This is a genomic window from Parabacteroides sp. AF17-3, assembly GCF_003635445.1.
Lineage (GTDB): Bacteria > Bacteroidota > Bacteroidia > Bacteroidales > Tannerellaceae > Parabacteroides > Parabacteroides goldsteinii.
This window is the reverse complement of record NZ_QTMM01000001.1, coordinates 639,230-682,992: the sequence shown is the minus strand read 5'-3', so window position 1 is coordinate 682,992 and position 43,763 is coordinate 639,230. Positions and strand designations below refer to the sequence as shown.

At 43.9% G+C, this 43,763-nt stretch carries 24 protein-coding genes (1 of these 24 cut by a window edge); 14 read left to right on the top strand and 10 right to left on the bottom strand.

Translation table 11 applies throughout. From position 1 onward, the window contains the following. Window positions 1-398: 398 nt before the first annotated feature. Window positions 399-1,766 (bottom strand): Gfo/Idh/MocA family protein, encoded by a 1,368-nt coding sequence (locus tag DWW91_RS02300; protein ID WP_233584385.1) that lies wholly within the window; start codon window positions 1,764-1,766, stop codon window positions 399-401. Window positions 1,767-2,053: 287 nt separating this feature from the next. Between DWW91_RS02300 and DWW91_RS02295 the strand changes: the two genes are divergently transcribed. The 5 genes from DWW91_RS02295 (at window position 2,054) to DWW91_RS02275 (ending at window position 10,855) form a co-directional block, all read left to right on the top strand. After that, the gene (locus tag DWW91_RS02295) at window positions 2,054-4,108 is read left to right on the top strand and encodes an alpha-L-fucosidase (RefSeq protein ID WP_122326815.1); all 2,055 of its coding nucleotides are present in this window, start codon (window positions 2,054-2,056) and stop codon (window positions 4,106-4,108) included. A 763-nt stretch (window positions 4,109-4,871) separates the two neighbouring features. Continuing rightward, window positions 4,872-8,084 carry a SusC/RagA family TonB-linked outer membrane protein gene (locus DWW91_RS02290; protein WP_009860788.1) on the top strand — a complete coding sequence of 1,071 codons (3,213 nt, stop codon included), beginning with the start codon at window positions 4,872-4,874 and terminating at the stop codon, window positions 8,082-8,084. Window positions 8,085-8,103: 19 nt separating this feature from the next. Continuing rightward, entirely contained in the window at window positions 8,104-9,615 is a 1,512-nt protein-coding gene (locus DWW91_RS02285) for a SusD/RagB family nutrient-binding outer membrane lipoprotein (RefSeq protein WP_010801402.1), read from the top strand. A gap of 21 nt (window positions 9,616-9,636) precedes the next feature. Further along, window positions 9,637-10,341, top strand: a complete 705-nt coding sequence (locus tag DWW91_RS02280) for a BT_2262 family domain-containing protein (RefSeq protein ID WP_009860786.1) — start codon at window positions 9,637-9,639, stop codon at window positions 10,339-10,341. Window positions 10,342-10,354: 13 nt separating this feature from the next. Beyond that, window positions 10,355-10,855, top strand: a complete 501-nt coding sequence (locus DWW91_RS02275) for a lipid-binding protein (RefSeq protein ID WP_009860785.1) — start codon at window positions 10,355-10,357, stop codon at window positions 10,853-10,855. A gap of 320 nt (window positions 10,856-11,175) precedes the next feature. Here DWW91_RS02275 and DWW91_RS02270 read toward each other — a convergent pair whose 3' ends face one another. From DWW91_RS02270 to DWW91_RS02240, 7 genes are all read right to left on the bottom strand, one after another. After that, complete coding sequence (locus DWW91_RS02270; protein WP_122326814.1) at window positions 11,176-12,387, bottom strand: glycoside hydrolase family 88 protein; 1,212 nt, start codon at window positions 12,385-12,387, stop codon at window positions 11,176-11,178. Window positions 12,388-12,419: 32 nt separating this feature from the next. Further along, window positions 12,420-14,240, bottom strand: coding sequence for a heparinase II/III family protein (locus tag DWW91_RS02265; RefSeq protein WP_229060933.1), 1,821 nt, complete (start codon window positions 14,238-14,240; stop codon window positions 12,420-12,422). Window positions 14,241-14,274: 34 nt separating this feature from the next. After that, a complete protein-coding gene (locus DWW91_RS02260) occupies window positions 14,275-16,008 on the bottom strand; it encodes a RagB/SusD family nutrient uptake outer membrane protein (protein WP_010801398.1) in 1,734 nt (577 codons plus the stop codon). Between the two features lie 12 nt (window positions 16,009-16,020). Next, on the bottom strand, window positions 16,021-19,164 hold the full coding sequence (locus tag DWW91_RS02255; protein WP_122326812.1) for a TonB-dependent receptor: 3,144 nt from the start codon (window positions 19,162-19,164) through the stop codon (window positions 16,021-16,023). Between the two features lie 151 nt (window positions 19,165-19,315). Next, a complete protein-coding gene (locus DWW91_RS02250; protein ID WP_229060934.1) occupies window positions 19,316-23,239 on the bottom strand; it encodes a hybrid sensor histidine kinase/response regulator transcription factor in 3,924 nt (1,307 codons plus the stop codon). Window positions 23,240-23,508: 269 nt separating this feature from the next. Then, entirely contained in the window at window positions 23,509-25,866 is a 2,358-nt protein-coding gene (locus tag DWW91_RS02245) for an ABC transporter permease (protein ID WP_122326810.1), read from the bottom strand. Window positions 25,867-26,043: 177 nt separating this feature from the next. Further along, window positions 26,044-26,886: a LytTR family DNA-binding domain-containing protein gene (locus DWW91_RS02240; RefSeq protein WP_010801394.1), complete on the bottom strand. Its 843-nt coding sequence runs from the start codon at window positions 26,884-26,886 to the stop codon at window positions 26,044-26,046. Between the two features lie 180 nt (window positions 26,887-27,066). Here DWW91_RS02240 and DWW91_RS02235 point away from each other — a divergent pair, with 180 nt between their 5' ends. Continuing rightward, the gene (locus DWW91_RS02235; protein WP_009860777.1) at window positions 27,067-28,212 is read left to right on the top strand and encodes a DUF6051 family protein; all 1,146 of its coding nucleotides are present in this window, start codon (window positions 27,067-27,069) and stop codon (window positions 28,210-28,212) included. Window positions 28,213-28,221: 9 nt separating this feature from the next. On the opposite strand, the gene DWW91_RS02230 is transcribed toward DWW91_RS02235, so the two are convergent. After that, complete coding sequence (locus tag DWW91_RS02230) at window positions 28,222-29,661, bottom strand: MFS transporter (RefSeq protein ID WP_122326809.1); 1,440 nt, start codon at window positions 29,659-29,661, stop codon at window positions 28,222-28,224. A 216-nt stretch (window positions 29,662-29,877) separates the two neighbouring features. Between DWW91_RS02230 and DWW91_RS02225 the strand changes: the two genes are divergently transcribed. Continuing rightward, entirely contained in the window at window positions 29,878-33,870 is a 3,993-nt protein-coding gene (locus tag DWW91_RS02225) for a hybrid sensor histidine kinase/response regulator transcription factor (RefSeq protein WP_199722536.1), read from the top strand. On the opposite strand, the gene DWW91_RS02220 is transcribed toward DWW91_RS02225, so the two are convergent. After that, window positions 33,836-34,900: a LacI family DNA-binding transcriptional regulator gene (locus DWW91_RS02220; protein WP_262886336.1), complete on the bottom strand. Its 1,065-nt coding sequence runs from the start codon at window positions 34,898-34,900 to the stop codon at window positions 33,836-33,838. The two genes, DWW91_RS02225 and DWW91_RS02220, sit on opposite strands and share 35 nt — an antisense overlap. A gap of 190 nt (window positions 34,901-35,090) precedes the next feature. Here DWW91_RS02220 and DWW91_RS02215 point away from each other — a divergent pair, with 190 nt between their 5' ends. From DWW91_RS02215 to DWW91_RS02185, 7 genes are all read left to right on the top strand, one after another. Next, a complete protein-coding gene (locus DWW91_RS02215; RefSeq protein ID WP_122326807.1) occupies window positions 35,091-36,023 on the top strand; it encodes an aldo/keto reductase in 933 nt (310 codons plus the stop codon). Window positions 36,024-36,056: 33 nt separating this feature from the next. Continuing rightward, window positions 36,057-36,980, top strand: a complete 924-nt coding sequence (locus DWW91_RS02210; protein ID WP_122326806.1) for an amidohydrolase — start codon at window positions 36,057-36,059, stop codon at window positions 36,978-36,980. A gap of 22 nt (window positions 36,981-37,002) precedes the next feature. Then, entirely contained in the window at window positions 37,003-38,256 is a 1,254-nt protein-coding gene (fucP, locus tag DWW91_RS02205; RefSeq protein ID WP_122326805.1) for an L-fucose:H+ symporter permease, read from the top strand. 21 nt (window positions 38,257-38,277) lie between these two features. Continuing rightward, window positions 38,278-39,294 (top strand): zinc-binding alcohol dehydrogenase family protein, encoded by a 1,017-nt coding sequence (locus DWW91_RS02200; protein WP_122326852.1) that lies wholly within the window; start codon window positions 38,278-38,280, stop codon window positions 39,292-39,294. Window positions 39,295-39,361: 67 nt separating this feature from the next. Next, complete coding sequence (locus DWW91_RS02195) at window positions 39,362-41,881, top strand: GDSL-type esterase/lipase family protein (protein WP_122326804.1); 2,520 nt, start codon at window positions 39,362-39,364, stop codon at window positions 41,879-41,881. Window positions 41,882-41,888: 7 nt separating this feature from the next. After that, window positions 41,889-43,328 (top strand): tagaturonate reductase, encoded by a 1,440-nt coding sequence (locus DWW91_RS02190; RefSeq protein WP_122326803.1) that lies wholly within the window; start codon window positions 41,889-41,891, stop codon window positions 43,326-43,328. Further along, window positions 43,328-43,763: the 5' end (the start) of a UxaA family hydrolase gene (locus tag DWW91_RS02185; protein WP_122326802.1), read on the top strand. Its footprint extends 1,052 nt past the window's final position; the window shows 436 of its 1,488 coding nt (coding positions 1-436); it begins with the start codon at window positions 43,328-43,330; the stop codon falls past the right edge of the window. The genes DWW91_RS02190 and DWW91_RS02185 overlap by 1 nt, the downstream gene beginning before the upstream one ends.

Below are 43,763 nucleotides of genomic sequence, written 5' to 3'. Positions count from 1 at the left end.
CTCGAATGCGGGTGCAAAAGTAGTAGATTACTACATACGATCCAAACTTTTTACCGATTATTTTTCATTTATTTTTTAACCGGAGACAATGTTATATAATGTACGCACAAAGAAGACTGAAAAAATACAGGGAGGCTCCCAGGGCTTTCTCAGATAAAAAACTTTCTTCCTCAAGACAATTAAATTTCCGATTCAAAGAATTATTCGTTCGATATATGTTTTCTATTCGTTCGACAACTGTCGAATGATTATTCGATAATTGTTGAATGAATAAAGAACAGCTGTCGAACGATTTTTTTTGTATAGACGAAAAATTAGTGCCCCATATTATAAAAAGACAAAGGCTCTAAATACCATCTAAAATATTCAGAGCCTTTAATACTAATATAAACACGAAATTACATCACTGGTGCATCCGGAGCTTTACCCGGTTTCGGCGCTTCTCCTTCTTTATAGTCAGGTAATGCTCCCATTTCATATTTCTCCGGACCATAGCGAAGAGTAGATGCCATGATCTCATCCCAGGAAATAGGCTTTCCGGTGTAAGCTGCCTCACGTCCCAGAATAGCAACCTGAGTAGAATAGGCCAACGCTTCTGCCTGATTTATTTTCTTATCCAAACGGATTGATTCAACAAAATGCACATGTTCCTGATCATATGGATTCTTTACAGGTTTATTCTGATAATCATATTCCCAAAGAGTATTTCCATTATAATCCACAATTTTAATTTCACCCCGGTCATTCAGAGAGGCCATCCCCTTGGTTCCATATACCTGCTCGGAAACATTTCCGTCACAACCGTCGATCTGACGAGCAGTCGCCAACATGCGTTTGTTATTGTTATAATAATAATCTACACTGAAAAAGTCATAGATATCACCGGTCAGGCGCTGCGCACGACCACCGAAACCAACAGCACGGATAGGACGGTCTTCCATAAACCAGGTTACCACATCAATATTATGAATAGCCTGATCCAACAGGTGATCCCCACTTAACCATTTAATGTTAAACCAGTTACGAATACAGTATTCCATATCGCTCCATTCCGGACGTTTGCGCTTATTCCACCATGCCCCCTGGTCCCAATGAGCGGAAGAAGATACGACATCACCAATCAATCCGTTTTTTACCTGCACATAAGCCTCCCAATAATCTCTGCGATGACGGCGTTGATTACCTGTTACAACCGTCAACCCCTTAGATGTTGCAACTTTGGCTGCAGCAATCACTGTACGGATTCCGGTCGGATCGACAGCACAAGGCTTTTCCATAAAAATATGTTTACCAGCCTCAACCGCCGCCTTGAATTGCTCCGGTCGGAAATGTGTAGGAGTACATAACAGGACTACATCGATATCATTCATTGCCAACACCTTCTGATAAGCATCGAAGCCTAAGAAACAATTGGCATCAGGAACTTCATTTTTAAATTGTTCAGACAATACTTTCCGGCAGGTCGCCATTCTATCCGGGAACAAATCAGCCAAAGCAATAATAGACACATTCGGTCCTGATTTGAGGAATTGTGTAGCCGCCCCGGTTCCACGATCGCCGCAACCCACCAAAGCTGCTTTTAAGGGTTTCCCATCAGGTGCCACCTCTACGAAAGAGAACATTCCCAATTCTTCCGGAGAATAACTCTTCGCAGCCGTTCCTGCACTTTGTTGTTGTGTACATGAAGTCATTACAGCCGACGACATACCCAGTGGTATTCCGGCACCCAGCAATGCTGTGTTTGTTAAGAAATCTCTTCTTTTCATGGTATTAATAATAAAAATATAGTTATTAGACGCCCAAATATATAAATTCACCTGGAATAAAACAAGCATAAAAGATTTTTTATAGACCACATTATTAGAGACATAGATGAATTTTAGATGTATTTTAGACAATAAGTAAAATAATATTGTATAAAATACGGCAAGTATCCTATAAAACCAGCACGGCTCTGTAATACAATAACTAAAAATAGCAAAACAGATAGAATATCCTTATATAAATTATATTTTTTGTACCTTTGAAGCATCAACAATAACATAATCAAACGATGAAAAGCGCAAATTATCTTTTCCTCCTCGGATTAGGACTTACTACTTTAATTTCCTGTAAAGAAGTAAACGCCCCTGATCCTGTTTATCCTGTTCCAACGCCTGAACAGGTGGAATGGCACAAAATGGAGACATATGCCTTCGTTCATTTCGGTTTAAACACATTCAATGATCTGGAATGGGGATACGGGAACACGCCTGCTTCCACTTTCAATCCTACAGATTTAGATTGCGAACAATGGGTTCGTACGATCCAGGCTGCCGGATTAAAAGGAGTGATTCTCACCGCCAAACATCATGACGGTTTTTGCCTGTGGCAAACGGCAACCACAGAATACAGCGTTAAAAATTCTCCCTGGGAAGACGGAAAAGGTGATATGGTAAAAGAGCTTTCCGACGCCTGCCACAAGCATGGATTGAAATTCGGTATTTATCTCTCCCCCTGGGACCGTAACAGTGAGAATTACGGACAACCGGGATATGTAGAAAAGTTCCATGCCCAATTACATGAATTAGTCTGCAATTACGGTCCGTTGTTCGAATACTGGTTTGACGGAGCTAACGGCGGCAACGGCTGGTACGGCGGCGCAAATGAAACGCGTTCTATCGACCCGAATACCTATTATAAATATGAACAGGCTGTCGACACGATTAAAAAGTATAATCCTTCCGTCATGATTTTTGGAGGAACCGAACCGACCATCCGCTGGATCGGCAACGAAGAAGGCTGGGCGGGCGATACTCAATGGAGTATGTTCACTAAAAAAGACGGCATACATTATCGTCAGAGCCAGTGGGGACTGGAAGACGGTGAAGAATGGCTGGGTGGCGAATGTGACGTTTCCATTCGTCCGGGTTGGTTCTATCACGCACGTGAAGACCATCAGGTAAAATCATTATCACATTTAGTCGATCTGTATTACCGCAGTGTCGGACATAATGCAAACTTCCTGCTAAACTTCCCGGTTGCATTAAACGGAAAGATCAGTCCGACGGATTCTATCCGTGCAGTCGAATGGTATCAAACCATACAGAACGATTTAAAAACCAACTTATTAAAGGGTGCATCCGTAAAAGCCAGCAATTCCCGCGGCGGCCAGTTTAAGGCTGACAAAACGAATGACGGCAATTGGGATTCTTACTGGGCTACGGAAGACGGAGTTACAAACGCTACGCTTACCTTCACCTTCAGCAAACCGACGGATGTAAACCGCCTGATGATACAGGAATATATCCCATTGGGACAGCGTGTCAAAGCATTCACCATCGAAACAGAAAAAGACGGGCAATGGACACCGGTTGAAGCAGCCGATTCCACGACGACTGTCGGCTACAAACGTATCGTCCGTTTCCAGACTGTCAATGCAGACAAGATACGCATCAACTTCCTGGATGCACGCGGCCCGCTATGTATCAATAATGTAGAGGCTTTCCTGGCACCGGCCTTATTAACCGAACCGGAAATCAGACGTGACCGCAAAGATGTTGTTTCTATCCGGGTAGAAGATAAAAACTCGGAACTCCATTATACGACTGACGGCTCGGTACCGACAAAAGATTCCCCCCGTTATACCGAACCTTTTGTTTTTGCTCAAAAAGGAACAATCAAGGCTATCTCGTACGACCGTACTTTCGACAAGAGCAGTCCGGTTTCCGTAAAAGAGCTGGATATTCCGGCATCCAACTACTCTGTCATTTATCCAAAAGACGAAAAAACAATAGCGATGTTCGACGGCAACGGATATACGACATTCTATTTACCGAAAGGGAAACAGGAAATCGAAATACAGTTAGCAAATGATATGCCGATTGCCGGCTTCCGCTATGTACCCAACCAGGGACGTGATGCCGGAGGACATATTTCAAATTACCAGTTGTTTGTCAATAACAAGAAAGTTGCAGAAGGCGAATTCTCGAATATTAAACATAATCCGATAGAACAGGAAATCCGTTTCCCGGCTATAAAAGGAAACAAGATACGGTTTGTTGCAACCCGCATCGTCGATAATCAGCCCCAGGCAGGGATCGGTGAGTTTTCGGTAATTACAGAATAAAACCGGTATTACAAAATCAATACGATTCAAATAAAAAGGAGTGTTGGACATATACGTTTCGACACTCTTTTCTTATATACACCACAATGACATTTTATTCAGATTTGATCTTCCCCGACGGTTCAACCGGGAAGAATCATCAAAGTTTCATTTTAATGCCCTGTATGCGTTTTCTATATCAAAAAGAAACCTCGCTAATGCTTTTCTATGTTTCGTTGTTCAGAGTTTCCGCTGATAGCTTTTCTTTGACAAATACAATCTTATTTACTTAGTTCTAGGGGAACTCTGTCCATTTGGACTATCTTTATAATTATAACAGAAACTGTTTTATAAAAATATTTTAGACTCAGGACGATAAACTTATTGGTGCTTGCTGTCGTTTTTTTTAGTTATTGAAAAAAACGTTGGCAAGTTATACAAAAATATTACAACTGCAACTTTTTTTATCATAAAAAATCCAGCTCAATTAAACATTCAGCAGCAAGAACCACCGAAATCAAACTAATGGAAGCTATTTTTCACGCCTTTTAAACGACAATTAACATCAAATCCTCATGTTATAGCAAATTTCACTTTTCCCTGCCCACAAAGCAACTGATTCTCAACAGGGTAAAATTCAATAAAAGAACATAATGCCGAGATTCAAAACAAGCTCATTAACCCCTCCTTATGACTAATGGACAGAGTTCCCCTAGGACTCAGATATAGCTTATTTAACCTTTGTGAAAATTGTAGTTATATTATATAATTTAATGTGTGTGAAATGAAAAAGTTAACTTTTACTTTACTGTGCCTTGTGATCTGCATGTGTACAGTAGTGGCTCAAAATGTGAAGGTGACAGGTACTGTTACCGCCGCAGATGACGGTCTACCGATTATTGGAGCATCAGTTCTTGTTAAAGGGACAACGATTGGTACAGTAACGGATATCGAAGGTCGTTTCTCTTTGGATGTACCACCCGAGGGCAAAATTTTGCAAATCTCGTATGTCGGCATGAACATGCAGGAAGTAGCTGTAAAGCCTGTTATTAAAGTACTCCTGCAATCAGACACCCAGAATTTGGATGAAGTTGTCGTTACGGCAATGGGTATTACCCGCTCTGAAAAAACCCTGGGGTATTCAGCAACGACCGTTAAGGCCGATGAAATTATCAGCTCACGTACGACCAATGTTGCCGATGCTCTCTCCGGTAAGGTTGCCGGATTATCGGTTAGTTCCACCTCTTCTGACCCGGGTTCGGTTAGTAACATTGTAATCCGCGGTTTCAGTTCTATCAACGGAAGTAATCAACCACTGTATGTAGTTGACGGTGTACCTTTACAGAATAATATGGTTTCCGGTGATGGCAAAAACGTATCAACCGGAGGTATTTCAAGTGTGGCTTCTGAAGATATCGCTTCGATGACTGTATTAAAAGGAGCAGCCGCAACCGCCCTTTATGGTAGCCGTGCCGCTAACGGTGTGATCGTGATTACCACGAAATCAGGAAAGAAAGGCGACGGACGGAATTTCTCAATCAGCTACAGCGGTAATGTACAGGCTCGTATGGTCTCTTTTCTGCCGGAAATGCAGAACTCGTTCGGACAGGGATGGAACGGTGCACAGACATATATCGAGAATGGCTCCTGGGGCCCTCGCCTGGATGGATCAATGCAGGTGTATGGCCCGATCTGGAATAATCAGCAATTGATTCATGAATACAGTGCAAAAAAAGATAATGTAAAGGATTTCTTTGATCCGGGTTGGTCGCAGAACCATACAGTTTCCTTGAGCGGTGTTTCTGCCGACACCAAGATGGATTATTATCTGTCTTATTCTTTTACGAAAGATGACGGTATCATGCCGAAGGATTATGATACGTACGAACGTAATACGGTAGCTTTCCGTGGCGGCTATGAGGCGACAAACTGGTTGAAAGTGTCTTCTTCCCTTAATTTTGCACGCAGCCAGACAGATGCAGTCGGCAGTTTCCAAGGTACATCCGTGATCGACGGCGTGTTTGAGTTACCTCGCGACATCTCTATCGTAGACATGAAAGATACCAGTTCACCGTTCAATACACCGGAGGCGTACTTTACTCCTTACGGTATCACAAACCCCTACTGGGCGTTGGAAAACAATTACAACCATACGGCTTCGAAGCAGATTTACGGTAAAGTACAGGTAGATGTCACCCCGATTAAAGAGTTGAAACTTTCCTATCGTATGGGCTTCGACTATACGGACTATGACCGTAAGGTAGGTACTCCACAAATTAACCTGGACGACGCGCTGATTGACGAAGACTATGGATATGCTCCTTCCAACATGAACCAAAGCGGACATGTATATACCCGATATGGCCGTCATTACGAATTGAATCACGATTTCCTGGCTAATTATTCTAAACGTTTCCTGGATAACAAGCTGGATGTGAACGTAAATGCCGGTGTAAACATGAACGAACGCGGATATACGCGCATGACCGGTCAAACCGACGACTTGTCTTTCTATTCCGGATTCTGGGATCTGAGCAACGGTTCTACAAAAACAACATTGTCGGAAAGTCAGAATAAACGCCGTTTGGTAGGTCTCTTCGGAGATGTAACCATTGGTTGGGACGATATGATTTATCTGAACTTAACCGCTCGTAACGACTGGTCGTCTACATTGCCTATCGACAACAACAGTTTCTTCTATCCGGGTGCCACATTGAGTTGGATCTTTACCCGTCTAATCCCGGAAAATGAAGTTCTTACTTTCGGAAAGGCTCGTTTAGCATATGGTAAGACCGGTAACGATGCGGATCCTTATCAGACAGGTCTGACTTATATACAAGGTACGGCAAATGGCTATTATGGCAGCGACATATCCAAGTTCCCGATGAACGGAGTGAATGCCTTTATAGCTTCCAATACAAAAGGCAGCAACACATTGCGTCCGGAAATGACATCAGAATTTGAAGTCGGCATGAACTTACAATTCTTCAACGGACGTTTCGGGATCGATGCAGCCTATTACAACCGTAAAACGAAAGACCAGATCTTTACTCTTCCGACCGATCCGTCAACAGGTTTCAGCTATATGGTAACCAACTTCGGTGAAGTCAGCAACAAAGGTATCGAATTAGTTATCAATACCACTCCGGTACAGATTAAAGATTTTCGTTGGGATTTGAGTTTCAACTTCTCAAAAAACAACAACAAGGTACTTTCATTACCTGAAAGCCTGGAAGGCGGAAAAGTTTCCATCTATAACTTCTCTGCCGGTAACGATGCGATTTATATGTATGCCGAAGAAGGTAAGCCGATGGGGCAGTTCTATACTTACTTACCGAAGAAAACGGCAGATGGAAAGCCGATCGTAGACGCAAACGGTTATCCTGTTTTAGGTACATCGGTCGAAGATACCGGCAAAAACATGAATCACGACTGGACAGGCGGAATCAATACAGCTTTTACCTATAAAGATTTCACATTGAGCGCAGCTCTGGATATTCGTAGCGGTGGTTATATGTTCTCACGTACGAAGAACCTGATGCAATTTACAGGTAACGGTGTAGTTACAACTTACAACGACCGCCGTCCGTTCATTATCCCCAATTCAGTCGTTGATAATGGCGATGGCAATTATACCGAAAACACCACCCCGATTTATCTGGGCAACGGCAGCTATCAAACCTATTTCAATGATTACGGATATGGAGATGGTGGAGAAGCTTATTTGCTTGATCGTTCATTCGTTAAATTGCGTAACATCAGCCTGACCTGGAATGTTCCGAGACAGTGGGTGCGTAAGATGTCATTGAGTAATTTGGCCATTACGGCATTTTGTAATAATGTATTTACCTGGACCGCATCAGATAACCGCTACGTAGATCCGGAATCAACAACCGTATCACAGTCTTCTTATGGTGACCTGGCAACACAATTCGGTGAACTGTATACCAACCCGTCTTGCCGTATATTCGGATGCAACCTGAGTGTTAAATTCTAAAATGAGGAGAAAATAAAATATGAAAAAAATATTATTGGCATCTGCACTGCTTTTGGGTGTAAGCTTCACTTCTTGCAACAGCTATTTGGATATCAACACGGATCCCAATTCGCCAGCCGAGGAGAACGTAGAGACTTCCATGTTAATGCCTGCCATCGAAATGAACACGGCTTCAAGCTATGGTAATTTTTTGCGCATCGCCGGAGGTTTCCATGCCCAGCAATACGCGCACTTATTCGGAACAAGCAACTATTTGGACTATTCAAAGTTCAATATGTCGGCTACCCGCAGTAGCGGAACCTATACACAATTCAATCAAAAAGCATTACAGAACCTGAAGACATTACTAATCAAGTCCGCAGAGCAGGAAGACTGGGGTACCTATTTGGCAGGAACGGTTTTGCGCGCGTTTGTTTATGAGGCTTTGGTTGATTGTTATGGCGAAGTACCTTATACAGAAGCACTGGATTTAGAAAACTTCCCGACTCCTAAATATGATGAAGGACAGGTGGTTTATGAAGGAGTGATTGCAGAAATCAATGAGGCATTGGAAAAGGTTTCGGCATCGAATATCGTATGCACCAACTTCCTTTTCCCGTCTTCAACGGCCGACAAATGGATCAAGTTCGCCAATGCATTGAAGTTGAGGATGCTGATGCGTATATCCGGTGTGAAAGACGTACAATCAGAAGTGGCTGCTTTATTAGCAGAAAACAACTTCCCAACCACCGACGTTTCTTATAAAGGATGTTGGAAGAACGAACCAGGGCAGATGAACCCGTTCTATTCGGAAGAATTTGCTACGACCTGGGGGTCTACGCAAACCAATATCGCTGCCAACCTGGCGATCATCGGTACGATGCAAGTAAAGAACAGCGAAGGCGCTGTCGAATATGAAGATCCTCGTTTGGCTGCTTTCTTTCAAAAAAACAAAAGCAATGAATATATCGGCGGTATTTCAGGAACCAACTATCCGAAGTCTACCAGTAAATTGCAGGATTGGTGCCGTCCGGTGGCCACATTCGATATGCCGGTTTACCTGATCACCGTATCAGAAGTTGAATTCTTCAAGGCTGAATATTATGCACGATATGGATCTGCAGCCGATGCCGCCACTCATTATGCGGCCGCCATCGAGGCTTCTTTTGCTTCTGCCAACGTAAGTGGAGCTGCCGACTATGTAGCCCGTTATCCGTTCGATGCTTCCAATTATAAGAAGAGTATCGGTATCGCAAAATGGGTAGCCCTTTCCGGTGTCAACCCGTTCGAAGCCTGGTGTGAGATGCGTCGTTTGGATTACCCCACATTCGGTACAGCCAAAGGTAGCGACTTTTATACCGAAGGCGATCAGGAATCATACAATACATCCAAATATGTTCCCGGTACGTTGTACACGCCGATTCAGGTATTTGGCGAAGTGGGTGCAAATAAATTGCTGGAACGTTATCCGTATGCAGAAAGTTCTTCTTCCCGTAATGAGAACACACCGGCATTCCCGGGATATACGTCACCGGTGTTTTGGGGTAAATAATTTAATTTAAAAGAGAGATTTATGAAAAAAGTAATTTATAGTTTATTGCTTTTTTGCGGTCTTTTCGGTTTATGGGGCTGCGAGAAAACGACAGAAGGTCTGACTAAAGTGACCTATTATGTGAACTTTGAACTGAATGGTGATGATCCCATGCTGGTACCAGTGGGCAGTACATTCTCTGATCCCGGTGTTGTTGCCATGGAGGGAGAAGAAGATGTGACCGCTTCGGTAACTGTCAATAGTGATGTGAAAGCTGATCAAATCGGTCTATATTCCGTATCTTATTCAGCTACGAATGCGGATGGATTCTCCAGTTCGGTTAAACGCACGGTGGTTGTTTATGATCCGGAGGTCACAACAGATGCTTCCGGTGATTATACGGTAGACTCAAGCGTCAGTTATCGAAATATGAATGGTCAACAAGCTCCATTCAAAGGAGATTTCAGTGTATCTGTTACTTTGGTAGCACCAGGCATATTTGCCGTATCCGATTTTCTGGGAGGTTGGTATGACCAAGGAGCCGCTTACGGTGCAGCTTATGCCATGAAAGGCTATTTCAAACTGAATGCAGACAATACGATCGAACCGCTCAGTAGTTTGCTTGCTGGTTGGGGCGACTCTATGGACAGCATGAAAGAGGGAAAATATGACCCGGAAACAGGACAGATTTCTTGGTATATCGACTATGCGGGAACGATGACATTCTATGTAATAATGAACAAATAAACGGATAGAAATTATGAATAAACATATTATTTGGCTATTTACCCTGCTGGTATTCGTATTGGCGGGTTGCGAAAAAGACGAAATAGGCAACACAGCAACCGAAGCACTTGCCGGTGAATGGAAAGTGACGGTAGATGCGGTAGATGAAGGAGGTAATGTCATTGCCGAAGATTTCAACGGAATAGGGCATATCCTGATGAATACCTATAACACGGCAGCAAATACACCCACCGAAATGTATGTAGACGATATAGGCCACTTTTGGGAATATAAAGTACGGGTTAAATCGGATGTCAATGCATTGACATTTGCGACTAATGGTGCTGTTCCCAATGAAGCCTACGAATGTGATGTAACGATTGACGGCGGTAAAATCTTATTGGGAGCTGCTACGACACCTCACGGAACACCGGCGGACAGTATTGTCTATTATATCTCATTCAGCGACGATGAACCTGGCATGAGGTATAAAGTTTCCGGATATCGCTATACAGGACTTGCTGTCGACGATTAATAGATAAGAACTATTTATAAAACATATAAGTTAACCAAAAATCTTGCTAAACACACTTGACCGGAGTTAGTAGTGATACCAGCTCCGGTTTTTATTATACATCATACCCAATTAGTCCAATGCAATCACTTATACTTCGAGCCCAATTCAAAGACGATTTTATTCAGCCTTGATTACATCCGCCGGGTTCAACCGTGAAATCAGCCCCAGGCAGGGATCGGTGAGTTTTCGGTAATTACAGAATAAATTGTACAGGCACATAATCTTTGAATTAAAACAAAGGATTATGTGCCATACAATACAAAAAGAGTCTTGTGCTGTTACGAATTATACATCTTCTCTATATCCCTTTTCCGTTTTAATGCCTCCAAGAAATAATAATCAGCATAATTGAGTGGAACATCTATTTCACCATTATGAGGTATACTTCCTACACAATGCATTAATAGAAAATTCCCATTCTTTCCCAATTCCGCACGATATGCCGGAGAAGCCAAACTCTCCATAATACGGTCAGCATATGCCTTATATGTCTGCGGTTCAGAAACTCCCATCGTTGTTATTTCATATAAGGCAGAAGCGATACAAGCCGCAGCCGAAGCATCCCGATAGTCATTTGGTATGTTAGGAGCATCCATATCCCAGTAAAAAATAAAATCATCAGGAGTATTTTTATGAGTAAACATAAAATGGATTGATTTTAACGCCTGGTCCAGATATTTTCGGTCTCCCGTTTCACGATAACAAAGTGTTAAACCATAGATACCCCAGGCTTGCCCACGGCTCCATGCCGATTCATGTGCATATCCCTGTGCAGTATGACGGAAACGAACGGAACCATTCTCCATACTGTAATCTACCACATGATAACAGCTGCCATCCGGACGATACTGTTCCTTCATGGTACGATCCACATGGGAAACAGCAATTTTATAGAATGTCGAATCGCCGGACAATTTTGTTGCAGCAAATAATAACTCAAGGTTCATCATATTATCAATAATGACAGGACATTCCCAACCACGTTCGGAAATCCATCCCCTGTCAACATTCCAGGACTGAATGATACCCGCCACAGGCCGGAAACGAGTCGATAAAGACCGGGCTGCCTCAACAATCACATTTTTATACTCCTCATCTCCTGTTAAACGTAATCCATTGCCGAAACTGCAATAGATCATAAAACCGACGTCATGATTCCATGTAATGTTTTTGGCATCCTTAACCTCCTCTGTATACTTTCGGGCTATAGGTAACAACGTATTATCTCCCGTCAATTCATACAAATACCATATAGAACCTGGGAAAAAACCGCTTCGCCAGTCGGTCAGATTACAGTAATAAACGGAGCCGTCTGAATTCAAGGTCGTCGGATTCATAAACTTACCGCTTTCTTCAATAAGTTTTATCTCATTACCTATCTGTTTATGGGCAAACTCCACATTTTCTTCAATAAACTCCTTCTTCACTTCACTACATGAAATCAACGCAGCACAGAAAGCTATACCCATTAAATACTTCATTTTTACCATATTATATATTTATTTTTGATCTAACTACATGTCTAATCTCCTGATAATAAGACTTTGATTACCTGTATGGTGCTATCTGAAACCGAAGCCGATAAAACCGTATAACCTTCTATAGGTTTTTCATTTTCCGTCTCTCTTTTTGCCCTTTTTGTTGTAAACGAAGCGTTAACCGGCGATTCAATCTTCAAAAAGAATGATTTACCATCTTTTCGTAAAATTGCCGTATTTCCATTACATTCAACATCGGCAGAAGTAATCACAGACCATTGAACCGATTGCTCCGCATTTTTTAACCCTACGCTGTCCGTAATCATTATCCGGGTATCATCCAATAAACAGAAAGTCCGGTAAACAAAGCGGCTCTGTTCCTGATAAGCCGTACTCATATCCATTGTTACAAAAGGGCGGACAGCTTTATCGTCACAATCTTTGATCTCTCCCATCCCAGCTGAATTTTGCAATTGATTATCGATCGACAGAGTATTATGACTAAAATTGGAATTCCTAAAATAAGTCCACCTCCGGCCGTCCGGCTTATAATCCCAGAATCCGGGCAAACTGTAATTATCCGTTCCCAGATCGTCAGTCCACCTTATCCCGTTTGTTTCTACAATGAAAGTTCCGATATCCAACTGTTGATGTGCCATATCCGGATCGCCGGTTTTAGCGATCAGATAAATACTGTTGGATACATTCCTGTCTCCATTAAATACAACAATATCGTTTATTCCTCTGTAGACGTTTAACTTCGGCAAGGTTTTTGAAGCAGAAAAGGCTGTATCATACCAGGGAATAGACAAAAAATAAAATCTGAAATAATTCCCGCTTTGTACTGTTTCCGAAAGGACCTTCCTATAAAACGCTGCTGCTTCCGGCTGATTGAATGCTTTACTGAAATAGAAATAAATAGGTTCTGCTGCCGGCGCCGTACTTCCGGAATTAGCAAAATTGAATATCTTACCGGAAGGACTTGTGCTATGCATATAATACAAAACACTTTTATCCACACCCTGCATTTCAGAAAGTCCGAAATCCTGTCCGAGATTATCATTCAAGGCCTTTAATAAGAGCGAAAGATACATATTGGTATATCCCCAATAGGCAGGTCCTTCATAACAAACTCCATCCGGTGCCAGATGTTTCAGACAATTAGGAACATACTTTACAGCTTCACCGATAATATGTTGGGTAAGTTCAGGATAATACTCCTCAATGGCTAAAGCCCCTAATACCATCCCTGTATTACAAACCACATTCCAGTTCGTCTCACGTTTGGCCCAAGAATCACTGTTACCGGTTTTATACTCTTCGACAACAAGATCCAGAGCCTTCGTTTTAATGGAACTGACAATCAATTGTTTTGTCACAGGAGACAGCACATCATATAACCAGTCGTATCCGATAGCAACCGCAGTCGTCATTTCTGCAACATCTAGATAATGAGCAGGGTCCCAATCCTGATAATTACAGACATGCACCAATTCCTTTTCTGCCTTCTCTGCAAACCGTTTATCTCCACTGAGCCGGTAAGCCAGGGACAGGTTGACCATTCGGTATACCTGTTCACGACTGACCGGCAATATATCTTTCGTCTGTTTAACCTTCGTGCGCGGATCCTCCTGTAATGGAACAACCAATAATCGTTCCGCTTCCTTCATCAAACCGGCACGTAGGCTGTCCAATAAAGGTTCTCTACCCGCTAAAGCCTGAACTCTTTGTTCTTCCTGCTTACTAAACAGCAACCTGGGATGCTGCTGCAACACCCTTTCAGGAAAAAGGGCCGATGCATCTTTACAGTTTACCACCGAAGAAAACAAAAAGAATGATAAGCTCACTAAACTAATAAATCTCATAAATTGATACATTGAAATTACATTTTGAACGGATTTACCATCCCGGATTCTGCTTCAACGCTTCGTTGCGCTCTATCTCTACACCAGGTATAGGCCAAAGCATATCCCGTTCGGAGAACTTATGAGTATAGATAAATTCACCATAAATATTGATTGCATCTACCTCACTCATAGCCTTGCTTGCTATTTCCCATCCCCAACGGCGCAAATCACTGAAACGTAATCCTTCTCCCGCAAACTCAACAGCACGTTCTTTTCGTATACGTTCAGCCATCTGCTCTTTGGATGTAACAAGCATCCATGCTGGACCAGAGTTTAATCCGGGCATATCCACTCTGGCTCTTACCTTATTGAATTCGGCAACAGCTTTATCCAGTTGGTTATTTTCATTATAGGCCTCTGCCAACATCAGCAATACATCCGCATAACGAATCAGAGGAAACTCAAAAGGAGTGTGTAAACGGTCACTGATAGCTCCGCCAAGATCATATTCAACTACAAATTTACGATACAAATAAGAGATCCAGCCTTTATTGTTCCGTATGGTTCCCTGATTTTCATTCCCTTGCACATTGTGGTCCATTGCAAACAACATATCTCGTGGGGTCGTCTTTCCGATACAACCTTTATAAATAGAATAAGGGACAATCAAAGTAGCCATCATACGAGGATCCCTGCTTTTATATACATTCAATATTTGTGCTGTATCTACATCTCGCAATCCAATAACAGCCCCTGACGCATCCATCTCTACACTAAACAATTCTTTACGCTGATCCGGAGTTGCGTCATTATATCCGGGAAAAACATCATTCCAGCTGAAAGGGCGGCCATCTTTGAGTTCATACATATCTGCCAATTGAGTGGAAGGAACAGTATTGTTCCAACAACTACCAAACGCACTGCGTGTTCCCATCAATGCTTGCATAGCCATACCATACTCTGTTCCGACACCACTTTTATTCTGTACGGAAAAGATCATCTCTGAACTCTTATCTCCATTATAAAGTTTAAATATATGAGCATAATCAGCGTCAAGGCCATATCCATAGTTGTTAGACTTGTTATTGACAATCTCTTCAAAATCCGCAATAGCATTCTGCCATTCTTTATTATAAAGATAGACTTTTCCACGCAAGGCATAGGCTGCCCCTTTCGTCGCACGACCATAATCAGAATCATTATGCCTGACCGGAAGATAAGCGACAGCCTCATTCAAGTCACTGATGATATGTGCACGGATCTCTTCCGCGGAGCTTCTGGGTTTCTTCAAGCCAACGTATTCCACATTCAGATTCGTCGTTTCATCATAGTAAGGAACACCGCCGTATAAGTCCAACAGAGTAAAATAAAACATTCCCCGCAGGAATCTGGCTTCAGCCATATACTCATTTTTTTGTTCCTCGGTAAGAACATCCATAGTGGGTATGACCCGAAGGTAGCTGTTAGCTCTCTGAATCCCATCATACATTGTTTGCCATTTGGATTGAATTTCTGCTGAACGATCAGAATAAGTACCCAGATACATCATATAATAGTCATATCCATAAGCAATATCAGCCAGGTGATCGAATAAAAACTGGTAACCGTAAGCGTGATTATCCCGTAACATGCCATAAATTCCCATCAATCCTTGTTTCGCATGTTCTTCCGTTTGGTAGAAAAGGTTCTCACTTACTTTATCACCGGGATAAGTATTAAGATCATAACATCCGTTGAATGTGGCAGATGTCAATAAAATAGAAATATATATCAGTATTTTTTTCATGGTTCAAAATATTTAAAAGGTAAGATTCAGTCCAAATGTTGTTAATCTCATTGTTGGATACTTAGTACCTGATATTTCCGGGTCAAGCCCTTTATATCCCGTAAATGTCAATGCGTTATCTATACTGACATAGAAGCGAAGGTTATCCAGCAATAGTCTCTGGGAAAGCTGCTTCGGGATAGTATATCCTAATTGTATATTTTTTACCCTTACATAGGATCTGTCCTGGACCCAAAAGTCGCTGGCTACACTGTTACGTCCATCACTGTAATCCAACAAACGCGGGTAAGTAGCATCTGTTCGCCCCGAATACCAGCGTCCGTCAGCAATTGTCTTATTAATCTGATTACCCCGGCGAACTAAAGGCCAAAAGCTAGCTCCATCCTGACCACTCCAGTACTCTTTCAGTCCTGTTGCCCCCTGAAGAATACATGAGAAGTCCAATCCTCTCCAACTTGCACCGAAATTGAAACCAAAAGTGACAGTTGGATTAGTTCCATTACCAACCATGATACGGTCTTTATCCGTAATACACCCGTCACCATCAATATCTTTATAAAGGAAATCGCCCATTTCCGGTTTTTTATACTGGGAAAAAGCATCCGGATTTTTCTCTTCCATGGCCCGGACCAATGCCAGATCCTCTTCTGTCTGAATAATACGATCTACGGAAAGAACATACTGAATATTGATTGGTTGTCCTTCCAATATCATATTAGTCCCGCTAATAGACGGTTCATCACCTTTAAATTTAGTTACTTTGTTTTTTACGTATGATACATTCCCTCCCACAAAGTAATCTACTTGCCCGATACGGTCAGTCCACGTCAGATTCAATTCAAGACCTCTGTTACGGACCTGGGCAGCATTTGATTTAGGAACAGTTGCATTCCCATGCACTAACGGAGCAGGTAAATCAATCAGGATTCCCTTGGTATTTTTTACGAAGAAATCAACATTACCACTCAATTTCGAAACACCGAAATCAATTCCCACATTTGTTAAATAGGTCGTCTCCCATGTCAAACCGGCATTAGACAAGGCCCTTTGCGCCATCCCAATCTGTACGGAATTATTCAATGTATAATTTGAGGCAGAATAAAACATCTGATAATCATAATCACCTACCGAATTGTTTCCCAATGAGCCATAAGAAGCACGTATTTTAAACTGGTTGACAAGATCTATATCTTTCATAAATCCTTCTTCACTCATACGCCAACCGGCAGAAAAAGAAGGGAAGAAACCTCTTCTGTTTTTTCCTGCAGCAAACCGGGAAGAATTATCCATACGAAGATTGGCTTCAAACAAATATTTCTCATCCCAGTTCAGGTTTACTCTTCCAAAGAAAGAATGCATAGCCCAGTTAGAATAGTTTCCTGTCGCTGTAGCATTGGCCGTTGCGGCATTCAATTCCGTCATTTCCGGAGCGATCAAATCTTCCTTACTGGCCTGGAACCAATTATAACGATACGCTTCCTGGCTACCTCCGACTGTCGCCTGAATATTTAATCGGTCTATATCTGTTTCATAACGAATAATTCCATCCATATGATTCCGTACCCATTTTTCATCATGATTGGTCACTTTTGTCTTTCCTGTTCCGGCAGTCTGGACAGTATTACTATACAAATTCCATATATCATGGAACACGGGCTGTTCATAACGGTATCTATTTTGAAAATCATATGTATAAGATCCTTCTATAGTCAATCCTTTAAAAGGTCTGATCTGTGCATAAAAACGCGATACCATTTTATTTGTTGTCCGATTTCCCTTTGTACTGTTTAACTTACGCAATATATTATTGGTACCAGACTGGGCATCATCTTCCGGATTATTGACACCACCATACCGCCCGTCTGGTGCCTGGAAACACATCCCGGGAGTCGTCGCCTGCAAATGTGTATAAAATAAACTGCCTGTACCTTCCGTCTGGATCAATCCCAAATCTTCTTTTCCACGATAACCATAGGCATTAACTCCAATCGTAAACCATTCTTTAACTTCTGCATCCAGGTTCACACGGGCACTATAACGGTCATAACCGGAATTTTCCATAATTCCCGGATTCTTCAGATAATTTCCAGATATGAAATAATGAATTTTATCAGAACCTCCGGTAATGGATATGGTATGATTTTGCAACCATCCTGTTTTGAATGCAGCATCCTGCCAATCCGAATTCGGATATTTTACAGGATCACTATTCCCGGCAGCACGCCACTCGTCTATTTTTTCCTGACTGAACGGTGCCGGCAGATTACTGTTTCTTTCTCCTTCATTAAACAATTCCATATAATCTGCATAGTTGGTCACAAGGTCCATACGATGAGCAACCTGTTGCATAGTTACATAACCGTTATAAGAAATTCTGGAACCGCCTGTTTTACCTTTACGGGTTGTGATCAGGATAACACCATTAGCAGCACGTGAACCATAAATTGCAGACGAAGCAGCATCTTTCAGCACAGAAATACTTTCCACATCCTGCGGATTAATATCGTTCATACTTCCCGGAACCCCATCAATAACAACTAATGGATCAGAATTATTCAAAGTACCTTGTCCGCGTACCCGTATAGTTGCTCCATCATTGCCAGGCCGTCCTCCACTACCTTGTGTCACAGATACACCGGCAGCCATACCCGAAAGCCCTGCTGACAATGAAGTAATAGGACGACTATCTACCATCTTACTCATATCAACAGATGATACAGCTCCTGTCATATTCACTTTTTTCTGTGTTCCATATCCCACAACCACAACTTCATCCAAGGCTTGTGAATCTTCTTTTAATTGGATCATAAAAGAGTTTTTTCCATTTACCGGTATACTTTGTTCTATATAACCGATATAAGAAACCGTCAATACTGCACCAGGAGACACCTGCAAAGAAAAACGCCCTTCCATATCAGTGACCGTTCCGTTAGTAGTTCCTTTTTCTACTACATTTGCTCCGATTACCGGTCCCTGTGCATCTTTTACTGTTCCCGTAACAATCACTTTCGCTTGTTGGGATAATAGCAACTTTTCCGTTATACCTTCCCCGGCACTAACCGGATTGGCTTGGACTATTCCCACGGACAAGAATAGTGTGGCCATTCCTGCAAACATTGTTTTCCTAAAAGAAGGAATGTTCAAATCATTCGTCATAAATAGGTAGATTTAGATTAATAAATTCAGATAAACTCTGAGGCAAAAATAGCCGGGTACACAAAAAAAGACCTATACATAGCGTCCGTTTTTTATATACACACAGTCCAAATAGAAGATTTAACTATTTGATTATAAATGATTAGCTATTTCACTTCTCTTTTTTCCGAAATTGAGCCGGCGAAACCCCGAATTTTGTCTTAAAACAACGACTGAAATATATGGTAGAAACAAATCCCAGTTGATCCGAGATTTCACTCACCAACATATCCGGCCGTTCCTGTAGCAGAACCGCTGCACGTTTGATACGCTGATTTTGTATAAATTCACTCGGTGTCATACCTGTAAGATTTTTCATTTTTGCAAAAAAGGAACTACGTCCCATATTCAATTCACGGGCAAGTATATTCACATCGAAATCCTGGTCGCCCATATGTTCATCTATAATTTCTACAATACGATTCAGTAATTTCTGGTCCAGCGAAGTAGAAGCCAGCAACTGTACATCAAAATCACCTTGCTGAGTCAATCTGGATTTCAACAATAAACGATTACGAATTAAATTATTACAACGCATCAGTAAAACTCTTGCATGGAAAGGCTTACTCACATAATCATCCGCTCCCTGCTGGAAACCTTCAATATTATACTCAACGGAATCAAGGGCAGTCAACAAAACGACAGGAATATGGCAAAGATCAATATTATTCTTAATTTTCATACACATTTCCATGCCACTCATCAAAGGCATCATAACATCACTGACCACCAAATCCGGTTTTTCCTCAATAGTCTTTCGTAAACCTTCTTCTCCATTTCCAGCTAATATCACCTGATAAAAAGGAGTAAACAAGGTATTTAATATTTGTAGCAACTCCTCATTATCTTCCACTATCAGTATCTTATAAGAACCGACCTTCAGATCCGGAAAAGTTGTGTCCACCTCTTTATATTCCTCCGGTAAAACGGAATCCGGCAACGATCCCCGTTTGATCATAGGCTCTTCCGGAACTTCCAGAAGAATGGTATTTCCATCATTCTCAAAATGGGCTTTACCTTTTAATAAGGTGATCGTAAAAATTGTGCCATATCCCAACTGGCTTTGTACCGTAATCTCCCCATGATGAAGGTTGACAATGTTCTTACTCAATGCCAGCCCTAGTCCGGTTCCCGGATTGGCCTCAGACAGTTGTTTCCCATTTTCCGCCTGATAAAAACGGTCAAAAATACGTGACACATCACCAGACGATAGTCCGATACCCGTATCGATCACTTTTATATGAACATTATTCTCATCCGGAGAAATATACAAATCTACCACACCTCCCGGTTTAGTATATTTGAAAGCATTGGACAAAAGATTATAAAAGACCTTTTGCAGTTGATTGGAATCAAACCACAGCAAAACATCATCTTCTTCATGATGAAGATTAAAGGAAATCGTTCGTTGGGCAGCCAATTCACAATACGAAAGATAAATATCCTTCAAAAAAGGAACCAGATTTTGTTCACAGACGCGCAACGAAACATAATTCTGCTCGAGTTTCCTGAATTCCAACAATTCGGAAATCATATTCCTCATGCGAGTTGCATTCTTACTAATCTTAACAATCCTATTATATAAAGTTGGAGGAAGTGATGAACTCTGAAGCAACATATCCACCTGACTGAAAATAAGCGTCAGCGGAGTGCGGAACTCATGGCTGATGTTAGTAAAAAAACGTAGTTTGGCCTGATTAAGTTCTTCATTCCGCTCTTTCTCTTCTCTTTCTTTCTCAAGAGAAAGGGCTAATCTTCTCCTGGCATTTATCGTGCGAATTGTCAGATAAACAATTATAATGGTAGTCAGAGTATACAGAATCCATGCCCAGACCGTATTATACCAAGGTTGTGCAATCAAGATGTTCAGAGAAATTTCACGTCGGTTCATCAAGTGCTGCGGTAAAATCTTTTCACGGACCAACAGTTTATATTTCCCGGGATCCAGATTCGTATAATAAATACTGGAGGAAAAAGAGGATACCCAATCTTCATCAAAACCGACCAGTTTATATTGATATTCATTATTCTTCTGAATATCAATATAATTAGTAGTCGCAAAATTTATGATCAGATTGTTTTGTTTATTATTCAGGTGAATCGACTTATTAAAAGGAAAAGACTCTTTCAAGATCCCACCCGAAACAGCCCCCGGATATATTCTTTTATTATGGATATACAGTTCCGAGAAATATAAAGAATAATTCTTTTCTTTTTGATCCAGATCTTCCCGGAAGAAAGAGGCAAGGCCGTCATTTCCTCCGACAAACAGTTCATTATTTCTGCAAACCAAAATACCACATCCATCCGCAATTGAAGTGATAGGTAAATTCGTTCCCAATGTCACAAACCGGGTATTCTCATTGGAAGGATTCAGAAAAGTAATACCCTTATCGCTGGTAACCAGTAATTCTCCCGAATTTGTTTCCGCAACATTATAACAATAATTACTTAACAAATGCCCGCTTCCCTGTGAGTAATGGATAAAGGAATCGGATTGTTTATCATACCGGTATAACCCTCCTCCCAAAACAACAAAATAAATATCGCCACTATTGGTCGTAATAATCCGTTTAGGTTCAAATTGAATACCGTATTGAGGCAGAAAATATTTTTTCTGATTATCAGGATCAGCCAGTTTAATCCTGATAAGGGAAGTTCCGATCATAATCCATATATTCTCTTCCTTATCAATCGTAAAATTCTGTGCATTTCTACATAACCATTTAAACTCACCCGTATCAAGATCCATAACAAAAGTCCCGTTCATTGCACTCACATATAACTTATCATTATGAATCATCGTGTGAAAGATAATACCATCCGGTTTCACATCTTCTTTCTCATAATCATCCAAATAATTATGAAAAATACCGGTTTTTATATCAAATCGAGTCAGTCCTCCATGGTGCGTACCAATATATAACTGATCCCGTTTTTCGTCATACGCAATACATTTCAGATTATTCTGTAAGACCGAATTAGAAGGTCCCGCAGTAAAATATTTGAATGTACGCGTTTTACGGTCCATAAAGTTCAACCCGCCTCCTTCGGTACATATCCAGATATTACCATTCTTATCCTCAGCCAAATGGCCGACAAAAGAATAATTCAAACATTCTTTCCGAAAAGGATTATCCGTATAATGAGCAAAAATTTCCTTCTCTGGATTAAAATAGTTCGCACCTCCATAATAGGTTCCTACCCATATTGTTGCCTGCGCATCTATATAAACAGAAAATACGGAAGAATGAGACAGACTACCCGGTAGATGGTCTTGTCGGTACACAGTAAATTTATCTGTATACGGATTATATTTATGTAATCCTAAAAAGGTTCCGAACCAGATGTTCCCAAATCTATCCTCCGCAAAACTCCGTATCTGATTGCTTTCTATATGGTAAGGTTCCGCATTAGAATCGGAATACCAGATGACCTTCTCATCCGGCATTATCCTATACAGTCCTCCGGTACGGCAACCAGCCCATACTTCACCTGAAGAACTTTCAAATAAACGATAAAATTCCGGTCCGTCAACCAGACAACGTGCTTTTTCTCCTTTTTCAATCACATATAATCCTTCATACGTTCCAACCCAAATTTTATTTCCAGAGACCAGCAAACTGGAAATATCCGGTATATCTTCCTCTGTGTAAAGCAATAAACTATCCCCTTTTTCATCATAACGGCAAATCATTCCATCATACCCCGTCCATATATCACCATTTGAGGAGGTGACCGTTTTTGCCTTATATTTCCCAATCACATAGAACTTTTCTTCCCGGATATCATACCTCACCAAAGAATCACAAGTTCTGAAAAAAATATCTCCCTGCCGGTTGCCGACCAGATGATCACATTCATGTCCTAACAAAACATTTATAGAACTCTCCTGGTCAGGATTCTCCCATCCCTTGTATACCCGCATTCGTTCTCCGTCATACACACTGAGTCCTTCACGCGTACCGAACCACATCCGTCCCAGTTGGTCCTGATAAATAGACATAACAGAGACCTGCGATAATCCGTCACTCATACCAAGATGCTTAAAATAAACCGGATAAATAACTTGGTGAATGAATAAAAAACACAACAATATCAGTAGCTTTTTCATCTTATTTACGAAACTAAATAAAAGAGTCTTCTTGTATCCCCGCTTATTCACAATTACATTATGAATTATACAAAGATAGAGATATTTTATTCACTGCAATATCAATTGCTCAGTCTTTCATTCGACAAAAAACACTACACTATTTCCTGCGGATCCTCTTCCGCTTATAAGAGAAAACTTATTGTTAATCTTTACTCTGATTTAATAACTTCCGCCGGGTTCAACCGTGAAATCAGCCAGATGCGATATGCCACGGTAATAAACACGATTGTTGTTGTTAAGAATATTATACTTAGCCACAGAACTGGATTATTCAGCCATTCCGCAGAAATAACGACTTTTTTGCTAATCAGCATACGCAGGAATAAATAAACAATCGTCAATGACGGGATGGCCGCAATAACTAACAGGCGAATGTACAACTTTCCGAATAAAAGAGCGATCACCCGCGGACCAGCTCCATTGATTTTGCGTATGGCAACTTCTTTTTGCCGGCTGTATGTATCCAGCGTAATAGCAGAATAGATACCTAAAACTGTTATAATCAAACTGATGACAGAAAGCAACATAAACAATTCGCTCATCATCTTCTCACCTCCGATATACCGGAAACGTTCTTCCTGCTTGGTTGTCAGCAGGAAAGGAATAGATTCCGGCAACTTGCTGCGGACAATACTCAGGATACCTTTCCGCACATCTTGCTCCTGACCGGGCATACATTTAATATAAGCAGTCCTGTAATCGGCTTTTTCCGGCACGGACAAAAATGTGAAACGATGATATTGGTTCGCCCTGCTTATTTGTTCACGGGTATATAATGGTTCAAAAGGCAACTGTTCATATATACCCGTGATCTGGAAAGTACGGTCACCCAACCGTACAGACGAAGGGTTCGTTTCTCCTTCCTTTTCCAACTCCCAGATAAGTGAACGTGAAACGACTATTTCATTGGAAGAGCGTGGCATTCTTCCTTCTATTTTCAGATTCATAAAGTCAGAATAATTACTGCTTACAGCATATTCTATTCCGTGTATGGTTTCCTCCCGTTTTGTTTTATAATCAGGATAACTACTTATTCTGTCCAGAACAATATCCTCTACACCTGCAAGTGTCCGGATGCGGGAAACTATTTCTTCTTCATGTCCCTGTAATTGCGGTTCCCACAATTCCACTTTCCAGATACGGGTACATTCCTCCTCTGTCAGTGTGTTATTCCTCTTTCCATCCACAAGCTGATGAATATATCCTATTCCGATCGCCCCTGAAATAAAAAGAAAACAAATGAACAACTGTACCCCCAACATAAAGTTGCGTACACCGTGCTTCTGGCGTTTGCCTCCTTTCACCCCTTCGAGCAGGGAAATATGTTTAACACGGAAAACAGCCCATGCGGCAATTAACAGACAAATGATGAACAAAAGACATAAATACTCCAACTCCTGCCAAATCAAAGTAGGAAGATGAATAAGCATATTTTCATTTATCACCTCTTTACTTGCCAGATATTGATAAAAAACAGGAATAAACCATTCTATCATGACAAAACTCACCAAAGCCGACAAAAGAAAAAGAATAGCAATCTCACTGAAAAGAAGGCAGAATAAACCAACTGAACCAGACCCCAGATTTTTACGAAGACTTAACTCTTTAGTCCTGTTGTAGAACGACTGGATACAGAACTTCAGGAAATTAATCATAGCCGCTATCAATATCAAAGCACCGATTAAAGGGATGAAAAGCGTTGCTCCGAGATTATCCGGTTTGTACATTTCTTCTTTAAAAGTCATTACAGCCAGATAATTATCATTATTCTTACCAAAGACAGGTAGTTGTTTTCGCAACCGTTGGTTTATTTCAGTACTTGATACACCCTTTTCCAGCAATACAACCACGTTCGAATATTTCCGATCCGGATTAATCACCGATATTTCGGGGAAATAAAAATCGTTCTTCTCCCGCGATCCATCCGGCAAATCTCGGACAACAGCACTTATAGTAGAGTATTGAACAGCCGAAGTATCGGTATCAGCCCGGCTGAAGTAAAGTGTTTTGCCTATAGGGTTATCCTCCCCGAATATCCTTCGGGCAGATGATTCACTGATCCAGACCTCTCCCGGTGTCCATACTGGCATTTCCCCTTCAAGGGTTTGTATGCCGAAGATGACAGGAAAATCTTCCGTGATATTCTGGAAACTACATTGAAAAGGTATTTCCTCCTGTCCCGCATTACTAATAGTAATATTTGCTTTATCATAACTGTAAGAATAGGCTATTTTTTCCATTCCTGCCACCGGGTTACTCATCAGTGCCTGCAATTCTTTTCCCGGAATATATGGTTCGTTATACTTATTTTTTTCCGACTTCACATAAAGATTAGCCATCCTGTCGTTATTGCTCCAAACCGTAAACTGACTGTTAAATCTCCTTATATAATAAGATGTCATGCTGAAACATAATAGTCCGATGGCGATACCGACAATGGAGAGCAAGTATTGAACCTTGTTTTTTAATATTTGCCGGATAGCCATTTTTAAATAGTGCTTTACCATAATACAATGTCATTTGTTTCATTGAAGAAAACAAAAGACGTGCCATTATTATAACACGCTGTTCTACTGATAGATAAGACTATTCATGCAATAGTAAACCTGTGTGTTTTCGCACAAATATTGTTCTTATCCGCACAAACGTTACACAATACTGAGACCAGACTTTATCCCTATAATTTACGACGAATATGTCATAAACCAATGTGTCACTTTTTCACTATATGTTTTTGATATTGGGATATCCGGGACTTTCTCGACTCCCAGTTCCAGATAAATACCGTCTTTTTCACGGCGTATCACCTTTACCTGGTCGAAATTAACCATATATGAACGATGGCAACGCAGCACATTCGTTTCGGCCAGACTCTCTTCTATGGATTTCAAAGAGTTACGCAGCATGAACTTAGTCAGTACTCCCTTATTGAGATACCAGATACACACATAATTATCCGCCGATTCTATATATAAAAGATTCGTCCGTTTCACCGACAACCGCAATTCATGCTTTTCGTCATAAAAAGAGAAAACCGATAGTTTGTTTGCCGCCTCTGCCCGATCCTCTTCCAGCAACCTCAACTGCCGTTCTTTCTCCTGATAGGAAAAATAGAAATGTAAAACTGAATAGGGCAACAACAGAACCAGGCTTGTGTTGATAGCCGACTCTTTGAAAACGCTTAAATACTCCCGCTCCGGATTCAGTACCAAAGTGTAGATCGTATAAAACAAAGACATGAAAAATATCTCCAGAATAATCCACACCGAATATGCACCTACGGAAATGGCATGTTTCCTGCCCCAATAATACATCACAATCCGGCTGATCACCACCACCAGCACACCGGTAAGAATAATCAGACTGGAAAAAACAAAAAACTTAAACTCTGAAACCCGATACCAGTTCGACGAACTGAACGGCTTATATATATTGATAAATACCAAAGCGAAAAACGCTGTCAGCAAGATCAGGCGAACGATGTTCGACTTTTCATAAATATAACCGGGTATTTTATGACCGAGCATTCCCATATCTTTTGCCTCCTATTTGGAGAACAAATGTACTAGTAAATCCCGAAACATTCACCCCGCATATAAAAATTTCACCCCGCCATTCCGGTTTATGTCCCAACCGGTGTTCGTCGGAACCATTTATTTGCAAGGATTGTTTTAATAATGTTTGTTTGCATCAAAAAATCGATTGTTATGGATATCTCACTTCGCACACAACAACTGAACAGCCTTTTCTCGTACGATAAAAAGGCGCATCTGGAAGAGAGCCGTCTGGAAATAATTCCCTTTCGCTTTACACAAACGATAGGTGCCAGCGAAATTAACGAATTCCAGAAAGGACTTGCCACCACTGAATTTTGTTCCGTCACAGACGACCATATTCAGGAAAATAAAACATTCAATTATACAGTCTTCGCCCCTTCGGGAAAAGAGAAACGCGACAAAGCCATCATCCTGTTGCACGGACTGAACGAACGTACCTGGGAAAAATACCTGACCTGGGCCGAATATCTGGCCGGTTCAACCGGAAAGCCGGTCATCCTTTTCCCTATCGCATTCCATATGAATCGTACACCGGGTAGCTGGTGCAATCCACGGATGGTTTTACCCTGGGTGAACCGGAGGAAACAGGAAATAGACAACCTGGAAAACTCGACTTTTGCCAATGTCACATTAAGCAGCCGCCTGTCAGGAAATCCGTTGCGTTTCTATGCGTCCGGCCGCGAATCAGTCTATAACTTATGGCAATTGGTACATGAGATAAAGAGCGGAAAACATCCCTTATTTAAAGAAGATACTTCCATCAACCTGTTTGCTTATTCGATCGGGGCCTTGTTATCACAGGTCTTGTTGTTGAGTAATCCGGAAAAGATGTTCAGCGACACCCGCCTGTTCATGTTCTGCGGCGGTTCCATTTTCAGCCAGATGAACGGAAACGCACGGGATATTATGGACCAGGATGCATTCAACAGCCTGCAACGATTTTACCGCCACGATTTTCTGGAAGAACGTTCGCTGCCTACTTCCTTTAAGAATGATTTTCTGGAACAGGCGTTCAAAGCCATGATTCGCCCTGATGTCTTACAGGAATACCGTGAGTCCTTTTTCCAGAAAGCCTGCAACCGCATCAAAGCAATCTCACTGAAGAAAGACATTGTCATGCCGACCAACGGAGTGATCAAAGCGCTGGGTAAAGCCTCTGACAAGATACTGGAAGAAATAGATTTTCCGTTCCAGTATTCCCATCAGATTCCGTTCCCGTTCCGGTCAAAAACCGACCAGACACTTGTAAACCAGGCTTTCAATAATATATTCAGCCAGGCAGCTGCATTCTTGTAAAAGTCCCTACTAGTTTAATGTGATCACCTTGTATTTAGGAACCAGCATCTTCATCACGATCCAGCCGATCAGGTAAGCGACAGCGCAAAAGATAAAGACAATAGCATAACCGGCCGGTTTGCCTTCGAAACCCATAAACTGCATGTTGGTATCGCCACTATATGTAAATAGCATGCCGGCCCCTTTCTGAATAAAGAACGAACCGATACCGCCTGCCATACCGCCAATACCGGTAATCGTAGCGATTGCACTTTTGGGGAACATATCACCTACTGTAGAGAATATATTTGCACTCCAAGCCTGATGAGCAGAAGCACCGACGGAGATCAGCAGGATAGGCACCCAATAGCTGATATAGCCCAATGGCTGCGCGAATAAAACGACCAATGGGAAGAATGCAATGATCAACATCGCTCGCATACGCCCTGCATACGGATTCATCCCCCGGTTGATGAAATAAGTCGGAAATTTACCGCCAAACACGGAACCGATCACCGTAATAGAATAAAGTATAGCAATTGGCCATGCGATCTGGGTTCCTTCCATATTATATTGTATCTTCAGATAAGCCGGAGTCCAGAAGAGGAAGAACCACCATACGCCATCCGTCATAAACTTACCAAAAGCAAACGCCCAAGTCTGTTTAAAGCCCAGACATTCAATGAAAGAAAGCTTTGGTTCATTTTCAGGCTCAATTTCATCCGGAGTCAATTCAGCATCATCCTGCTGAATATAAGCACGTTCCGCATCATTTACCTTTGGGTTATCTGCGATTGGTTTATAGATAAACAACCATATTCCCATCCAGATAAAACCGATCAGGCCGACAATAATAAAAGCCATTTCCCACCCCCATAGTTCAGCCATCAGAGGAACAGTCAATGGAGCCACAATAGCCCCAACATTAGCACCAGAGTTAAAAATACCCGTTGCAAAAGCACGGTCTTTTTTCGGGAAATACTCTGCTGTCGCTTTAATAGCAGCTGGGAAGTTTCCAGCCTCACCAAGAGCCAGCACACAACGTGCTATAATAAAGAACGTAACACTTACCATACTGATCGTAGCCGCAAGGTCTGTTCCTGCAGCTACAGCCCGTAACGCATCTGCATCTGGTAATCCGACCCATTTTTCTGTTAATACACCACACAATGCATGAAGTGCCGCCCCTGCAGACCAGACAGCAATTGACCAGGCATATCCTTTCCTGGTTCCCATCCAGTCGATAAACCTTCCGGCAAATAACATGGAAATTGCATAAAACAAGGAGAAAATGGCAGTGATTGTTCCATAATCGTTGTCTGTCCAGTGAAATTCTTCTTCCAGCATCGGCTGTAGAAGTGAAAGTACCTGACGGTCTAGATAGTTTACCGTTGTTGCGAAAAACAACATCGCACAGATTACCCATCTGTACCGTGTCATTTGTTGATTGACATTCCCTAATGCGCTCATTTCTTAATAGTTTTTCATGATTTGCGGCAAATATATATCAATTTTTTTAAATACAAAGCATAACGTGTGTGCGAATACACGATTATTTACATTAATTCGGAAAGTTACAGTAAAAACAGAGGTATTACGGAAATGATTTCGTACGATATTTGGTTCTACGTTTTTTTTCATCATCTTTGTATGAAGAAAACATACAACATTTTACAGGCTGTCTTTATGAGAAAATCTATACTATATCTTCTCCTGATGATTATCTGTCTGTCCGAGCTATATGCAGCAAACAGAAAATCGTTCAACTATTACTTTTCGCATATTTCGAGTGCAGACGGTTTGTCGGAAAGCCAGGTAAAAGTAATACTACAGGATAGCTACGGTTTTATGTGGTTCGGCACCAAAAACGGACTGAACCGGTATGACGGTACTTCTATCCAAACGATCAATTGCGATGATTACATTGCTGGAAAAGGCGATCACAACATCTCCGCCCTTTTTGAAGACGAGAACAGAAAACTATGGGTAGGTACAGACCGGGGAGTATATATCTATGACCCTGTATACGACCTGTTCACGTTTATAGACCAGAAAACCGAAAATGGGGAGCAGATGGGTAACTGGGTTGCCAAAATCACCTCCGACCATTCCGGTAATATCTGGATACTGATTCCCGACCAGGGCGTTTTCCGTTGTAAAGACGAGAAATTATATTATTACGCCATCACCAACAAAGATAATATCAAACGGGAAAGCCCCGGCGCCATCTGCGTCAGGGAAAACGGAGAAGTCTGGATCGGGACAGCCGGTGTCGGCCTGTTCCTCTATAATCCGCAAACAGACTCCTTCATTCAGCATCATACCGACAAGGATGGCAACACCCTGATGGGGGCCCACATCTTCTCTATGTGCGATTACGGCGATTGGATCGCACTGGCTATCCATGACGGAGAACTGAAAAAGTACAATCCCAAGACAAATACCCTGCAAACAGTCAACGCCCCGGGAGTACATCACACCATCTTACGCGACGTGGTCTGTTACGATCAGAATAACCTTTGGGTCTGCACGCATGCCGGACTGTTCATCGTTGACGAACAATCCCAAAAAGTAACCCATCTCCAGGAAGACCTGATGCATTCGTACAGCCTTTCCGACAATATTATTTTCTGTATCTATAAAGACAGGGAAGGAGGCATCTGGCTCGGTACCAAATTCGGCGGAGTCAACCATTTACCGAACTACAAACTATTGTTTGAAAGGTTCGTCCCTTCCAGTTCGGAAAATTCGCTGAATACCCGCCGTATCCGCGAACTGGCGGAAGACCCAGACGGCAACATCTGGGTTGGGACGGAAGATAACGGTATCAACATTCTAAATCCAGCAACCGGAGAAGTGACACAGATCAACTATCCGGAATCCGACAGGAAAAGCCATCTCATGACCCAGTCCATGAGTATGTACGACGGCAAAATATATTGCGGTTTGTTTAAATACGGACTTGATATCATAGATATATCCAACCATTCGATCAAACATCTCAACCACCAGCAATTAAATCTTGACGAAGAAAGCGTATATTCCCAGTTGATCGATAGCCGGGGCCGTCTTTGGGTAGGAAATGCCTGGGGGTTATCCAGGGCAGAAGCCGGCTCGTTCGATTTTACCCGGATACCGGAGATCGGGCTCGATTGGATCGTATGCATGCTGGAAGATAAAAAAGGACAGATATGGCTTGCCTCGATGGGGAGCGGTGTATGGAAATACAATCCGAAAGATGATTCTTATAAAAAATATGTCAATGACACTCAGGACCCTGCCAGCCTGAGTTCAAACTCCGTCAGTTCCATCATGGAAGACAGCAGAGGACAGATATGGTTCTCTACCGACCGGGGTGGCATCTGCCGGTACAACGAGGCGGATGACAACTTCACCACGTTCTCCAAAGAACAGGGCCTACCTGACGATGTAGCTTATAAAATACTGGAAGATAAAAATCATTATTTCTGGTTCGGGACCAACCAGGGGCTCGTCAAGTTCAAACCGGAAACCGGAGATATCCGTGTATTCACTACCCGCGACGGTTTAGTCGGCAACCAGTTCAATTATAATTCGGGACTCAAAGCGAGCAACGGCAAATTCTACTTCGGAACGATCGACGGACTGATCGCTTTCAATCCGGATGACGACCAGCGGACCGATTCCATTCCTCCAGTCTACATCACGAAGTTCAGCATATATAATAAGGAAGTAACCGTACATACCCCCAATTCCCCGTTGAGCAAAAGCATCTTGCATACCGACCGGATCACCTTGCCGTACGACCAGTCGAATATCAGTTTCGATATAGCACTGCCCTCTTATTCATCTGCCCGTAGCAAGGAATGTTACTACAAAATGGACCCGCTGGACAAAGATTGGGTAAAAACCAGTAATAACCAGAATATTTCGTATGCCAAACTGCCCCCGGGCAACTATACGCTCCTGGTAAAAGCTGAGATTGAAGACGATAACCAGCCGGTTACCTCACTCCGTATCGTCATCCTTCCTCCCTGGTGGCTATCCTCCTGGGCTTATGCCGTTTATGCGATCCTGGTACTCTGCCTGATATATGCTTGGTTCCGCTGGTACAAACGCCGTAAGGAACGGCAGATGGAAGAGAAACAGAAACTCTTCGAGATAGAAAAAGAAAAGGAACTCTATGAGGCTAAGGTAGAATTCTTTACGGAGATAGCCCATGAAGTGCGCACGCCGCTGACACTGATCAACGGTCCGCTGGAAACAATCCTCGACATGAATATCCAGGACAGCAAAATCACGCGTAACCTGACCGTAATTGCCCAGAACACCAAGCGCCTGCTCGAACTGACCGGCCAGCTACTCGACTTCCGGAAGATCGGGGCCAACAAATTCAAGATGGATTTTGCCTGGACCAATGTTACGACTCTGCTGAAAGATACCATCCTGCGCTTCGAACCGACCATCGTCCAACAGGATAAGAAATTATCGGTCGATATTCCCGAAGAAGAAATCACAGCAGCTATCGACCGCGAAGCCGTTACCAAGATATTGAGCAACCTGTTGAACAATGCACTCAAATATTCGGCCCATACCATTCGTATCGAACTGAGGCGTGAAGAGACCACCTTCAGTATCCGCGTCACCAGCGACGGAAACCGGATACCTGCCGAACTCAGCCAACAGATATTCGAACCTTTTTATCAGATCAATAAGAAAGAAGGGGCAACGACAGGCGCCGGTATCGGCTTGCCACTGGCCCGTTCGCTGGCCATGCTTCATTCCGGCAAACTCTGGCTGGATACCGAAAATAGCGACAATTCGTTTGTCCTGACCCTGCCTCTTGCCCAGGAGAAAGTGCGGCAACAGGAAAACTCCGTTATTCAGGAAGAATTCATATTTCCCGAAGAAGGGACAACCGTCAATGTGGAAGGCCGCAACTATACGCTCCTGTTGGTGGAAGATAACGACACCATGCGTTCGTTCCTGGCAGAGAAACTGCAAGAGATGTTTGTTACAGAGACGGCCCCCGACGGAAAAGCGGCTTTGGAAATCCTGCGCAATCATCATATCGATATTGTCGTCAGCGACATTATGATGCCTGTGATGAACGGCCTCGAACTATGTAAAGAGATGAAAGCCGATATCGAACTGAGCCATATCCCCGTCATCTTCCTGACCGCCAAGAACGACCTCGACAGCAAAATCAACGGCCTGCGCCTGGGTGCGGAAGCATACGTGGAGAAACCTTTCTCTTTCAATTACCTGACAACACAGATATTCTCCCTGCTGAACAACCGCCAGAAAGAACGCGAGGCTTTCTCCAAACGCCCGTTCTTCCCGGTCAACAACATGCAGATGAACAAGGCTGACAAGGAATTTATGGACAAGATTATAGCCATCATCCATGAAAATATCACCGATGAAAACTTCGGTGTGGAGAAACTGGCAGAGATACTCTGCCTGAGCCGTTCCAGCCTGTTACGTAAGATAAAAGTCCTTTCCGGCCTGTCGCCGAACGACTTCATCCGCCTCATCCGTCTGAAAAAAGCGGCGGAGCTGATTCTGGACGGCAAACACCGGATTGGCGAAATATGTTATCTGGTAGGAATCAACTCCCCCTCCTATTTCAGCAAGATATTCCTGAAACAGTTCGGGGTAACGCCTAAGGATTTCGAGAAACAGAACCAGGCTTCTTAACCGAAGTCTCCCGTATCGATAAATGGGTGGGAACGACAATCTGCCGTGGTTTCTCCCGTTTCTTGATTTGCTTGAGAAGCAGGTTGCAACATTCCTCTCCCATCTTATAGGTCTGATGGGTAACGGCTGTCAATGCCGGTTCCACGTAGTTGGAATGAAGTTCGTCGGTATAACCGATCAGGGCGATATCGGCCGGTATGCGGAGATGATGTTTCTTGATTTCTTTCATGGCGGCAAAGGCCAATGTGTCATTCATTGCCAGGATTGCATCAGGCGGTTCCGGCAATGAAAGCAATTGCCGGCATCCTTCACGTCCTTCCTCGTAAGTCATTTTCTTACAAACGACCAGTTCTTCTTCAACAGGCAAGCCATGTTCTTTCAAAGCCTCTATATACCCGTCCCGGCGTTGCCGCACAATAGCCAAATGGTCGGAACCGCCCAGAAAGGCCACCCGCTTCGAACCGGATTCCAATAAATGGCTGGTAGCCACCCTTGCCGATTCCTGATTGTCGGCCACCACCGAAGGAATCGCATTCGTGAGGCAGACACGGTCAAAAAAGACCAGCGGGATATCCATATCTTCCAATGAAAGGAAATGGGCATAATCGGTCGTTTCCTGCGAAAGGCAGGCCAGCATACCCTCCACCCGCATATTCACAAGGTCTTCCACACAATGTTGCTCCTGCTCATATTGCTCATACGAAGAAGTGATAATGACCGAATACCCGTTCTTGCGCGCCACATCATTGATACCGCTGATTATGGACGAATAGAAATGCGTGACAATATCCGGCACGATAATACCGATAATACGGGGCGTATTCTTCAGCAAACTAAGGGCAAACGGGTTCGGACGGTAATTCCATTCCTCGGCAAGCGCCTTCACACGTTCCCTCATCTCGGGACCAATCTCGTAACTGTCGTTCAACGCACGGGATACGGTAGAAACGGAAACACCCAGCTCCTTCGCCAGGTCTTTCAATGATATGTGTCTTTTCTTAGGCATCACAAATCCGATTAGGTCCGACAAATATATATTTTTTCCGGCAGATACAAGCGATTACCTCCGAGATAGATGCATCGTATACCGACATCGAGCCGTTTATATCCGACAAGACCTGCCACGCAAACCTTTGCGTAGATTTTTATGCACAAAGCGGTTATTATCAATACATAAAAGCTATACTTTTGGACTATTGCAAACTCAATCTATTTAAACCATGAAGTACTCATATTGCGGAAAAACCGGGATGAAAGTTCCCGTACTAAGTTTTGGAGCTTCCTCCCTGGGAAGCGTATTTCACGAAACCTGTGAAGCGGAAAGTATCAAAGCTGTATTCACTGCCATTGAAAACGGGATGAACTTTATCGACGTTTCCCCTTATTATGGGCATTACAAGGCAGAGACAGTATTAGGAAAAGCGCTAAAAGATATTCCGCGCGACCATTTCCTGTTGTCGACTAAAGTAGGCCGTTACGGTAAAGACGGTGTGAACACCTGGGATTATTCTGCCCGGCGGGCCACCGAAAGCGTTTACGAAAGTATGGAACGCCTGCATCTGGACTACGTAGACCTGATCAACGTTCACGATATCGAATTTGCCGACCTCAACCAGGTGGTGAACGAGACATTGCCGGCATTGGTCGAATTACGGGACAAAGGGATTGTAAAACACGTCGGCATCACCGACCTGCAACTGGAAAACCTGCAATGGGTAATCGACCGTGTGCCCGAAGGTACGGTCGAAACCATCCTCAACTTCTGCCACTACTGCCTGAACGACGATAAGCTGGCTGATTATTTCGACTATTTCGAATCGAAACAGATTGGCATCATCAACGCCTCCCCCCTTTCGATGGGATTGCTGTCACAACGGGGCGTTCCCGACTGGCATCCGGCACCGGCGGCATTGATAGAAGCCTGCCGGAAAGCAGTACAACATTGCACTTCGAAAGGTTATCCGATAGAAAAGCTGGCCATGCAATATTCCGTAAGCAACCCGCGGATAGCGACCACCCTATTCAGTTCCGCCAATCCGGAAAATGTCAGGAAGAATATCCAATACATAGAAGAACCCATCGACTGGAAGCTGGTGCGCGAAGTACAGGAAATCATCGGCGACCAGAAACGGGTCAGCTGGTCCAATTCTTAAACCGGAAAAGAAATAACCTTTAAAGAAAATACCATGAACAGAAAGATTATAGATGCCCACTCACATCTCTGGCTCCGGCAGGACACGGTAGTCGACGGGATGCCGATACGGACACTGACCAACGGACGTTCGCTCTTCATGGGCGAAATCCGGCAGATGGTTCCTCCGTTTATCACCGACGGCAGGAACACGGCTGAGATATTCCTGTCAAACATGGATTATGCACTGGTCTCGGCTGCCGTCATCACGCAAGAGTTTATCGACGGCCTGCAAAATGATTATCTGCTGGAAGTTGTTAAGCAGTACCCGGACCGCTTCTTCGTATGTGGCATCTGTGAATTTCGCCGTCCCGGCTATTTGGCACAGGCACGTGAATTGGCGGCACGCGGATTCAGGGCAATCAAAATTCCCGCCCAACGCCTGTTGCTCGAAGAAGGGCGCGTCTGGCTGAACTGCAACGAGATGATGGAAATGTTCCATTTTATGGAAACCAATGATATGCTCCTCTCCATCGATTTGGCCGATGGCGACGTCCAGACCGGTGAATTAGAAGAGGTGATACAGGAATGCCCCGGATTACGAATTGCAATCGGACATTTCGGTATGGTTACCCGGCCGAACTGGTTGGCGCAGATTCGCCTGGCCCGTTACCCGAATGTACGTATTGAATCCGGAGGTATTACCTGGTTATTCAACGATGAGTTTTATCCTTTCCACGGGGCCGTCAAAGCGATACGCGAGGCGGCAGACCTGGCCGGCATGGATAAACTGATGTGGGGTTCGGATTATCCCCGAACGATTACGGCTATTACCTATAAAATGTCGTACGACTTTATCCTGAAAACCGATGAACTGACGGAACGGGAGAAAGACCTTTTCCTGGGAGAAAATGCCGCCGCCTTCTACGGCTTCAAACAGTTAATCGAGTTACCTTATATTAAAAACATGTCCGAGTAAACACACCCTAACACGATATAGTATGAAACAAAAGAATTACGCCTTGCCACTGGCACTGATATTCAGCCTTTTCTTCCTGTGGGCAATCAGCAGCAACCTGCTGCCTACCATGATCAGACAATTGATGAAAACCTGCGAACTAAATACGTTCGAAGCCTCTTTCACCGAAACGGCCTACTGGCTGGCTTACTTTATCTTCCCGATACCGATTGCCATGTTCATGAAGCGGTACAGCTACAAGGCCGGTATCATCTTCGGACTGTTGCTGGCCGCTTTCGGAGGATTACTGTTTTTCCCGGCAGCCATGCTGAAAGAATATTGGGCGTACCTGACAATCTTCTTTATCATCGCAACCGGCATGTGTTTCCTTGAAACAGCCGCCAACCCTTATGTTACGGCTCTGGGGAATCCGGAGACGGCACCACGCAGGCTAAACCTGGCCCAGTCGTTCAATGGGTTGGGGGCATTTATCGCCGCCATGTTTCTCAGTAAGTTGGTATTGAGCGGAGAACACTATACCCGGACCACCCTGCCCGCCGATTATCCCGGCGGCTGGGAAGCCTATATACAGTTTGAAACGGATTCGATGAAGCAACCGTATCTTCTATTAGCACTTTTATTAATCATCATCGCGGTTGTATTCATCGTCTCCAAACTGCCCCGGATACAGGATGAGGAACACAGCGGAAAGGACAAAGACGGAAAGCTGATAGATTTCAGCGTTTTGAAACGTTCGCATTTGCGCTGGGGGGTGATTGCACAGTTCTTCTACAACGGGGGACAGACGGCCATCAACAGCCTGTTTCTGGTGTACTGTTGTAGTTATGCCGGTTTATCGGAATCTGTGGCAACGACTTTCTTCGGCCTGTATATGCTGGCTTTCCTTCTGGGACGTTGGATAGGAACGTTGCTGATGGTTAAATTCCGTCCGCAGGATATGCTGCTGGTCTATGCCCTGCTGAATGTCATACTCTGCGGTGTGATTGCATTATGCGGCGGCACGATCGGACTGTATGCCATGCTGGCTGTCTCGTTCTTCATGTCGATCATGTACCCGACACAGTTCTCGCTGGCGCTGAAAGACCTGGGAGACAACACCAAGAGCGGAGCGGCTTTTCTTGTCATGGCGATTGTCGGAAACGCCTGCCTGCCCCAGTTGACAGCCTACGTGATGCATCATTTCGAAGCTATCTATTATACCGCTTATCTCATTCCGCTGGTTTGCTTCCTTTTCTGTGCTTACTACGGATGGAAAGGCTATAAAGTAGTCGATTAATTACTAATATATATAATGTATATGAAAGCAATACAAATTCCCGCTCCCTCAACATTGCAAGTGGTCGATATAGCGAAACCGGAAGCAAAGAGCGGCGAAGTTCTTCTGAAAATCAAGTTTGTCGGATTCTGCGGTTCCGACCTGAACACATTCCTGGGACGTAACCCGATGGTAAAACTCCCTGTCATTCCCGGACATGAAGTCGGAGCCGTAATCGAAGCTATCGGCCCGGACGTCCCCGCCGGATTCGAGCCGGGCATGAGTGTAACTGTCAACCCTTACACCAACTGCGGTACATGTGCCGCCTGCCGCAACGGACAGGTAAATGCCTGCGAACATAATGAGACGTTCGGCGTACAACGCAACGGTGCCATGGGCGAATACCTGTCGCTCCCCTGGCAGAAGGTCATCCCGGCAGCCGGCATTTCTCCCCGCGACTGTGCCCTGATTGAGCCGATGAGCGTCGGTTTCCATGCCGTCTCCCGTGGACAGGTAACCGATATCGACACAGTCCTGGTAATCGGCTGCGGAATGATTGGCTGCGGAGCAATCGTACGTGCCGCCCTGCGGGGAGCCACCGTCATCGCGATGGACCTGGATGACGATAAGCTGGAACTGGCCAAACGCATCGGTGCCCGTTACACTATCAATTCACGCACGGAGAATGTGCATGAACGTTTACTGGAAATGACGGATGGGCTGGGACCGGACGTAGTCTTCGAAGCCGTTGGAAGTCCAGCCACATATGTGACAGCAGTGAATGAGGTCGCATTCACCGGCCGGGTGGTATGCATCGGTTATGCCAAAAGCGAAGTGACTTTCCAGACCAAATACTTCGTGCAGAAAGAACTGGATATACGGGGTTCGCGCAATGCACTGCCGGAAGATTTCAGGGCCGTAGTCCGTTATCTCCAACAGGACAGTTGTCCGCGTGAAGACTTAATTTCCAGAATAGTAACACCTGAAGAGGCGCTGACAGCCATGCAGGAATGGAGTGCCGACCCGGGGAAAGTATTTCGTATTCTTGTAGAGTTCTGAGATATCAAAAAATTCATTATCTTCGCAAGGTTTCTCTAACAATAATCATGAATCGAGATAAGTTACCATGAAAAAGCTAATCAATCTAATTGTATTTATTTTAATCGCCGGCCTGAACGGCTGGGCGCAGGAGGCTACCGAAGTGATTCGGGTAGCTTGTGTAGGAAACAGTATTACTTTCGGAGCTGGTATTGCGAACCGCGACCGTGACAGTTATCCGTCGGTGCTCGGGCAAATGCTCGGACGGGGTTATGAAGTTCGCAACTTCGGGTTCAGTGCCCGCACCATGCTGATGAAAGGCGATCATCCGTACATGAAAGAGCAGATGTTTCAGGATGCCTTAAAGTACAATCCGGACATCGTCGTTATCAAATTGGGCACAAACGATTCCAAATCGTTCAACTGGAAATACAAGGCAGACCTGCCCAAGGATATGCAGACAATGGTCAGCGCCTTCAAGGCGATACCGTCCAAGCCAAAAATCTACCTGTGTTATCCCCCCAAAGCCTACCAGGTACAATACAGTATTAACGACAGTATTATCGAACATGGCGTTATCCCTGTAATCGACCAGGTTGCGAAAAGAAACAAATTACCGATCATCGATTTACACACGGCTCTAAGCGGTATGAAAGAGCATTTTCCTGACAACGTGCATCCCGACCCTGTCGGAGCACATAAGATTGCGGAAACGGTGTACAAGGCAATCACCGGACAGGAATCATCTCACCGGATGCAGGCCTTTCCCGGTTTCAAAAGCGAGTGGAACGGATGCGACCGCTACGACTTTCAGTTTAAAGGACGTGACGCAATCGTCGTCGTGCCGAAACAGGCAGCCAAAGGGAATCCGTGGATTTGGCGTCCCGCCTTCTTCAACGCTTTCCCCAGCGTAGATAAGGCCCTGCTGGAAAAAGGATTCCATGTTGCCTATTATGATGTGACACACTGTTATGGCAACCCACGTGCCGTTGTATGGGGTACGGACTTCTATAACTACATGAAAGACTACTACGGACTTTCACCGAAAGTAACCCTGGAAGGATTCAGCCGTGGCGGACTGTATGCGTTGAACTGGGCCGCTAAGAATACAGACAAAATAGCCTGTATCTATATCGACGCTCCCGTCTGCAACGTATTCAGCTGGCCGGGAAGAAAAAATGCAGCATTATGGAACGACCTGTTGAAGGAATGGAACCTGACGGATGAAGACATGAATTCGTTCAAAGGCAACCCGATTGACAACCTGGAACCATTGGCTAAAGCAGGTATCCCTATCATCAGCGTTTGCGGAGATAGCGACAAAACTGTTCCTTTTAAAGACAATATGGACGTAGTCCGTTCCCGTTACCTGGCATTGGGAGGACCGGTTGAAGTGATTATCAAACCGGGTGTGGACCACCATCCGCACAGCCTCGAAAACCCGGAACCGGTCGTGGACTTTATACTCCGCCATCAGCCGGAATATGAAAAGTACCTGCATTACAATGTGCGCGGCAGCCTGCAAAACTCATTCGTCAAGTTTGAGAAAGAACGCAAAGGCCGCGTCGCCTTCCTGGGCGGTTCCATCACGGAGATGAACGGTTGGAAGAACAGGATTGAAAAGCAGCTGCAACAACGTTTCCCCTACACCACATTCGAGTTCGTGGAAGCCGGCATCGGTTCTACCGGTACGACACCGGGGGCTTTCCGCCTGCAAAATGACGTGCTGTCGAAAGGAAAGATAGATTTGCTATTCGTTGAAGCAGCCGTAAATGACCATACCAACTATTTTACCCCACTGGAACAGGTGCGCGGCATGGAAGGCGAAATACGTCATGCGTTACTGAGCAATCCTGAAATGGACATTATCATGTTGCATTTCATCTACGACCCGTTTATCCCGATGGTAGCGAAAAAGCAACAGCCGGACGTAGTCCTGAACCATGAACGGGTAGCCAACCATTACCTCATCCCGTCAGTCAACCTCGTGCAGGAAATAGGCGAACGGATGCAGGACGGCGAGTTCACCTGGGAACAGTTCGGCGGAACCCATCCGCTCCCGTTCGGACATACATTCTACGCCGCAGCCATCAACCACCTGTTCGATAGCATGTGGAAAGGAATTACTCCCGACAGCCCGGTGGTTGCCCATGAGATTCCGGAAGAACCGCTCGACGAATACAGTTATTACAAAGGTGATTTCATCGACCTGAAAGAAGCGAAGCTGAATAAAGGCTGGAAATACGTTCCTTCCTGGCGGGCGGACAACAAATACGAAAAACGGAGAGGATTCGCAGACGTACCGATGCTCGAAGCAACCCGTCCCGGAGACAAACTGACACTCGATTTCACAGGAAAGGCAATCGGCATCTTCTGTACGCCCGGCCCGACAGCAGGCATCCTTGAATACAGCATCGACGGTGCCCCATTCAAAAAGTTGGATACTTTCACTCAATGGAGCAAATATCTTTATATCCCTTGGGTATATATGTTTGAAACAGAATTAGACGACACAACCCATAAACTAGTACTTCGCATCTCGAAAGACAAGAATCCCGATTCCATCGGTACGGAATGCCAGATATGTAACTTCGTCGTAAACAGATAAAAGTAAGATGAAAGAATTAAATAAACAAAACGTTCCGGTCATCACCCGGCCGGAGCGTATCATACAGTTTGGCGAGGGGAACTTCCTCCGGGCATTTGTAGACTGGATTATCCGGAATATGAATGCAAAAGCAGATTTCAACAGCAATGTCGTAGTCGTCCAGCCTATTGAAAAAGGGATGGTCGATATGTTGAACAAGCAGGACAACCTGTATCATGTCAACCTCCAGGGACTGGATAAAGGCAAAACCGTCAACAGTCTTGAACTGATCGACGTGATCAGCCGTTCACTGAATCCCTATACGGATTTCGAGGCATTCATCCGGCTGGCGGAACAACCGGAAATGCGTTTTGTCATCTCCAATACGACCGAAGCCGGAATCACTTTCGACCCAGCCTGCCGGTTGGAGGATGCTCCGGCAGCTTCCTATCCCGGCAAACTGACCCAGTTATTATACCACCGCTTTAAAACATTCAACGGAGATAAAAGCAAAGGTCTGATTATCTTTCCCTGCGAACTCATCTTCCTGAACGGACACAAACTGAAAAAAACAATTTACCAGTATATCGACCTGTGGCAACTGGGTGAAGAGTTCAGGAATTGGTTTGAAGAAGCCTGCGGCGTTTATGCCACTTTAGTCGACCGCATCGTCCCCGGCTTCCCCCGCAAAGACATCGACGCGATCAAAGAGAAACTGCAATACAACGATAACCTGGTGGTGCAGGCTGAGATATTCCATCTATGGGTTATCGAAGCGCCACAGGAGATTGCCAACGAATTTCCTGCCGACAAAGCGGGACTAAATGTCCTGTTTGTTCCATCCGAAGCACCGTATCATGAACGGAAAGTGACGTTGCTGAACGGCCCGCACACTGTCCTGTCGCCGGTTGCCTTCCTGTCGGGAATCGACATCGTGCGGGATGCCTGTCAGGATGAAGTCATTGGAAAATACATCCGTAAGGTAATGTTCGAGGAACTGATGGAAACATTGAACCTACCTAAAGCGGAACTGGAAAAGTTCGCCAATGATGTATTGGAACGTTTCAACAACCCGTTTGTCGACCATCAGGTTACTTCTATCATGTTGAACTCTTTCCCCAAATTCCAGACACGCGACCTGCCGGGATTGAAAGAATACCTGAAACGGAAAGGAAAACTTCCGGAAGGGCTCGTCCTGGGACTGGCAGCAATTTTAACCTACTACAAAGGTGGCAACCGGACAGACGGAACTGCAATCGTTCCGAATGACGACCCGAAAAACATCTCCCTGATGAATACCCTCTGGGCGACAGGCTCCACGCAGGAAGTTGCCGGTAAAATCCTGGCAGCAGAAGATATTTGGGGAGAAAACCTGAACGAAATACCCGGCCTGGCCGATAAAATAGTCTACTACCTGGATGCCATTCAGGAAAATGGAATGCGCGAAGTCGTAAAAGAGATTCTCTGATGAAAAAATACATCCAAATAAACCCTGCCGACAATGTGGTCGTAGCCGTCGATACACTATCGGCAGGAGATAATATAACTGTCGGAACCACCACCGTCACTGTCCGCGAAGAAATTCCGGCCGGTCACAAAGTGGCGCTGCAAGACTTTAAAACAGGCGAGTCCATCATCAAGTACGGTTTCCCTATCGGACATGCCCGGAAGGAGATACCCACAGGCTCCCTGGTAAACGAGAAAAATATCAAAACGAACCTGGAAGGTTTGCAGGACTATACCTGGCAACCGCAGGACACGACTTTGGACATTCCCGACAAAGGTCTGACCTTTAACGGCTACCGTCGCAGGAACGGCGATGTGGGAATCCGTAACGAGATATGGATTATCCCTACGGTAGGTTGTGTAAATGGCATCGTAAACCAACTGGCAGAAACGCTCC

Excerpts from the sequence above, each read along its gene's own strand:
- DWW91_RS02300 (WP_233584385.1), bottom strand. The coding sequence starts at position 1,766 with ATGAAAAGAAGAGATTTCTTAACAAACACAGCATTGCTGGGTGCCGGA.
- DWW91_RS02295 (WP_122326815.1), top strand. The coding sequence starts at position 2,054 with ATGAAAAGCGCAAATTATCTTTTCCTCCTCGGATTAGGACTTACTACT.
- DWW91_RS02290 (WP_009860788.1), top strand. The coding sequence starts at position 4,872 with ATGAAAAAGTTAACTTTTACTTTACTGTGCCTTGTGATCTGCATGTGT.
- DWW91_RS02285 (WP_010801402.1), top strand. The coding sequence starts at position 8,104 with ATGAAAAAAATATTATTGGCATCTGCACTGCTTTTGGGTGTAAGCTTC.
- DWW91_RS02280 (WP_009860786.1), top strand. The coding sequence starts at position 9,637 with ATGAAAAAAGTAATTTATAGTTTATTGCTTTTTTGCGGTCTTTTCGGT.
- DWW91_RS02275 (WP_009860785.1), top strand. The coding sequence starts at position 10,355 with ATGAATAAACATATTATTTGGCTATTTACCCTGCTGGTATTCGTATTG.
- DWW91_RS02270 (WP_122326814.1), bottom strand. The coding sequence starts at position 12,387 with ATGGTAAAAATGAAGTATTTAATGGGTATAGCTTTCTGTGCTGCGTTG.
- DWW91_RS02265 (WP_229060933.1), bottom strand. The coding sequence starts at position 14,240 with ATGAGATTTATTAGTTTAGTGAGCTTATCATTCTTTTTGTTTTCTTCG.
- DWW91_RS02260 (WP_010801398.1), bottom strand. The coding sequence starts at position 16,008 with ATGAAAAAAATACTGATATATATTTCTATTTTATTGACATCTGCCACA.
- DWW91_RS02255 (WP_122326812.1), bottom strand. The coding sequence starts at position 19,164 with ATGACGAATGATTTGAACATTCCTTCTTTTAGGAAAACAATGTTTGCA.
- DWW91_RS02250 (WP_229060934.1), bottom strand. The coding sequence starts at position 23,239 with ATGAGTGACGGATTATCGCAGGTCTCTGTTATGTCTATTTATCAGGAC.
- DWW91_RS02245 (WP_122326810.1), bottom strand. The coding sequence starts at position 25,866 with ATGGTAAAGCACTATTTAAAAATGGCTATCCGGCAAATATTAAAAAAC.
- DWW91_RS02240 (WP_010801394.1), bottom strand. The coding sequence starts at position 26,886 with ATGCTCGGTCATAAAATACCCGGTTATATTTATGAAAAGTCGAACATC.
- DWW91_RS02235 (WP_009860777.1), top strand. The coding sequence starts at position 27,067 with ATGGATATCTCACTTCGCACACAACAACTGAACAGCCTTTTCTCGTAC.
- DWW91_RS02230 (WP_122326809.1), bottom strand. The coding sequence starts at position 29,661 with ATGAGCGCATTAGGGAATGTCAATCAACAAATGACACGGTACAGATGG.
- DWW91_RS02225 (WP_199722536.1), top strand. The coding sequence starts at position 29,878 with ATGAGAAAATCTATACTATATCTTCTCCTGATGATTATCTGTCTGTCC.
- DWW91_RS02215 (WP_122326807.1), top strand. The coding sequence starts at position 35,091 with ATGAAGTACTCATATTGCGGAAAAACCGGGATGAAAGTTCCCGTACTA.
- DWW91_RS02210 (WP_122326806.1), top strand. The coding sequence starts at position 36,057 with ATGAACAGAAAGATTATAGATGCCCACTCACATCTCTGGCTCCGGCAG.
- fucP (WP_122326805.1), top strand. The coding sequence starts at position 37,003 with ATGAAACAAAAGAATTACGCCTTGCCACTGGCACTGATATTCAGCCTT.
- DWW91_RS02200 (WP_122326852.1), top strand. The coding sequence starts at position 38,278 with ATGAAAGCAATACAAATTCCCGCTCCCTCAACATTGCAAGTGGTCGAT.
- DWW91_RS02195 (WP_122326804.1), top strand. The coding sequence starts at position 39,362 with ATGAAAAAGCTAATCAATCTAATTGTATTTATTTTAATCGCCGGCCTG.
- DWW91_RS02190 (WP_122326803.1), top strand. The coding sequence starts at position 41,889 with ATGAAAGAATTAAATAAACAAAACGTTCCGGTCATCACCCGGCCGGAG.